Here is a 57,671-nt window from a genome sequence, read left to right as displayed (position 1 = left end):
CGAAGCTGCGGGTGCCCTTTTCGTGAAAGCTCGTGACTTGAAGCTGGAAAACGGACAAATTGCGTAGGTTTCCCCAAACGACGTAATGCTGTAAACAGCTGCTCTCCCTGCTCTATAGGACATCGTAGATCCTGCTCCCCGTGCAATATGAGCAGCGGTGTGTTGATTTGCTGCACATAAGCCAGCGGAGATTGCTTCCACAAGAGCTCACAATCCTCCCACGGATTCCCGCCGACTTCATCTTCAGTAAACGAGTACCCTATGTCACTCACCCCATACATTGACAGCCAGTTAGAAATGGAGCGCTGGGTTACAGCTGCTCGGAAACGATCGGTATGGCCGACAATCCAGTTTGTCATAAAGCCACCATAGCTGCCCCCTGTTACACCTAGCCTTTCCGGATGAATGAATGGAAACTGACGTATAGCCTCGTCCACTGCGCTCAGCAGATCAGTGTAATCGCGTCCGCCGTAATCTCCAAGGACAACATTGGTAAAAGACTGTCCGTACCCTCGGCTTCCTCCCGGATTCGTGTAGATGACTGTATACCCCTGAGCGGCCAGCAACTGAAATTCATGAAAAAAAGAATTGGAATACATGGCATGAGGACCGCCGTGAATCTCCAAAATAGCAGGATAGGATACCCCCTCCTTAAACCCAGCAGGCTTCATCACCCATCCCTGCACCCGTCGTCCATCCTCAACTTCAGTCCAGAAGCTCTCAGGCACACTGATCTCAATCTCATCAAGCAGAGAGTCATTCACTCGTGTCAGCCGTTCCTCAGTTCCTGAATGGATCGCAATCCGGAACAAATCGCCTGGTAAAGCAACATCGGTGGAAGCGGCAATGATGTGCCGCTCATCCGAAGTAAGCTCGAATTGGTAAATTTCCCGTTCTCCTTGCGTTAAAATTTTAAAAGTTCCATCAAGTGCAAACTGATATACGTGTACATTTCCTTCAAGGGTAACCAGCGTATACAGGGATTGACCGTCCGCACTGAAGCGTGGTGGTCCTACATGAAGATGTGAACGCATGTCGCTCATACCTGCATTACCGAGATGAGCGTCAAGCGTCTCACTAACGCATAATCCCGTCCCCCCACTGGAAGGAACCGTGTACAGTCGGGTCTGAGTAGCGCCTTTGGCATGTCGATCATGACCGTAAAAGGCAATCGTTGAACCGTCGGGAGAATAAGCTGCACTCTCGATGTGCAGTTCAGAATGGGTCAGCTTAAGCGGTGCTGCTGCATCACCATTTGAAGTTGCAGGAGCTATCGTAAACAAATCATTCTGCTTACGTAAATCCGTATCCTCTTTCGAATGCTCTGCTATTCTGGCGACGAATAAAATATGTTGACCATCCGGTGACCACACAGGCTCCGCCACATCATAAGCGCCGGAAGTCAGTTGAACTGTGTGCCCCGAAGTCACATCAGCTACATACAAGTGATCACGAGTATCATCCCACAGTCCATATCCGTCGGATTTAGCTTTCGTTCGATTAACAACTCGTCCCTTAAGTTGTGCTTCCTGAGTTCCTCCACTGGATGTAGGGCTTGACGGGTTCTCGGCCGTTTTAGCTGCAAACGATATACAGGTCCCATCAGGAGACCAGGCTAATGAACGAACGTTATTCTCTACGTGTGTAAGCTGTCGTGCCTCCCCCCCGCATTCTGGAATAATCCATACCTGGCGCTTGCCGCCTGTTGTACGGAGAAAAGCTAGTTGTGATCCGTCTGGTGACCAGACAGGCGTTTCATCTTTTGGTCCGTATGTAAAGGGTATCGGGACAGCGACTTCGGACGATAATAGCCAAATTCCTGAGTTATAATCTGTCCGCTCTTTATTAATATACTGTTCTACGTAAGCGATTTCGCCACTAATAGGATGAATAGCTGGATCGCTAACCCAGTGAAGTCGATATAAATCCTCGGCTGTTATACAGCGCTTGGTCGTGCTAGATTGCGAGTCGCTCAAAAAAATTCCTCCTTTATATCATCAGATTCCACATCTTTAAATTTTAATTAATCCTATTAATTTTATAGGATTTTAATAAATACACAATTACGTTACTCTTTTTATTTATCTCTGTCAATTTGTCTAAAACTAAAAAGCCCCTCTCTCAGTCGCAATGGACCCGAAAACACCACTACTTCGGTTGCTTTCATGAGAGAGGGTAGTATTATTCATCAATCACAACTGAAAAATAGGAGAAATGGAAGGAGCCCCATTAGGAATAGCAGCTAGTGATCCATTTTCTTTGTGTAGGTTCGGTGCCTGCTGCCAAATAGTGCTGGGAATCTCTCGCCGCAGCACAGGAATGATATCCTCGGCAAACCGATGCAGCTGTTCAAGCTGCTCCTGCTCTCCCAGCCCATCCACGCTTATGCTAAGTACTTGATGGCCGAACGCAGTATAATAGTTTCGTATTTTTTCGAGTACGCTGTCCGCAGAACCAATCAGAACTGGACCGTTGCGGATATTGTCCTCCAAACTTCTAAACGGGGATTGATTATGCTGAGCCGCCGCCGTCGAGTGGTAAGCATCATAATACGGGCGATAGCGTTTGATCGCTTCCTCGTCTGTATCCGCCAGATACAAGCTCCCGGCTCCGGCACCAATTACAGCCTGAGCCGGGTCATGACCGTAATAAGTCAGCCGTTCACGGTAATGATCAATTAAGGCTTTATACTTGGCCTGAGGATGGAAAGAATTTGAGGAAAATAACGGCTCTCCATATTGTGCAGCCAGCTCCGTCGATAATGTACTGGAGGCACTTCCATGCCATATTGGAATGTGCTGTTGATACGGGCGTGGCTGTGTCGTGACCTGATACAGCGGGGGCCGATAGTTGCCTTCCCACGTAACCTTTTCCTCGCTCCATAGCCGTTTGAGCAGACGATAGCGTTCTGCTAGCGACTCCCACTGCTCTTCCTCCGTAATTCCAAACAACGGATAATGCCGTGGATCATTGCCTTTTCCGATAATCAGTTCTAATCTTCCACCCGATAAATGATCCAGTGTCGCATAATCCTCAGCTACGCGCACCGGGTCAAGTATACTAAGCACCGTTACCATCGTCAGCAGACGAATCCGTTCAGTTCTCGCTGCTATAGCGGTCAGAACGAGTGAAGGTGAAGACGACAAAAAAGGCGTACCATGCCGCTCTCCCACACCATACGCATCAAAACCAAGCTCCTCTGCGAGCACAGCCTGCTTAATTACATTTTGGAATTTTTGCTGCGAACTCCAGGCTTCTCCGGTAATCGCATTAGGGAGATTAGCCATTAGGCTGAACAACACAAACTTCATTCGCTCCTGCCCCCCTTCTGCGAACGAATAGGCTTCTTCCGTTCCCTATGATCGTGTCTAATTTCGGTTAGCTGTCTCGGCTTCATTTTTTTCACGAATGTAGGTGGAGAATAATTCAGGATTCACCACTTTACGCAGTAAATGCATCGTCCCGTCCCCTGTTCCATGGTCAAAAGCATGGAAACGTTCATATCCCCAACGCTCATACATGGATAGCAAATAGGGATGCTTTTCCGCAGTCGCAAGTGTCACAGCAGGAGCACCGACCTTGTCACGAATAATCGTTTGCTCTACCCAATTCAGCAGTTTTTTCCCATATCCTTTGCCCTGGGCAGCCGGGTCTACAGCAAACCACATCACAAACGGTAGATCGGTTATAAAATTAAGGGCTCTATTTTTGAGATGGCTAACGGTAGCCTGAATGACACCGTCTACTTCCAGCACATAGCAATCATTATTTTTAATGTTTTCTTGAATGAGAGCCACGTCTGCCTGAGCGGCAGGCCATCGAAGCTCCAACTGCCGAATTGTTTCATACGCCTCATACGTCACATACTGCAATCTTTCTGCGTCCTCTTGAAGTGCCAGACGATAGATTTCACTCATACTAACCCGCCTCCTTATAGTGTTTTTATAAAACGAGTGAACCACCACATAACTAATCCTATCTATTTAATCAGATATAAAAGTTAACATAACTGTAGCATGCTCAGTATCCAGCGACAAATTAATTTTTTCTATAACTCCATTTAAAATAACAATAGCCCCTAGAAAGATGGGAATTCGTTAATTAATTTCAACGCAAAAAAGCCCGAAAATCGGGCTTTTTTACTTTCTAGACGAATAAAATGCTGGCCAAATCTCCGGCATTCAAACACAACATGTATACTGTGTTACTCCGCAGGGGCAGTAAAGCTGCGTTTGGCAAACTCGCTGTCCAGCATATAAAAGGCATTGCTGTCTCTTTCAATGCGCTTAAGCTTCTGGATAACACTGTCGAACAGAGCTTCCTCTTCGACTTGCTCATCAATAAACCATTTCAGGAAATGGATCGTTGCATGCTCACGTCCATCGAGGGCCAAGTCAGCCAGATGATAAAATTTTTGCGTGTTTTGCTGCTCATGCTTGTAGCCATGTTCAAATACGTCCAGCATGGAATCGTAGCTGTTTTTTGGCTCCGGCAATGCAGCCAATGTGGCGCGTCCTCTACGGTCATTAATGTATTTATACAGTTTCATGGCATGAAACCTTTCCTCCTCAGCTTGTACCAGGAAGAAGTTTGCAAACCCATCCAGACTTTCACTGGAGCAATAAGCAGCCATCGCCAGATATACGTGAGCGGAGTAAAATTCAAAGTTCATTTGCTCATTCAGAGCCTGTGCCAAATTGTCATTCATGTCTCAGGTCACCTCGGTCATGTATGTAATAATGTAACGATCATAGTGTACCACGAATCCGATCACAAAAAAACGGACGGAAGTGAATTCAACATTCTCACGTTCCGCCCGTAATCTCTACAATTAGTTTACAATCAAGGCTCCAGACCCCAGACACGTTTGTCATTTATATACAAAGGTGCTTTGTCCCAATCCGTATAAGATGTCTTGGTTGAATCGTAGGAAAAATCATCACTTTCGTTATAGTTGCTCCAGTCCGTCTTGTTCATGCGAATCTGAATGTCCCCTGTGTTTTCCCCTGCTGCCAGACTTCCCGCACCAGCTCCAAAGGAGATTTCCAGATAATAATCTGCGCCTGTAACGGCCTTATCCAGTTTCACAAGACGTCCCTGAACGTTACTACTGCCCAACTGTGCATAGTCACAATGGAATTCCTGTGACTTGTCGCCATCTACAGTGTAGTAGTATCGCAGCTTGACATTTTTCAGATCAACGGCCTCTTTACCCTTGTTTACAATACGGAACAGTGGCCGAATCTGATTATCTCCCGGGTTGGTGTCGCCCACGCGGTATTGGGCAATCACATCTCCCGTTGCTGGAATGGGTGCTGACGTAGGCTTGGCACTGACCTCGGCAGAATCCGGGCTGGTTCCTAAAGAATTTGTTGCACTTGCCACATAATAATAAGTGGTTTCATTCACCACTCCTGTATCCTTGTAAGTGCTGTCTGTTACCGTTGCTACTGTGGTATAAGGGCCACCACTGGTTGTCGAGCGCTTGACTGTATAGCTATCGGCACCCGTCGCTTTGCTCCAGGTCAGTGTAACCTGAGCATCCCCTGCGTTTGCCTTCACATTTGCCGGAGCTTTGGGAGCTGTAGGCTCGGTTGGTCCACTACCGTTAATGAGACGGTCATACTCGGCATAAGCCGTTGCCATATCAACTTGGGACCAGAAACGGTGATACGTAAATTCTGGAGCTCCTTTATCCCATTTTTTGGTCTGCTTGTTCCATGAAGTCGTGTATTTATCCTTAAGATAGGACCATTGCGGATCTTTGGTGATATTAGGGCGGATATCGCTGTAGCTGGAATACGTACCATTACCACCTTTAGACGGATCAGACGGTGTAGCGTCGGTGCCAGGGATCGTGTTGCCTTGCCCAGTCTTACCACTCCAGCCGCTTGGGATATACACTTCTTTGGTAAAATAACGATAATAATCCTCGCGTGCTTCCTTCGTTGTAATGCCTATACCATCGTTATAACCCCATGCAGCATCAAGCAAAGCTTTAGACAGATCCTTAGCTTCCTTGCCTAATTCGGAATAGTCTCCTTTTTCAGCTTTCGTTCCAGCAGCAAAGAAAGTAAGTGCTTTAACATAGCTGCCCAGCACTCCGGCATCCTGCCCCGGACTCTTTGTTACCACATGGAGATTGGTATTCCCTTTATGATTGGCAAATCCGCTCCAGGTTTCAGGCTTTCCGCTCCATTCCAGATTGCTCGGCAGCCAGAACTCACCTTTAGCCGCTGTAGTAGCCACTTTCGGATTCTTGCCACCCAGAATACGCTTACCTTGAGCGTCCAAATAGTATCCCTGCGCATCAGTCACAGGCCGTTCGTTGGCAAATACATAGCTCTTGGACCACGCTATCCAGTTTTCCGTCACTTGTTTAGCCATTTTAAACTGCTCGGACGAAGTGTCCCCTTTCTTGGCTAAAATGTAGTACAGCTCGGCAACTCGCTCGACAGGCCAAGCCTGCATCCCGAACCAGTTGTTCGACGGTGGATCGTTATATACAGGAGCCCCTGTATAAGCCATGCCATAAAAGGTACTTGTGCCAGATGGATAAGCCTTGTAGGCACCATCCCAGCTATTCGTTGCTCCGCCTGCAATGGCCCCCTCATCGGATTGCAGCCAAGTATAAAACTCCAGTTGGCGCTTCAGCGAGGTCGCCCAATCCTGTCCCGCCGTTGGTGAATTCGGTATTAATCCACCATCTTGATTGGACAACGCATATGCTGCGACGACATTTTGGTAGCCCTGATGTGCATGGCTGGCACCAATACGCCAAGCCCAGTTGCCGCTTTGGCCAAGTCCGCCGCCCCAGGATGTATACCATGCCATCAGATAAAGACTGGCATCCTTGCCCGTACCAGCAATTGGACTTCCATTGGAAGCGCTTCCGATTTTCTGGAAGTATTTATCGTACATGCCGTAACGCAAAAAGTCTCCCATCTTTTTGGCTTTATCCAAATATACGGAGTTGTCATATCCCAATTCCTTAGCCCAGTACATCGCTTGAACTGCCCGTGCATCTGCATCGGTGGCATTCGTGTAACGCCATTGCTGAGCCGGGGCATTATTTTCCTTGGTGAACAAGCTCATAAAGCCTTCATTAGGCTTGCCAAACTTTTGATTGTCTTGCGATGGATGTGGTACAGCCTCCCAGACCGATTCCTGTTCCCCGCGCTGGAAGGTGTTTACATAGGCTGCTGTATGCGACGGATTCAGAAGATTTCCGAAACCGTACCAATTATCCACGTCCAACAACCAGTGCATCAGATAAGTTTGGTTGTTGCCATAGGTTGCCTTCAGCTCAGAGTCCAGTGGATCCTTGCCAGCACCATACTGACCACTTAGGCGGCTTGGGTACTGATCCGGCTGCGAATATTCTGCGGCATAAGTGGCGGGGCTGTTCGGGTTATAGTTACTCATTGTCGGTTGCTCTTCCTTACCGTCGCCTTCATTAACAGGAATGATATATTTCTCCATGTTGTCCCATGCGGATTCCAAATGCCCCCAATCCCCGGTATAATGACCATACAGTACTTCCAGCCACATCCAGTAGCTGTACGCTTCTGAAGTCGTTAAGTGTCCGTAATCCGGAGCCTCGCTCATAAGCGTTTCAACGGAATGATAAGGGATGCCTTCTTTTGAAAAGTATCCGCTAGCCGGATCCTTCAGCTGTTTATACAATTGTAGAAAGCGTGTCGATTCCGGTGTTGCGGCTGATGCACGGTCGGGTCCTGCCTGAAATAAGCCCAAGGTTAACGGAAGTACCAAAATGGCTGACATGACCATAGAGACAGATTTCCTGATCACTGATTTTCTGCTGATCACTTTTGCATTCATCCTCTCCATTATCAATTTTGGCTTTACACAAGATTTTATTCCGAAAAACGACAGCACAAAAAGACAGCATCATCACCTCACTTTCCCATAAAAAAGGTGGAGGACACGCTGTCTATTGCTCCAAATGCTTCGCATTGGCCCTGGAAAAAATATACCACACTAGGCGCCAAATGAGAGTCGAAAAATTCTATAAGTTTAGAGATTCACAAGGAAAATTGACGAAATCGATTGGAATCGGTACTATTTCACAGGGAGGCGTTAAAACATGAAAATTTTGCTATTGCTTGGTTGTATCGTGATGTTTTTAGCCGTAGCTTTAGGAGCGTTCGGCGCACACGCATTGAAAAAGAGACTTTCCGTAGACATGATGAGCATATTCCAAACAGGAATTCAATATCAAATCGCTCACGGACTGGGTTTGCTGCTGCTTGGAGTTCTTGCTGACAACCTTATCCATTCTTCTCTCATCGTTACCGCAGGCTGGGTTATGCTAGTGGGTATTCTCCTGTTCTCCGGCAGTCTGTATGCCCTTAGTATATCCGGTGTGAAAAAGCTTGGGGCAATCACCCCCATTGGCGGGTTGGCTTTTTTGGCAAGCTGGGTCATTGTGATCGTGGCGGTTGTGCAAGGTTAAACAAGGATAAAGGGACAGAGACTTGGAAAAGGAGGCGCTTCCAAGTCTCTGGAATTATTAACGTAGCATTCCTGAGTATTATGAAAGAATACATTATTTCGTCTGCACTTGTTGCGCTTCCTGAGCGGCTATCCGATGACCTTCGATATAATGTCTGGATTCTGCCATCTCATGCTCCTGAGCAGCTTCCATAATAATATGAACCCCCGGCTTGTACTGCTCCAGCAGTTCCATGTAGAGGCCATAGTTCATGTCTCCAAAACCCGGCGGCACCGTCTCAATTTCACCTGACGATGACAACCGCCGGTCTTTAGCATGCGCTGCGATAATCCGGGGGCCCAGCAGTCGGAAAGCTTCGCGGATAATCTCATCCTGCTGCGCCAGATTTTCCGTTTTTAGCAGATTACCCGGATCAATCACGACACCGATGTGTGAAGAAGGCACTTCCTCCAGAAAGGCAGCCAACTCTACGGCAGTTCCGACCAAGTGATCGTTTGCAGCTTCCAATCCTACGAATACGCCCCATTTCTCCGCTTCATCTGCTAATTCACGCACTACTTCCCTTACAACTCTCCAGTCACGTTCCGTATAGGCGGTACCATCCTCATTACGTCCGACTTCGGCTGCAACCATTGGTGCTCCTAACAGCCCCGCATATCGGATCAGCTCTTTAAAGCGCTCTACATTTTCACGCAGCAATTCCTCATCCTGTATAAAAAAATGCAAATAGCACCCGAGCACCGATATGGATACACCATGCTTACGAAATTCTTCTGCGATAGACAGTGCCAGTCCCGGATTGAACTTACCCGGTTTATTAAAATCCACATCACTGATCGCTCTCCACGGAGCCAGCTGAACATGAGTAAAGCCCGCTGCGCCTACCTTTGCAGCCAATTCGCGATAAGGCAACTTGCCAAACAAATGCGCCAATACACCTACTGTCACTAAAAATCACCTCTTATTTTTATTGTTGCATGCTACTTGTTACTGTACTCTGCTCCAAGGTCTCATTGATGATGTTCGTAATCCGTTCCACTTCATCATGAATAAAAAAGTGTCCTCCCTCAAAGGTAAACATACGAAATTGCTGATCCGTATGGTGTGCCCATGCCTCCGCATCTTGTAAGGTCACCGTGTTATCGGTCATTCCCGTCAAAGCGGTGATAGGACAATGAAAAGGTGAGGCTTTAGCCATGTACTTATACAATTCGACAGCTTTGAAATCCGCTCTTAACACCGGCATAAAATAGTCGTATAATTCCCGATTGTCAAAAATCGCTTCCGAAAGCTGACCGTACCGCTGCAAATGCGTCCTGAACTGATCTGCGGGCAGATCGTGTAACCACGGGGAATTTCTTGGTACATGCGGTGCCCGTCCACCCGAAACGAACAGATGAGCAGGCTTGCCATATCCACCGTCCACCAGCTTGTAGTACAGCTCGAATGAGATCATCGTCCCCATACTGTGGCCGTATATGGCATAAGGATCACCGGGGGCTATCTCTTCGCTGATCTTGTGCAACAGATCCTCGCTCATCTCCTCAATGCTTTCCTTTAGCGGTTCCCCAGAACGAATACCTCTGCCCGCTAATTCCAGTGGAACAAGCTTAATCTGCGGAAGCAGCAACTTTTTCCATTTGAAGCTGACCGACGCCGATCCGCCTGCATACGGGATGAAAAATAATGTGATAGGTGCCATTCTTGCAACCTCCTGCCTTGCTAAGTTCTAACTTTTTCATTTTAGCATAAAAAGGTATATTTACCCATTTCAAATATTTTGCAAATTCCAGAAGAAAGGTTGAGAAAATCAAACACATTTTGTATAAGGCAGGAAATGTCTTTCTAAAGAAAGAACGGCTTTATGTTTGAATATAATCATGTGTTGGGTCTTTTATTTTTTCAAATCGAGAGGAGTTCTGCGCCATGAAGTACGGTTTTTTCGATGATGTCAATCAAGAATATGTCATCCACACCCCTCAAACCCCTTATCCCTGGATTAATTATTTAGGTAATGAACGATTTTTTGGACTGATCTCCAATACAAGTGGCGGCTATGCATTTTACCGGGATGCTCGCTTACGTCGCTTAACACGTTACCGGTACAACAATATTCCTGTCGATAACGGTGGTCGTTATTTTTATATTTATGATGATGGGGATTATTGGACTCCAGGTTGGATGCCAGTCAAACGGGCGCTGGAGCAGTATGAATGCCGCCATGGACTTGGCTATACCTCAATTATGGGGGAACGCAGCGGTATTCGGGCCACGCAGCTGGCTTTTGTGCCCCTATCCTTTGACGGAGAGGTCCATCAGGTTAAGCTTCAGAACACATCGTTACAAACCAAAAAGATCAAACTCTTCTCGTTCGTGGAATTTTGTCTGTGGAATGCCTATGACGATATGACCAACTACCAGCGCAACTTGAACACGGGTGAGGTTGAAATACAAGATTCTGTCATTTATCACAAAACGGAATACCGTGAACGTCGCAATCACTATGCTTTTTTCTCTGCTAATCGTCCGCTAGCGGGTTATGATACAGACCGTGAAGCTTTTCTGGGGCTCTACAACGGATTAGATCAGCCTCAAACGGTCGCCGCTGGGCAAGCCTCAAACTCTATTGCCAGCGGATGGTCCCCTGTCGGATCACATTGCATTGAGATAACGCTGGAGCCAGGCGAAGAAACAAGCTGTAACTTTATACTCGGTTATGTGGAAAATCCCGAGGAAGAAAAATGGGAGTCGCCTGGTGTTATTAATAAAAAACAGGCACATGCCATGATTACGCAGTTTGCGGATGAAGCCGATGTAGAACGAGCGTTGAGTGAGCTGCGAACCTATTGGAATAATCTGCTGTCCAAGTATACCCTTCAAAGCCACGACGACAAGCTGAACCGAATGGTAAACATATGGAACCCTTATCAGTGTATGGTTACGTTCAATATGTCGCGTTCCGCCTCGTATTTTGAATCTGGTATTGGGCGTGGAATGGGCTTCCGGGATTCGAATCAAGACTTGCTCGGCTTCGTCCACCAAATACCGGAGCGGGCACGAGAACGGATTATCGACATCGCTTCTACTCAATTTGAAAACGGCGGAGCTTATCATCAGTACCAACCGTTAACCAAAAAAGGAAATCACGAGGTTGGCGGTGGCTTTAACGACGATCCGTTGTGGCTTATTGTCGGTACCGCAGCCTACATCAAAGAAACGGGAGACTTTGGCATACTGGATGAACAAGTGCCCTTTGACGGAAATGTAGAGCGTACGGCTACGCTGTTTGAACATTTGAAGCGTTCTTTTTACCACGTTGTGGGTAATCTGGGCCCGCATGGTCTTCCACTCATTGGCCGGGCTGACTGGAATGACTGTCTGAATCTCAACTGTTTTTCTGCTACACCAGATGAGTCCTATCAGACAACTCAGAATCTGGAGGGTCGAATAGCCGAATCCGTGTTCATCGCCGGACTATTTGTATATACGGGACCGGATTTTATTGAGCTTTGCAAGCGCAGAGGACTGGAGGAAGAAGCGGCAACTGCTCAAGCATATGTGGATCGTATGCGAACAGCCACATTGGAGCATGGTTTTGACGGGGAATGGTTCTTACGTGCTTATGACCATTATGGAGATAAAATAGGGAGCAAGGATTGTGAGGAAGGCCAAATTTTCATTGAACCTCAAGGCTTCTGTGTCATGGCAGGAATTGGCGTTGAAGAAGGTCTAGCTCAAAAAGCTCTCGATTCTACACGTGATCGGTTAGAAACTCCCTACGGCATTGTGCTGCAAAATCCACCGTATTCTCGCTACTACATCAATCTGGGCGAAATCTCATCTTACCCTCCCGGGTATAAGGAGAATGCCGGTATTTTCTGTCACAATAACCCGTGGATTATGATGGCGGAAGCCGTAATAGGACGTGGGGATCGCGCTTTCGAGCTGTATAGCAAAATCGCGCCTGCCTATCTGGAGGACATCAGCGACATTCACCGTACCGAGCCGTATGTGTACGCTCAAATGATTGCGGGCAAGGATGCTGTTCGTGCAGGCGAAGCCAAAAATTCCTGGCTGACGGGTACAGCGGCATGGAACTTTATAGCTATTACTCAATCCATTCTCGGTATTCAGCCGGAATGGGATGGCCTACGTATTGATCCATGCATTCCTACAGCCTGGGACGAATTCACAGTCACCCGTGTCTTCCGCGGTGATACCTACGTGATTCATATCACGAATCCACAGCATGTCTCCAAGGGTGTGGTCACAGTTACCTTAGATGGCACCGTCCTTACGCATAATATTCTGCCAGTTGCAGGGGACGGGGCTATCCATCAAGTAAAAGTGTTGCTAGGTTAACAAGTTCGTGGCCTTCAAAAAAATTAGCTTCAACTTCATCACATAGTATCTTATAATACGAGAATGGCTAAAGATACATTAAGTGTGGTGACATCATGAACAAGACAAAACGGCTTACTCAAACCATGGATTACAAAACAAAGCAAGCCCGCTGGGTACGCAAAATGTTATTACTGTATTGGATGATTATAGCTGTACATTTTATCGTCCAGCTGGGCAGCTACTTATTTCTTGATTACCCCGCTTCGCCTTATGAATTTTACGTCGGAACCCTTATTGTTCCCACGCTAATCATGAGTGGTTCCAACTTACTGGCAGAGTTGGCTCATTTTAAATTTAACAGGTATTCTTTTGCAATCCTGTTTATGGCAAGTACCGTAATTTGCTGGATGATTATTCGCCTAAACTATGATATCCGGATTATTACAGCGTTGTGCTTGTTGCCTATTTTCTCTTCAATCCTGTTCTTCAATCGTCGCTTAATATGGCTTTCCTTTGTATTACAAGTGGTCGTCTTTTTTCTGTTGCTGGCAGTGGATGCATCATTTCGTACCTATTTGTCAGACTTTGATATCGTGGCGATTCCAACCTTTTTGATTATGTCCACCTTTATTGCTCTCATTATTCAGGCCAGCGGCCGCGATTTGTTAGTGGATTTGTATAAAACACAACGTGCCCAGCAGGAATTAATGATCAGTAACGCGATTATCAGCAAAATGTCAATGACTGATGGTTTGACAAAGCTGTACAATCACTTGTCCTTTCAAAACTTTTATGAAAAAGCACTCGAATATGCCGAACAAGGCGCGATCATCCATCTGGCGTTAGTGGATATTGATAATTTCAAGAAGATCAATGATACTTACGGACACCAGTTCGGAGATAAAATTTTGGAAGGCATCTCGCAAATCATTACAGAACAGATTACCGCAAATGACATTGCGGCTCGCTATGGCGGTGAGGAATTTGCTATTTTGATGTTCGAGCATACTTTCGAAGAAGCTTATCAGATCGTCGAAAACATCCGTCGTGAAGTGGAGAAAATGACCTTTCAGGAGAAATTGCAACTCGTTTCTGTAACCGTAAGCATTGGACTGAAAAGCTATACAGAGGAAATGAACAAAGATAAAGATGTATTTTTTCAGCAAGCAGATGACTATCTGTATCAAGCTAAGCGCTCCGGGAAAAACAAAATTGTTGCTCTTAATCATATCGCTTAATGTAAAAACACTTCATTTGATGAGACTCCGGCATGAGCTTGCCGGAGTCTTTTGAATATAGAGCTTATAATTTAATAGAGTTGACATTTCCATAAGTTGAAACTAAAATAGTTACATATGTATTAGTTATTTACTTACAATAAATAAGTTCGAAGGAGATGATTTTTTAAATGTCAACCCTCGTTATTGTCGTTCACCCTGATCTTGCGGAATCTCGCATTAACAAAAGATGGGTGCAAGAACTCAAGAAACAATCTGACGTGACCGTTCACAACCTGTATGAAGTGTATCCTGATGAGCAAATCAATGTCGCCCAGGAGCAGGAACTGCTAGAGCAGCATGACCGTATCGTTCTGCAATTCCCTTTTTATTGGTACAGCACTCCTTCCCTACTGAAAAAATGGCTGGATAAGGTTCTAACCTACGGCTGGGCTTATGGAAGCGAAGGTGGCAAGCTACAGGGTAAAGAGTTGTTGATCGCCTTGTCTGCTGCCAGCGTTGAGGAAAATTATCAACATGACGGACGGAACAGGTATACGATCGAAGAGCTGTTGAGACCTTTGGAAGCTACAGGCCATATGATTGGTGTCAAATTGCTCCCTTATTTCGTACAATATAGTGCTACAGTATTGACCGATGAGCAACTAGAGCAATCCGCACAAAAATACGCGCAAACGGTTATTTCTTAATTTTTTACTAGAAAGCCCCTTGGACGGTGCCTACCATAGCTGCTTTACAGCAGACGGCAGCTCCAGCCAAGGGGCTTTACTGATCGATTTACATCGTAACCAAGGTACTGGTTACCTGTGCCATACTTTCTTTAATAATGTCGCAGCCCTTACGCAAGTTCTCCAAGCTTATCGTTAACGCTGGCATGATTTTAATTACCGTATCGTTACGCCCAGCACGTTCAATAATAAGTCCTCTACTAAAGCAGAGAGTCGCTACCTCCTTGGCGAACGCTTCTCCCAGATGGGATACATCAATCCCCCAGATCAGTCCCATGCCGCGAATTTCAATAAGAGGATCTATCGATTGGATATGTTCACGCAAGAACTGCTGAACAAAAGCCTCTTTTTCCTTCACTTGTGCTTCCAGCTCTACCGTATCTCTGAACTCCAGCGCAGCCTTTGCCCCGACGAAAGCAAGCTGATTTCCACGGAAGGTGCCGTTATGCTCACCCGGACTCCATATATCCAATTCTGGCTTGAGTAGCAACAGAGACATTGGCAATCCGTATCCACTGATCGATTTGGATAAAACAACCATATCCGGAACGATTCCTGCCCGCTCGAATGAGAAGAACGAACCAACCCGGCCGCAACCGACTTGAATATCGTCAACAATGAGCAAAATATCATGATCATCGCACAGCTGTCGCAAATCACGCAGCCATTCGGTATCTGCAATATGAATACCGCCTTCAGCCTGTACCGTTTCCAAAATGATCGCGGCAGGCTTTTCCACACCCGAATGGGTGTCTGTTAAAAGCTGCTCCATATACAAAATGGTATCCATTCCGTTAAATGTACTGTTATAAGGTATAAAGGTAACATTGTTCAGGGGAACCCCTGCGCTCTCTCGCATGGAGTTGTTGCTGGTAATAGATAAACTACCCAGCGACATTCCGTGGAACGCGCCCATAAAAGCGAAAATACCATTTCTATTTTTCACCTTGCGTGCAAGTTTCAGAGCTGCTTCCACTGCATTGGTTCCGGTCGGTCCGCAAAATTGCAGTTTATAATTCAAGCCCTTGGGCTGGAGAATACGCTCTGAAAAAGACTCCATAAACTCTTGCTTGGCCGTCGTGTACATATCCAGACCATGCATAATCCGATCGGAAGTTAAATAATCCAAAATCCGGTTTTTCATAAAATCATTATTATGCCCATAGTTCAAAGCCCCTGCCCCGGCAAAAAAGTCAATGTAACCCTTGCCTGCCTCCGTGTACAGTACATCGTTTTTAGCTTTGTTGAAAACAACTGGAAAACTTCTGCAATAGGATCTTACATTGGACTCCAGCACTTCGAATGTGTTCATGATCTCTCGTCCTCCCGCTGACCTGATTTTAGAAAAATACAAGCATGGAAAGCAAAAAAAAAAGTAAATATGTAATCTAAATGAGAAGACAGTCTGAATTCACAATGGGATATCCACACCAAAGAATCATAAGTACGATCGCAAGAACAATTAAAGTACGAAAATTAAATACAAAGATAGCACATTGAGAGTAGGTTAGTAGAAGATTAAATAGTGGGTTTTTCTAAGAGGCCTATCAGAGGATGTCAACTCCTATGTAATAAAATACCATAATTTTCATTTAAGTCAATGCATGTTTCTGAGGTGTTTTGTTAAATTATTGTAATTTATCATCAATGGCTTGTAGTATATTGTTAAAATAAAATGAAAAATGTCGTATTATAGAAATAAATCTCAAAAATAGTACATTTCCATATCAAATAGATATACATCTGGACTAATTGTCCACAGGATTGCCACAACAAACCTGATCTTTTGACAGACTGTCCAAAGGAGTTTACTCTAGCAACAGGACCTGCCAAAAACTTGTTGTAAACATTGCAGTTATCCTAACTATTTGGCTCGAATTTGATAGAAAGATAAGGAAATATGATCATGTCTAATGTTTTGATTATTGAAGATGACAATATGCTGGGAGATACCCTTTCCTTGTATTTAACAGGAGAAGACTACAACGTTACTCGAGTGGAACAAGCGTCTGAGGGTATTGCCAGGCTTAAGATCGTACAGCCCGATATTATTTTGCTGGATCTGCTGCTTCCAGATTTGGATGGCGTGAATCCCTGCCCACTGATACGCAAGCATACGGACGTCCCCATCATCGTGATTTCTACAGAAAACAACATATCAGAGCGCATTCGTACACTTACGTTCGGAGCAGATGATTATATTTGCAAGCCTTTTAGTATGCAAGAGCTAAAAGCACGGATAGAGGCTCTTTTTCGTCGTATTGAAATCACGCGCTTACAAGGAAGAGGCAGAGCACCTGAACCTGAAACGGGCATTACTTTGGATCTAGCGAGAAGAATGATTACCGTTAACGGACAGAATGTGGAGACAACATATTCAGAATTTGAGCTTATGAAGCTTTTTTATTTGAACCGGGGAATTGTATTCAGCAGGTATGCTTTAATTCAGGCTCTCCGTGGCACAGACTCCTTTATTAACGAGAGGGCCGTGGACGTACATATTAACCATTTACGCAGAAAAATCGAAAAAGACCCTAAGAAACCGCAATTGATTAAGACCATCTGGGGAATCGGCTACAAATTTATGCAATAACACGGTCAGCTCCAAGGAAGTGATGACTTGATTTGGTTAATATCCTTCTGAACCGTGCTCAGATGCTCTTTCCAGTCTGGATACAGTTCTCCTGTTGAGGTTTCATTGCTGCGCTTCAATGCTTTTTCCAGCTCTATAACCTTTGCCAGCAACTCAGGCGCGCACAGGTTCCCCGTTCCTCCCTTAAGCGAGTGGATTAATCGAAGAGCAGAAGATAACTGTCCATTGTCCATTTTTCTCACAACTCTTTTATCGAGATACTGGTATTCTTGTATCCATTTGTAAAGGGCAAATTGAAAAATATACACCTTGCCATCCATACCTGCTATCGATTGCTCAGCGTGAATACCATGTAAATCTTGCAGCCACGCTAAATTAATCCAGCTAGTTAACACTCTAGCAGCGGTCAGTTCATGGACAGGCTTGAGCAACACGGCATTAATACCGGCACGAAGACAAACTTCCTGTTCATGCTGCACAGCATCAGCGGTAAAAGCGATAATGGGAAGCCTGTTAAAAGCTTTGTTTCTCCGAATATGTCTCGCCGTCTCAAAACCATCCATCTCTGGCATATGCAAATCAAGCAGCACCATATCCCAGTAACGCAGTTCCAGTAACGCTATTAGTTCTCTTCCGTTCGTGACCATCGTTACCTCAAAGTTACGCTCTGCAAAAAACTCGGTAATCACCACCTGGTTAATTTCGTTATCCTCTGCTATGAGAATTTGATACTTTTGTGTTGTATCCCCTATCTCATTGCGGGAACTCATCGTCGCATGAGTCTCCAGAGTATTACCATCTGCAGGCACTGACTGTTCCTTCTTCCAGCAGAGAACCTCCAGCAGAGCGTTCCGGGTAACGGGCTTGGACAAAAAGGCATCCACACTATGATCCATGTCCCCTGCAGCTATTTTTTCCATCTGAAACACGGTTGTAAGTCCAATGATCTGAGTTATCTGCCTATCCAGCATTTGAAGCCACTGCCTCCGGGAGTCCAGTTCTCTCAAACCTTCCATCCCCATATCAATGATAACATAATCAAAATGCTCACCCTTTTGAAAAGCATCCACACTTTCTTGGAAGGATGAAATAGTGAATGTTTTTAATCCCAAGTCTTGCAGTAGTTCGTTCAAGCTGTATCTCACCAGTTCATGCTGCGCAACAATTAAGGCTTTGCCTTTGATTTGTTTTTCTATTCGTGTGCTTCCTACATTCAATTCCCCAGTTTCCAGCTCGACATTAAAGTAAAATTGACTGTACTCTCCTAATCGGCTTTTCACCTCTACTTTCCCGCCCATAGCTTCAGCCAAATGCCTGCTAATGGCCAAACCCAGCCCAGAGCCACCATATCTGCGGCTGGTTGATGTACTCGCCTGGATAAAAGGGACGAATAGCTTGTCCATACACGTCTCGGAAATTCCTATGCCCGTATCTTCTACCATAAAAGAAACGCCTACTCGCCCTTCCTGCTGGCTTAGCATTTTTACCTGTAACAATACATGTCCCTGATCCGTAAACTTGATGGCGTTGGTCAGAAGATTTGAAAGCACCTGCTCCATTCGAAGCGGGTCTCCCTTAAAGCTTTTCGGTAACGCCGGGTCCGTTATAAATACGACCTCTATTTCCTTATCTTCAAGTAAAGTTCCAACGGTATCTGCGAGATGACGAAGCATTTTTTCCGGCTCGAATTCTACCTTTTCCAGTTCCAGACTGCCGGCTTCCATTTTGGAAAAGTCCAATACGTTACTGAGCATGGATGAAAGGGTACGAGAGGAAGCGAGAAGCTTGTGGAGGTAATCTCTTTGAACGGCAGTCAGTTCAGTCTTATTTAACAGCTTTGACAGACCGATGATTCCATTCAGCGGGGTGCGGATTTCGTGACTCATATGAGCCAAAAAAATGCTTTTCGCACGGTTAGCCTCGTCCATCTCCATTCTTTTCTGCTCTGAGGCTTTATACTCCGTAATGTCCAACACGTGACCGATAACATGCCTAGTAATCCCGTCCTCCATAACCGGATGTAAGGTAATAAGAGCCGAATATTCCCAAAAATCCAATTCAAATACGGTCCGATCACCGAACCAGGCCTGTTTGTAGTATTGGCAAAGCTGCTCCATCGTTTCAGAGGAAAGCTCCAAAATGTCCCCAAGACGCTTCACATGCTCCCTTTTATTGTAGTTGACTTGCATATTCAGACCCACGCGCTCCAGCAATTCACCTTCAAGCAGCATATAATAAAATTCATCACCACGTTTCTCCAGTCTGAATGTAAAGCCAGGTTGAACCCGAAATAAATTCAGCAGATCACGGTCTTTGTTTAACAAACGTTGTCCATATGTATACTTAGCGGTGGTTAAAGTGTGCACAAACAGAGTCATGAACATTAGACCCATCCCTAACTCTAGCACGCAGGTCAACGGTGTTTTATCGCTTATGCCAAAACATAAGAACAAAATTCCCGCTCCTCCATAAAATACACCTGTGATCGCCTGACGAACAAGTTGACGCTGAAAAACCAAAACTAACAATAATATCACGATAGCACATAGCACTAAATCTCGAACCAAGTGTTCGCCCCCTTATAATCTTCCATTTTTTGTACGACCTATCAAAAATACAAAAAACTCAGGACAGATTCCTTATGCCATAAGGCTTAAAGAACTGTCCCGAGCATTCATTGTACTATAGATTCCATAAGGTTCAAGCTCGTTTTAATATTTGAAACGACTGATCATCATCTTCAAATCAGCAGCCATCGTCGAAAGCAACTGTGCAGAAGCTGATATTTCCTCCATGGAAGCCAGTTGCTCTTGTGAGGAGGCAGCAACTTCCTCAGATGTGGCGGCATTACCGGTTGCAATCGTCGCCAGCTCGTTGGCTGTCGCTGCGATTTCTTGTACACTGGCTGATATTTGCTCTGCAATCGCAGCGACCTCCTCTACCTGAGGTGTTGTCTCTCGAATGCCTTCCATCGCATAACCCAGCTTGACAATGGTTGCTTTGGAAATCTGTAGTCCATCCTGCACCTCAGTCGTGACCCTGTCCATCGTCTTCACTGTTGTTTCGGTTTCATGCTGAATTTCGGCAATCAAGGTGGCAATCTGTGTGGCGGATGTCTGAGACTGCTCTGCCAGCTTACGCACCTCATCAGCAACGACGGCAAAGCCTTTTCCATGATCGCCCGCTCTGGCTGCCTCAATAGCTGCATTCAATGCCAGCAGGTTTGTCTGATTGGAGATATCGCCGATAACCTTCGTAATTTCACCGATTTCATGAGAGCGGGCTTGCAAGGTTTGAATCATCTGGTTGGAACGCTCTACTGATTGATGAATGGAATTCATTTGCTCACCTGTCTGCTCAACAGACTTTCGTCCTTCCTCGGCTTGCAAGGCAGATCGTTTGGCCAAATCAGCTACCGAAATCGATCGTTCAGCAATTTGGGTGATCCCTTGTGCAATTTCATCCAGGGCCACCGAATTATTTTCCAGCCCTGTAGTCTGCTTCTCTGCACCACTGGCAATTTCTTGCACAGCCTGGGACACCTGCTCGCTTGCAGCACTGGTTTGTTCCGCGCTTATTGTGAGTTCATTCGAAGAAATTGCGACATGATCTGCACTGTTCCCTACGTTCTGAATGACAGATCGCAAGTTATTCTGCATATTTTGAAATGCCACTCCTAATTCTCCGATCTCGTCCTCGCTCTTTACTTGAATGTCCTGTGTCAGATCTCCGGCGCTCACATTTACCGCTTGTTCTTTTAACTTTAAAATCGGTTTGATGATGGAACGAATCAGGAAATAAACAATGATAATACCAATCACAAGACAACCGACGATGGTTAGTAAAGTGCTGATCAAAATCGGTCCTGCTGCTTCATCGACTTCAGACAAATACAGCGTTCCGCCTATCTTCCAGCCAGTCAGCTTGTTAGTCGCATAGTTCATATATTTGGGCTGGCCTTCATACTCATACTCGTATTCACCAGTATCGCTCTGAAACATGCGTGATTCAGTATCTGTAATTTTGGTGCCTGCTTCCTTCGTCGGATGAACAATGTAAGTATGGTTGCTGTCCAGCAATATAGCATAACCCTCATGACCTACTTTAATATTGTTCAACGTCTCTTTAATACCACTAATTTTCAGGTCAATGCCAATAACACCCGATCCATCTGACGTTGCCCTGGACACTGTAACCGTCATTTGCTTCGAGCTTGCCGAAAGATAGGGAGAACTAATCGCTGTCTTTGCTTGCTCTTTTATCGCTTCATCGTACCATGGTCTGACCCGTGGATCATAATTGTCTGGTAATTGCTTCTGTGGATAGGATATAAATTTACCATCCTTCGTACCATAAGAGATGGATTCTGCTTCAGGATGAAGTGCAGCATATTGCTTGAAAAACTCTTCCAGTTTGGCCGCTTGATCCTCCGTCTCTACCCGATTGCCTTTTAGTCTTTCTGCAAAATATTCTGCGTCATGTACCTTAGGCTCAATAGTACTTTCAATAATAAAATTAGTGCGGATGATAGCCTGCTCGGCACTTTCTTCAATCTGGTTTCGAATCTGCTGACTGGCGCTCACAAACGACAAAGCCCCCACGATCATGGACGGCAAAATCAGAAATGCAATAAAGGCGACCATTAGCTTCGTTTTAAAATTTTTGCTGAGCATCCTTGCGACTAGCCACTTTTTTCCCGATAACTTCTTCATTAATAAACATCTCCATTTCCTAACCTGGATTTCCTAACCAATGGTGAACCTCTTCGTCTTGCCGATGATGACAATCACCCGACAGACTCTCTTTCACATTTTTCACATCTGCTGCTAAAACGCTTGGACATAAAAGATATAAACACGCTAGTTAAATAGGTATATGTACTTATTTTCGAAAACAGCAAGGCTGGTCGGAACCGGTTCTTTGATATAATATACCTAAAAAATATTAAAAAAAATGCGTAACACATGTTAAGAAAATATTAGTTTCATTTCACTGTACCTACCTCTTAACATGAAAATAATCCTCTTGAAGGTAGCAAACATAGGGTCATTTTCGAAAATCACCATATGCTTACTGCCCCCAAGGGGATTAGATTCGATCGCTTTATTCAGCTCAATCCAACAACACCTTCAGATCTTCAAGCCTGGTAACAGGTGCCTGACAGGTAAAATGCTCACACACATATACGGCTGGTTTGCCTTCCACAAGATCGTAATCACGGATATAAGAAACCGTCTCTGCAATCTCCGACTGTCCTTCATCCTTTAAAATAACGACCGTATTCGGCCTGAACCCAGCTCGAACCGCCTGAATGAACTGTACGGTCTGCGGATCGTCCCTATGACCTACAATCACAATCTCCTTCGTCGTTCCCGTCGCATACAACAACGCGCTGAGCAACGCGGAGTGGCCTGACGGATAATGAGCAACCATACCGCCAAAAGCCTTAAACTGCTTGGCTGCATAGTTCTCTAATCGAGATTCACCCGTTAGCCGCGCAAGCCTCACAAAATTATAGGCCGCAATGCTATTTCCCGACGGAATCGCACCGTCATCAATTTCTTTAGGCTTGGCAATTAGCTGCTCACTATCCGACCCATAAAAGAATAATCCGTCCCGTTCCTCATCCCAGAACAAGTCGATCATATTTTGATTGAGCGTCAACGCCCGTTGCAGATACTCTATATCGAAGGTCGCCTGGTATAACTCGATCAAGCCCCACACATAAAAAGCATAATCATCTACATAACCGGGATAAGCTGCTTCTCCGTCCCGATAACGTGCCAACAGCCGTCCGTTCTCCTGTCTCAAATGGTTCCACAAAAACGTCTCAGCCTTCCGAGCTTGCTCTGTATATCTCATGTCTCCAAAAGCTTGTCCCGCCTTCGCCAGAGCAGCAATCATCAACCCGTTCCACGAGGTCAAAATCTTGTCATCTTTGTGGGGATGAACCCGCTGCTCTCTGGCAGCAAACAGCTTGGCGCGTAGCTCACTAACCCGCTGCTCCAGTTCCTGCTCAGTCAAGTCATGCTTGATCCCATAGGCTTCCAGATTGATATCAATCAGGTTTGGAATGTTATGGCCTTCAAAATTTCCGTAAGGTGTAATTCCATACAAATCATTGAAAAATGCGGCATCCTCATCGCCCAATACAGCCCTTACCTCGGAATCGTCCCAGACGTTGAATCTCCCCTCTTCTCCTTCGGAATCTGCATCCTCCGCCGAATAAAAGGCACCACCTGCATCCGTCATGTCTCTTGCAATATATGTAAAGATTTGTTCTGTAATCCGTCGGTACAGTTCCTTGCCTGTCACCTGCCAAGCCTCTGTATACGCGATGGCCAACAGAGCATTGTCATACAGCATTTTTTCAAAATGCGGCACCAACCATTTCTCGTCCACGGAGTATCGTGAGAATCCCATGCCTATATGGTCGTAGATTCCGCCCCGGGACATCGCATCCAGCGTCTTCTCTGCCATTTCCAGTGCCTGTTGATTCCCCGTATGCTGTGCATATCGCAGCAAAAAAGACAGGTTATGCGGAGAAGGAAACTTAGGAGCTTCCCCGAAGCCGCCATATTCCTTATCGAAGGTATGGCTGTATTCATGGAAAGCTTTATTCAAGCTCTGTTCATCCAGTTCACCGCGATAACCTGCAAGCAAGTCCTGCCGCTCATGCTCGATAAGCACCTGGTCACTCAGCTCCACCAGCTCTTCGGGCTGTTCTTTCCACCGAGTACCCACCTTGTCCAGCAGCTCCAACAGTCCGACACGGCCAAATTTCTGCTCCTTGGGCAAATACGTCCCCGCAAAAAAAGGCTTCTGATCCGGCGTCATCAATATCGTCAGTGGCCAGCCTCCATGCCCCGTCATCGTCTGGCAGATGGACATATAGATATGATCCACATCTGGACGTTCTTCACGATCCACCTTAATGGATACGTAATCCCTGTTTAATACCTCAGCTACTTCTTCATCCTCGAAAGATTCTCTCCCCATTACATGGCACCAATGGCAAGTGGAATAGCCGACAGATAGGAAAATAGGCTTGTTATTACGCTTAGCAATTTCAAAAGCCTCATCTGACCAAGGGAACCAATTTACCGGATTGTGAGCATGCTGTAGCAAATACGGTGATTTTTCCTTGGCTAGTCTATTCGGTTTGCTGCTCGTTGTCATGGGACATCACCACTTCCGTAGTTGGATTTTATGCTTGGTACTATTTTACCCTAAATGAATGGTAAAAGTCGGAAGGGATGAAAAAAGATAATATCAGATTAAAATTAATACAATGTTAAGAAGTATCAATACATCAGGTAGTACACCATTATCCCTCACCCTCACCGGCTCATCCAGCACGATCAACTTGAGTTTTAACGCAATCACCTTGGCGACATTGACACACTGAGGCTGGCCGCCGCTAAACTGATGACTCTCAACCGTCGATAAATTGTTTATTCAGATCATAAGTAGGTATGAAAAAGCACTGATGGATATTCTCCATCAGTGCTTTATTTACTGCAGTCGTGCTTTATTTACTGCAGTCGTACCTTATTAGAGTTTAACATTATACTCATTAGAATATCTCCAGAGCTTTCAGTAAGGCGTATTCACTTGTTCTAGCCCCTTCTTTTGAAAAATGCGCATCCGGAAACGCGGGAGACATATGATGGTACCCGGGATAGACATGTAATTCCACTAAGACACCATCAAAGGCCAGTTGTTTTGCAAAAAATAAGGCTTCATCAATGAATAAATCAAGGGTACCTATATTTATATAAGTTGGTGGTAACCCGGCCAATGACTTAGCACGGGCCGGCACATAATACTCACTTACCTCCTCCTGACCCGGTTCATCCCCCAATACAGATTTCCAGCCAAAATAGTTGCTTTGTTTTGTCCAAATAAACTCTCCTGCGTATGGATGCTCTGGTGCGGTACTTGTGCGATCATCTAGCATTGGCCTCATTAATCTTAGATGATGGATTTCGAATTCCTTCTGATCACGAATGTACAAGGCTAGGCCAGCCGCCAAACCGCCGCCAGCGCTGCTGCCCCCTACGGCAACTTTCTGAGTATCTATCCCTAACTCTTCCGCGTGTTCAATACACCATTTTAGGCCCGAATAACAATCCTGTAACTGACTTGGCTGTACATGCTCTGGTGCTAGGCGATAGTACACAGATACACAACAAAAACCATGTTGTGCAGCAAGAGATGCATTAGCAGGACGATCCACGACTGGACTTCCTAAGACCATCCCTCCTCCATGTATCGAATAATATAGAGGCATCTTATGATGCTTTGATTGTTTGGGCTTAATGATTTCTAACTGAATATCTGGACCCCTAAAATAACTTGACACTACCTTTTTTTCTAATGTAATAGGGAACATCTGCCTTACATCTATTTGTTGCATCATTTGAGATTGATTTTTACGTGCTTCCATTAGTGTAGATTCGGTAAGATCGGTTGTTGGTATTAAATCAACTGCACTGATAATTTCTGAATCAATCAGATGTCTACTTCTACTTTTTTGCTCCCCCATAGTAATCGTTTCCCCGCTTTCTTGTTTTAAGACAATGAATCAATACATAATTCAATTGTTGCTGTCGTTTATATTCATATTTTAAAGATTAAAATAAGCTTTATAAATGAAAACAACGATTTAGAATCATTTTTGGCATAAAAACAATAATGAAAAATGAAGTACAGCCTTTGAAATAGAATGGGTCTGTTGGATCATCGAGGGAGCGTGAGCGGAATTTTGGGAACAAGAACGGTATGTAAAAAGTTCAAGAGAGAAAATGAAATGCCAAAAACGTATTTCGGAATCTGGATGTGGGAGCTAATGCGAACACACATCAAAACTTTTGCCAAATAAAAAAGACGTGACCGGATTGGTCGTTCACAGCGATCATCCGGTCACGCCCTAAGCTCACCACGTTATGAGGCCAAAATTAAATTCATTGACGCGGGTAGAGTACCACGTCACTTTACAAACTAGGTATTTTTATGTGAATAAACAATTTTCTTAATGGTTTCGCTAGAGAGAAAAAACTCCTTAGCTAATTGCTCGATACTGTTGCTATTTTGAAAAGCATTTCTGATTGCGGCATTTCGCTGTTCAAGCAACCTTCTCCCGCCACTCAAACTGCCCCAATCCATATATTCCGTTTTTGGCTTAGGAATATACAGAGTCTCTCCTTGAACATATTTTTGAATTTCCATAATTAGTTTTTGAGGTAAAACTTTTGTAGCATTCGTATATTTCAATTTTGCTCTCCCCTTATTTTGATTCTTTAAAATAAGGTACAAAGCCAAAAATATTAAAAAAGCTTGTTCAGCGTTAAAAATTGTTTCGCCCCATACAAAGTAACGCTTTCCTAATAATTGGCTTTGCATGAGTGTAAGAAGTCACAGACAATCCCAATAGATTCTCCACCAGTAGGCACCCCCTTTTACCTCGCAAGTATAGCATAACTTCTGTTCCCTTGGGACCAGCTAAATGATATCAGTACAATCAAACCATTAAAATTGAGCTGATATATAACTGATCTTCATTCGTTTATGAGGTGTTGCCGGGACTTTTGTTTGCCCGACTCTTGTTATTCGCAAGCCAATGTTTTATATTGACATAAGAGTAGGTCAAAAACAAAAGAGGTGAACGGACAAGATGTCTCCACGCACGAAGGAACAAAACGAAGAGATCCGGTTGCGGCGTCTGGCGCAAATCCGGAAAGCCGCTGCCGATGTATTTTTGAATAAAGGGCCTTTACTGGAAATCCGCGATGTGGCTGTGCAAGCGGGACTTGGCTATGGCACGGTATACCATTATTACAGCAATAAGGGCAATTTGCTCCACGATCTGCTATGGGACGCGTTGGAGCGGGCCGGGGGATGGCTGGAGGCCCCGCGCACTTCGGCTTCGGGGGAGGCGCCAGCGGGCGGGCATTTCGGCTTGGCTGCTGTGGCGGACACCGGGAACTCGGCTGCCGCGGATTCTCAAAGCGGAAGCCGTGAAACGGCCGTTGCCGCAGAGCTTGGCCCCGTCGCCGCCGCCGGCATTCGGCTGCTACAGCTTTGGGCGGAGGACCACGCCCTGTACCTGCTGCATAAGCTGGCCGGTGAGGGCTTTGCCTCGCTGCCTGAAGTGCGCTCGGCCCCGCTCTCGGCCGCCTTTCGCCGGGAGGTGCTCGCGCCGCTTGCCGCGCTGCTGGAAACCGGTCGTGCGGCGGACGGGACTGCCGCTTCCGGCGGAAACGCGGCGGAGCCGCCGTATCGGCTACAGCGCGCGGAAATGCTGCTGGCCGCCTTGGTCGGCTGCGCCTCGCTTTCGCTTCGCCGCGGAAAGCTGCACGAGGAGGCCATGGATATCGTCCGGTTTTTAAAATTATAGAATTGATAAGGAGCGAATAGACAAAGATGATCATTTTAAAATCACCTAGGGAAATCGAAGAGATGAAGCCGGCGAGCCAAATCGTTGCGGACTGCTACCGCGAGGTGGCCAAACTGATCGAGCCTGGGATCACCACCCGGGAAATCAATGACTTTGTTGCCAGACACATCACCAAACTGGGCGGCAAGCAGTTTACGAAAGGGTACAACGGTTTCCCCGCCGAAACCTGCATTTCGGTCAACGATGTGGTGGCCCACGGCATTCCTTCGAACCAGGCGCTTATGGACGGCGACTTGCTGAAGCTCGACATCGTCGTGGAATACGGCGGATGGTTCGGCGATTCGTGCTGGTGCTATGCGGTGGGCAATATCCGGCCGGAAGCGCAAAAATTAATGAAGGTGACAAAGGAATGCTTGGATCTGGGGATCGCCCGGGCACTCCCGGGGGGCCGGCTCGGGGACATAACGTCGGCAATTCAACAGCATGCGGAATCAAACGGGTTTTCGGTCGTACGCGATCTGCTGGCGCATGGGATCGGGCGAAGCCTGCACGAGGAGCCAAGCTACGAGCATATCGGCGTAGCCGGCAAAGGCATTCGGTTAAAGGAAGGCATGGTGTTTACGATTGAACCGATGATCAACCAAGGTACGTTCCGTATCACGATCGACGACGATCAGTGGACGGCGAGAACGGCCGACGGCAAGTTGTCAGCGCAATATGAGCATACGATCGCAGTTACGTCGGACGGACCACTGATTTTAACGGCCCAGTAAGCATAGAGGCGAACGGACGGCAATGCGTCATTTTAGGAAATAAGTCGCCGCCCCGGCCTGCTTGGCCTGACGAAAGTTCGTAATCCGAAACGCGAAAAAGCGCTGGTTCCAGCCTGGGACCAGCGCTTTTTTTACATGGTTTGTAACTTTACCGATTTACGAAAAACCACGTTGTTATGCGGTTTTTTATTATGACTTTGGTATCGTGTTACGGATTTACACCCTCTCTTGGCTAGCCTGTCTTGCGTGTATTTTTTTCATTGCAAATCTTGCTATTGGCTGAGCAATCAATAGCTCAATCCAAAATGCTACACCAAAATTTCTAAACCAACTATGAAAGAAGTTCTGGAAGGGTTCTAGGCTTATTTGTTTCGTACCCACCCAAGTTCCTATAATGGTTAGAAGAATAGATAAGACCGCAACGTTCAATAAAGTATTCAATAAAACTCTAGCATTAAATCCATCTGTTTGTCCTACAAATTTGGGTATCACTTTACCCACTAACGGTCCCGCAACCAATCTTACTAACAAAACAACGATAATCCACATAAACGGAATAATCTTTAGTGTTTCTAAATAATTTTCTTTACTAAAGCCGCGCTCCAATCCCATAATAATCGGGGCGATCGTGTTTACTGAGATAATTGAAATAATCAATAAAAATAATATACCTTCTTTTGCGTTTTGAGGCAGTCTTTCTTCCTTATACATATTGTTTCCCTCCGAAATAAAAATATTTCAGATGGTAGACGTATCATGCGACATATATTTTTGGTCATTAAAACTAATACCAATATCTCTACACACTGATCTAATAATTATAACAACCTTTTTTAAACAAATGAAAGGATTTCTAAAACATTTTTTCTTCCAGTGACATTCGTAAACTATGACGATCCTTGGACTGTCGCTACAAGAATAGAAAGAGAATAACGGCAGGCTACACGAGTCGTGCTAATAATGTAATATATAATCAAGCATAAAACTCATAAAGGAGTATATGAACCAGATGAGCAATTTTCTGAATGAATTTGAGGAAAGATTTAGGGCAGGATTTTCAGAAGATTTCAAAAGCATACTGGAAGAAGTGAAGAATGAGAAAGTTTACAGTTGCGCTTTTGGGACAGACAGCGATTTTGTTACTTTGTTTCTTGCTGTTAATACGGAGGAATCACTTGCTAAACATATCATAAACATGAAAGCCCAAGGCCTGTGCGACAGCAAGGAAGATGAAAATTATTATAGATGGGGATTTTGCGAATATCAATATGGCGATGCAACACACTTGAATCATATTAGCAAATTTCTGTATGCAACCGAAAATGTGTTGGACTATAAAGATGAAATGATAAAAATTATGGCCAAGGTAGTTAATGAAACAGACGATGCACTTTTTAATCAATTTGGCCAATCCAAAGAAGATATTATTTTCTTCGTGTCCATGACGGATGATGATATGGCTGAGGAACTGGAAGATCAGTCTGTAATTCAGATGACAAACGCCAAACTAGTTGATGGCTTCTTGCATCGTTATCAATAGAAATACAGTTTGCAGCAACTCATGAACAGTCATCTCCTCCCTATTTTTTCTCACCAATTACAATGGGAAGCAGTGAGATCAACTCCTTGCTTCCCATGATGCTTATTTTGCGGTTAAATGTTCTTTCAACCACTGCCTATAAAACTGCAGTTGCTCTTTGGTGTGAAAATAATGCCTTCCATGTTCCATCACTTTTAGCTGACAATGAAATCGGCTTGCAAACGTAGATATGACATCATATTCACACAAGTCATCTTCAGAGCCATAAAGAATGGCAGTTGGCTTATTCCATGTATCAATTGGGTGTGATTTAACATAGCAGTAATAATCCCAATAAAGTGTTTGCCCAATGGGTGTAGATATTTCTCTTTCAACTTTTAATCTATCCTCACTTACACTGAACCATGTCATCATATTTTTGATTATTCTCTCCATATCGAGCACTGGAGAAAGAAACAAGCATTGCCTAAGTGGGAAATGTTTATAAGAAAGCAAACTAAAATACGCCCCCATGCTACAAGCGAAAATACTAATGTCATCCCATTGCTTTTGTGTGTAACGTATGATGATGTCAAGATCATGAACACAATTTTGAACTTCACAGACGTAGGCTTCTTCTTTGCGGTCACCATGTTCAGGCAAATCAAAACTGATGACTTGATACCCCTGTGCCGTTGCTTCTTCTGCAAAAATAACGATCACATCATCTGCCTTGTTTGACATATTACCATGGATAGCTATAAATAGCTTATCTGATTCACCGCCCCACAAAATTGCCGGGATGCCCTCTATTTTCATTTTTTGCTTTATCATTACTTTATCCTCGCTTAAAAAGCCTGATATATGTTGTCTTTCTGGTCAAGAAAAACCAAACTACGCCGCTATCATACTCATGGTGTGGGAATGCGTTTGTTTTACTGAAGCGAGACTCCGGTGCAGCTTATGATTGACGATTCCGATCACCACGTCCGGCTCCATTTCATCCTGATGGGAGAGCATAACCATTGCTGCAATATCTCCCATCTGATATGCTGCCGTCAACGCCCTTAGAAAAGTCTTCGAGTTTTCACTTTCCGGTAAGGATAACTCTCCTTTGAGGAGATCCTCCCTAACTGCTCCAAGCGATTTTCGTGCCCGGTGGAGTGCAACTTTTACCGCTCCCTCCGTTGTTTCAAGCATGTCGGATGTCTCACGAATCGAATATCCAAACACATCTCGCAGCAAAAAAACAGTTCTCTGAAGCGGAGATAAATGTTTCATTAAGGACTGCAACGCTATCTCGATTTCAAAAGATCCATGATCGGGTACAGTTACTTTCGCTTGTTCCCTATTCAATATCCGAGTGTAGACTGCTTTTCTCCGTATGTCATCAATCCAGGTGTTCTTAGCAATCCGTAGCAAAAGCGCTTCGGTATTTGTATGCTCGAAGCTATTTAACTTACCTAATGCTTTTGTCCAAGTGTCCTGAGCCAGTTCTTCCGCATCCCAAGTTGATTTCGTAAGCGACAGACAGTAACGTTTCAGGACCGCCTGTAATTCCTCCAAGTTCTCGATGTTTATTATATTATCTGTCATTTGTATAGAATCATCTATGCGCATAGGTCCTCTCCTCCACGGTCTTATTCTGCCCTTTCCTAGAGCAAAGCCATTTGCTACCTCCAATGTAAACGAACAAGTGGTTGTAAAAGTTACAGCATTTACGCAAATCGTTTTCCCATTGAAACCTCCGTATCTTTTTACGGCCTCGGTTCGTTTACAAGGAGAAATCAACTGGAAACAGGAAATTGGGGGTATAAAAAATGAGTGTTTATGTGCCTTATGTTGTCGAGCAAACCGCTCAGGGTGAAAGATCGTACGATATTTATTCAAGACTATTAAAGGATCGTATTGTGTTTGTCGGGGCAGCCATCGATGATCATTTGGCTAACAGTATTATTGCTCAATTATTGTTCCTAGCGGCAGAAGATCCGGAAAAAGAAATTTACATGTATATCAACAGCCCGGGTGGCTCTACTTCCGCAGGATTTGCCATTTATGATACGATGCAGTACATCAAACCCGATGTGCACACGATATGTACGGGATTTGCTGCTTCGTTTGGCGCGATCCTTTTGCTGGCGGGCGCCAAAGGGAAACGTTCGGCGTTGCCGAACAGTGAAATCATGATCCATCAGCCGCACGGTGGCGCACAAGGTCAGGCCAGCGATATTGTGATCAGCGCAAAACGAATTTTATGGACTCGTGAAAAGGCAACCCGTATCACAGCTGAACGGACCGGGCAATCTTTTGAAAAAGTCGAAAAAGATATGGACCGGGATTTTTACATGTCCGCTCAGGAGGCACTGGAATATGGTGTTATTGATCAAGTGATAACTTCTTTGTAGAGTATGCTCAAAACCTAATGATCTGCAAGAAACTTCAAGAAATAATACGAGGTGATATCATGTTAGCAAGCTTACAAGGCAAGGAAGTAACTATTCATTTTATAGATGGGACAAATGTATGCGACGGGATATTGGATCAGATTGACGACAAGTTCGTTAAATACCTTACGCAATATCAGACGCTTGTTATTCCTATTACATCCATTCGCACCGTATCCATTGACATTAAGGAACGGCAACGCCACAGAGTTGGATTCGCCCCATGAACCTATTTTAGCATGGGTGGCAATTACATTGTACGGAGGCCCGATATTATGGAAATTTCACAGGGAGTAGAAATGCTTCAGCTAGATTTTCATGGGAATATAATTCACCCCATTCTTTTGTGGGATCGAGAAATGGCTGTATTAATAGATACTGGATTTCCCGGGCAAATGGAAGATTTACGCGTGGCTATGGAAAAGGTAGGCGTGTCGTTTGACCAACTAAAAGCTGTGATTTTGACGCATCAAGATGTGGATCATATAGGAAGTCTTCCTGAGATTTTGCAAGAGTGTGGCAGTCATATTAAAGTCTATGCACACGAACTGGATAAGCCGTATATTCAGGGAGATATCCCTCTTTTAAAAGATGGTCACCTTGTGAATCCCCCGAAGGGGAAAGTGGACAATACCTTAATAGATGGTCAGGAACTGCCGTTATGCGGCAGGATTCGCGTCATCCATACACCTGGGCATACCCCTGGTCATATCAGCCTTTATTTAAGGCAAAGTAAGACTCTTATTGCCGGGGATTCGATGTACAGTGTAAACGGGATTCTCGCAGGAATTCATGTCCCGACCACACCAAATATAAATGCAGCTCGTCTCTCATTAAAAAAGTATTTGGATCTCGACATTGCATCCGTAGTTTGTTATCACGGGGGATTAAGTAATGTACATGTTAATGATCAGATATTAGGACTTACCCAAGGATTATAAAGTTAAATTTCCAGCAAGCTACCATTTGGTGAAACGATGTTGTGAGCGAGAGGATTATTTAAAATAACACTTTGTTAATTCGTGATTGAACTTTAACAAAGTGTTATTTTGCATTTTACAAAATAGATCTTCATTGTTTATTCCTGCACCCCTTACTCCACGCGTGCTAACTTGTATAGAGATCAGACTTTAACTGATTAAAAATATATTCTTGCATTTGATCTAAAAGAAGAATGATATTAGCATCTTTGCCATTTTTCAAAACCCACTGAATAGACATCATTGAGTTAGCAGCATATAGTTCCGCTAAATACTCCAATGCGATCGAAGTTGAAGAATTCTGTTGCTTTAAATAATCTAAGCAAGTCCTAAACAAAATTTGTTCAAATTCCTTACGTAGATCTGCTGTTACTTCATGAACAGCTAACAATGTTGAAATTTCGAGCTTATTGTTAATCATTTTATCGGTTACAAGTTCTATGGCATTTGCCACCTTGCCATCTTCGATGGGATCAAAACGATGCTCAATTTCAACTTTAAAATCAGAAGCATACTGTTTAACTATTTTTTCTAGCAAGTCGTACTTATCCAAATAATGACTATAAAAAGTAGAACGTCCGATAAGAGATTGATCACAAATTTTTTTGATCGTAATATCTTTAAAATCATGTTGTTGGAGTAATTCTATTAAAGCTCGCTCAATAGCTATTTTTGTTTTATAAATTCTGATATCTTCATTCATTTAACCACTTGCTCCTTATGTGTAAGTTTTCGAACACTTCATATATAACATGTAAGATATCTTACAGATTATGCGATACTAATTATTTTTTATGTAGTAACTATACTCTATAGTAAGCACATACCCAAATTGAAGGAGGAAAATATATGTTTAAATCATATGTCAATAATGAACAATTCAATCTTCAAATTAATCGTTTTATCAATGATTATTATCAAGAAGATGATCGAGCACAAGCTGACTTGGAAAAAATGATTCCGAAATTAAAAGACACTCATAGCTGGTATGAAGCTTGGCTCAATTTTGCAAAGAAACGCGAAGACAGCAAGGACTATGACTTAGCCTCAGTCTACTATCAAGCTGCAGAATTTTATCTTGCAACTACAGACCCCAATAAAGAAAAAATGTATCAAAAATATAGAGAAACATTCTATAAAGGCTTTCATGATTTTGATTATGAATCCTACAAGATTCCCTATGAAGATTCCTATCTTCCTGCTGTAAAATTGTTGGCGCCTGGAGCTACGAAAACATTACTTGTCTTTGGTGGCTATGATTCTTACATGGAAGAGATGCTTAAAATGATGAGATTTATGAAGGGAATTGATTACAATATTATTGCATTTGATGGTCCAGGCCAAGGAACTGCATTAAAAAACGGTCTAAAATTCATTCATAACTGGGAAAAGCCCATATCAACGGTGATTGATTATTTCAAATTAGATCGTGTAAGTCTCGTAGGTGCTTCTTGGGGAGGGTATTTAGCTATGCGTGCGGCAGCCTTCGAAAAGAGAATCGATAAAGTAGTTGCTTTTAACATTTTCTATTGTGGTTTAGATGCCTTAAAAATGGGCATGCCAGAAGAAACGTATCAGAGTATAATGCAGCTAGTCGATCGTAATGAAGTAGATCAAGTGAATTCATTATTCGAACAGATGATGACTCACAATATTGATTTGCATTGGAAGATTACCAAAGGGATGGAAAACACCGGTGTAGCAACGCCTTTTGATCTCATTAAAAATTTTGAAAAGCACACAATGCAAGGCATTGGGGCATTCATTAATCAAGATGTTCTTTTACTAGCTGGAGAAGATGATCAATACGTACCTATTAGCCGACTCGCACAAATCCAACAAGAATTAATCAATGCTGCGTCCATTACAACCAAAGTATTTACTAAAGAATCAGGTGGTGAGCAACACTGCCAAGCAGGTCACAGGGAATTAGCCTTTAATGAAATGAAGAAATTCCTATAACAAAGATGAATAAACACTAAAAGTATTTCACATAAAATATTCAGAGTATTGTTAATGCGGATATTTAGTAAATATTTAAAAGAATTATGTATAACGAATGGTTTCCCCCAAAGGGGAAACCGCCTTTTTACGTCTCATTTTGATCTGCATTTTTAATAAGAATTTTATCACCTATGATTTTTTTTATTTCTGGGTAGGTTAAATGATCTAATCCTTTGTTTGTCCCTACTATAATTGTACCTTCATCTTTTGACTCAAAAGTTAAACTAACATCCATTATTTTTCACATTTTAAACGTTACCCCTTTATCGTTCTTCAATATAAAGTTCTCCCTTAACATCACGTATACGTAAATCAGCATTTTTTAAGCGGGTTATGGTATCCCTTAGTAGTGTAATTTTCAAGAGATGTTAAATTAGGTTTAAAGACACGCTCTCGTCCAGTAAAAAGATATTGCCTCATCAGATCCGCTAAATTAGCGGCTTTTTTTGTTTTAAAAGTGCTGGCGCGTCAGTCCTTTTTTTATAAAACATCAACATGGTTTCCATATATCGAAAAGCCGAGAAATGGATGGTATAATGAAGGATGATTTAAAGAAATCTGTATTGTAGTGGAGGGATGATTCATATTGATAAATCACGATAATCTTGAAGAGTATCGAGACCCGATTAATTATGATCTTGAATTTGGCGGAGAGACTAATAAATATAATTTTTATCTTGATATGGCTAGATTGAACCCAGGCGAGGTTCTGGAACTTGCATGTGGTACAGGATTGACAACCATTCATATATCAAAATCGGGGATACATATAACAGGTGTTGATATTTCTTCATCGATGCTTGAATATGCGCGGGTTAAAGCTCAAGGTTTGCCTGTGGATTTTATTGAAGCTGATGCTCGTACATTCGATTCCGAAAAGCGTTTTTCCATGATTTATTTGACAGGAAATGCATTCCAGGCATTTTTGAGCGATGAGGATCAACGAGCCTTACTCGAAACCGTCTACAAGCACCTAGAGTCAAATGGGATGTTTGTTTTTGAAACACGAAACCCCTTGGGAACCGATTTATCCAACCAAGAGGAAAGCATCTGGGGAAATTTTATCGATAAGGATGGAATAAAAGTCAAGGTATCTGGAACACAATCGTATGATTCAAGTAACCAGATCATGCACTGGGTCACGTTCCGAGATTGGGGATCGGAGAAAACAACTTCTCGAATTGCATGTCGCTTTACTGATAATGACACGCTTCAGCGTTTATTAACGAGCCGCGGCTTTTATATCGAAAATCAATATTCGGACTGGGATAAAACACCGTTCACTCCTTCATCTCCTTCCATCATTAGTGTTTGTCGAAAAAAACATGGAGCCTAAAACGAATAATCCCGGAATGTTCATCCCAAGTGTTTGCGACCGCGCATATGATATCCATGCCATTCTCTTTTTTTGAAGGAACAACAGGCTATTCCATTGATCCCCGGAAAGAAAATTCGCCGAGTCATTCTAAAATAGATTGGGATGTTTACGAAGAACGTGATTTGGTGGACTGCTTCTTTAATAAAGTAAAGAATTTATCGTCATCTGACGACTCACTATGATAAATTGGCGTGTACATTCAAGTCTTTTTTGGCCTTGGCAACCATTATGGTTTGGCTTGCCTGAGTTTGAAGACACGCCCTAATTCATAAAAAATTCTATTGTTTTCTGCCAAGAATCTGATTGACCAAAAGAATTTCCTTTTAAAGTACCCCCACAAGTAAAAACGCCTCCACCCATTTTTAAGTTCAATGTTTCGCTTAAAGGTATAATAAACGGTAATGGTAATGAGTGACCTAAATCCTTATAGTCTAAAAGATTGTATTTGTATTTATAATTGTTTTTTTCAAAATACTCATTATTTCTACACATGCCTCGTTAGTATTCCGAATATTATCTTGATAACCTGAAATTAGCAATAAATTTTCATTTGCATTCTCTATTTTTATTCGAGCCTCCTCTTTATTTCTTGCCCTTTCCACACTTTTTTTATATGTAGTAGTAAAACCAAAAGGTATATTCTTTTCTAAGCAATGACGCTGATGGTCGTAAAAAATATCATTAGTTCCCTATTCGTTATGAACGATCAGTCCGCTCACATATCTCTTGCCTTGGAAAACGTTCGGGGTTTAGGTTCTCCAATCTCGTAAGCAACTAGCTCAATATTAAACAATTCCTTTATTGAAGAAAAATACAGCTAGCGTTCATCCACCAATACTCCGTAATATCCCTTACTCATCTATGGTGGACTTTTCCACTTCTAAGTAGGTTCCTCTAGATCCACATTTCCGACGATTCTGGACTTAATCTAAACTCTTAAAATAAATTGAGACGAAAGCACTAAAGCTTGATTAAGCATCCTGTTCATTTGTTTTTTCTCCATTTAGTTATAAAAAAACTTATTTCTCCTCAGCGTTCGAGGTGAAATAAGTTTTTAACTGAGTACATTTATCCAGATGGACAGGAGGCATTACCATTCGATTTCTTCAAATAAACGGAAAAACATCTTTTTTTCAAATTCATCTAATATCTTAAACCCAGTTATCTCATCTTCTTTTTCTCCAAGTTTTATCATAGTAGCTATTGCTAAGTCTCCCAACTTATAATGGCCTAACAGCTTATCTTGATGTTCCCTTTTTAAAGATAATCCATTTAATTTTTTAAATATTTCCTCTGTACGAATGCCTTCTTTTCCGATATGTGTCATTGCATGATATAAAACATGGGGTTCTTTTCTTCTAGCAAATTTTCTAACTCATCTATTGAACATTTTCCTTCTTCAACTTTTTTACTATATTCATTTTATTCCTCCTTTAAACAGATATTAATTAATGTTCCAAACTGTAAATACTTGCCCCCACTTGAACAAGATCAGGAGATGCTAACTTACCAATGCATATTCCAATATTCTTCTTTTCAGCCATTGAAGTTGAAATTTGAACAGAGCTAACGCTTAATACCATTTCATTTTGATTTGCATATTTAATAAGAATTTTATTACCTATCATTTTTTTTATTTCTGGGTAGGTTAAATGATCTAATCCTTTGTTTGTTCCTACTATAATTGTACCTTCATCTTTTGACTCAAAAGTTAAACTAACATCCATTATTTTCCCCATTTTAACGTTGCCCCTTTATCGTTCTTCAATATAAAGTTCTCCCTTAATATCACGTATATGCAAATCAGCACTTTTTAATCGGGTTATGGCATCCCTCAGTAGCGTCATTCTTTCTATTGATGTTAAATCCGGAGCGAACCTTGCTGCTCTTATACTAGCTTGGGCTTCATCTAGAGCAAAATTTCTTTTAAATGTATCAGGAGTAACATCATATAATTCAAATGCTCTCCCTGCCTTATACGCCTCATAGTGTCCCACGATTTCATGTGCAATCGTTGCCTTGGCTGACACACGCGAGTTAGCACTTAAGGTTCCAACTCCTGTATGCTCTGCTGGTAATACATCTGTATTTACAATAAATCTATCGTACATCATACCTGTATTCCAATCATCATAAAAACCAGGTCTACTCATTATTATATTATCTTCGGGAAAATCCAACGATTTAGTATACTGGATAATCTCCGTTTTCTGGACATCTGTTAATGGCAATTCATTACGCAACCCGTCCGAAGAAATTTGTCGTAAGTCCACTGCTCCCTCATACTTAATAGATGTTTTCAAACTAATCTTGGGTTTGATTACTGAACTTACTCCTCCAAATAATCCTGCTGTACCGATCATATTAGCCCAGTGTTCTTTTGACCATGCATTTGTGGGATTAAATGCTCCCTGAATCATGCCCGATACTCCAAATGTACCGAAATTGAGCATGTCATTCCATGAATCGTTTTGTTTAGCTGCCCGTTCCACGTACCCTTGATACATTCCCTTCGGAATGCCGTACGACATATAATCTAGGAAGCTCCAGACTGAATCAAATTTTTTCTCATATCGTTCTGAATTAGCTGCTACAAAATCCTGACCAAGCTCCACAGACTTATATGTTATTAAACAGTGCTGCCCCTTAATCACAATGTAAAGCCTTTTAACTATACATTTTTTTAACTTTAAAGTACTAGGATCTATCTTAGTTTAGATGATTTTTCTATCAAATATTTCAACCATAGTCAAAGCACCAGCTTTGTATCCAGTAATATAATCTGAGGCGGATAATATAGAAATCAAAACATCATTTAAATCGGATAGTTCTTCAATTAATTCGTAATCTTGTTCCGACAGTCTTGCTTTTAGTGCTTTCATAGAAGCGGATATTTTCTGATGGACTAGTTCAAGCTCAGGGTTTTTAGGTTTGGTTCGTTCGCTTGGGTACCATTTTCCGTAATATAAATCCTCTAAGATACTCATATTCATCTTCTCCTTCATGATATAGATAAGGTTTTGAGTTCGAATACAGAGTGCATTTGTTCCTCAAAAACAAGGATATCTCAGTAAAAAATCAATACTGATTTTTAGCGAATATTTCACTAAGGTAATTGAGGACTAATGCCGAATATCTGAAATGTGTGACCAGAGGATTTACGCCGATTATGAACGTAGTGAAAAAGAATCACGTCCACATCGAGGATAATACTGTATGGGTGGCCGGATTCGGTCTGGTTGCCTACGAGTAAGTGCTGGACGAAGTCAGCCCTTCTTGGAAAATAAGCAGGACTTCATATCTTCTACTCATTAAAGTTAGAAGTCATAGCAATCGAATTTTTTAAAAAAAGCCTCACTAATTATCAGATTACTGTGGAGGGAACGAATACTTTTTGCCACCCCAAGCCACGAGAAGCGCAAGGAATAAGAGTATGAATAATGCCCATGAAAATGATCCCGCACCAAAAGTTTCAAGTAAAATCCCCCCAGCCATCCCGCCGCCAGCGATAGCCAGATTCCATACGGTCGTGTTAATCGGCATGACCATATCCACTTTGCTCTCCCCTGCAGCCTGAGCAAGCGCCGTTTGCAACAGCGTTGCTGCACCGCCGAAAGTTAAACCCCATACCGTAACAATGATATAGATCATAAGGACATTGGAGTTGCTAAAGGTCATGGCAATAGAAATAAAGACGAAGGAAATAAGACTAATAAGGACAAGCTTACGCAGCCAACGGTCGATGAATACGCCAGTTAGCCATATACCTACGAGAGCAGCAATGCCAAAGAAAGCCAGCGCCAGACCCACTCTCTCCCCCATCCCATTGGCCGCAAGAAATGGAGCAATATAAGTGTAAAGAATATTATGTGCTGTCATCCAGGTCAGTACAACCAATAGTATGGGCCGAATCCCCGGTGTAAGGAAGACTGCATAGATCGAAGCTTGCTTATCGGAGGACTGTCCCGGATAGTCCGGCACCTTCCAAAGCACCCATACAATCAGTATAACAGTCAGTAGTGACATGATTCCAAAAACAGAACGCCAACCCATCAGGTTCCCGAGAAACGTTCCCGCAGGGACACCAATAGCCAAGGCGATGGGCGTTCCAACCATGGCAACCGCCATCCCCCTCCCCTTCAATGTAGCAGAGACCATGCGGAGAGCGTAACCGCCGATCATCCCCCATAGAACTCCAGCCGAAACTCCTGCCAGTAGACGGGCAGCCATCGTCAGTATGTAGTTGGAAGAAATTGCGGTGACACTGTTAAAAACCAGGAATCCGCAGATAGCCAGAAGTAACAGCGGACGCCTCCGCCATTGGCGGGTAACTATAGCTAGAGGGATGGCAGCCACTAAGGAACCGATAGCATACACGGTGACCAGTTGACCGGCCATTGCCTCTAAAATATGAAGTCCCTTACTTATTTGCGGAAGCAAACCAGCCGGAATCGTTTCTGTCATAATACAGATGAATCCTGTCATAGCCAAAGCGAGCAGGCCAAGCCAGGGAAAGGACCTAGAGGAAACGGAAGGCGCGATCTTTGCAGTAGTAGAAGAATTATTGCTGGACATTAGCGCAGCTCCTTAATATCGATTTCAAAACAAGTTCAAGCGGAAGACCAAGCAAATGTGCCAGTGATTTGACCACCTTACATTTATTTATGGATCGATCATTCCATATTTTAAAGAGACCTCCCGCTCTTGTCAATCACTTTTGGATCGATTAGTATATAAGTACAAGGTAAAGGAGGCTACTCCATGGTTAGAACCGGAAGACCACGTAAATTCTGTCGTGACGAAGCGATCTCCCAAGCTATGATGTTGTTTTGGGAGCATGGATTTGAATCAACCTCTTTGGCTCAACTCAAAAAGGCGATGGGCGACATCTCCTCAGCCAGCTTTTATGCAGCTTTTGAATCAAAAGACGCACTATTCAAAGAAGCGCTGGACCTTTATTTGGCAACATTCGGACAAGTATCGACATGCCTTACAGACTATTCACTTTCATCGCGTACAGCTATTGAATTAGCCTTAAGACGTTCATCAATCATGCAGACTGAGCGGACCCATCCCTTGGGTTGTTTAGTCATATTCTCTGCAAATACTTGTTCGCCGGAAAACACTCATATTCGAGAACTATTGATCAGGCAAAGAGCAGTGACTAGGAACAAGTTCCATGCTCGTATTGAGCGAGCTACCAAGAACGGAGAACTTCAAGAATCCACAAATGTTAGCATGTTAACCACACTATTCGTTACCTTCCTGGAAGGTATATCTACGGAAGCCAGAGATGGTGTGTCCCTAGACAACATTGATGCAGCCATAACTAAATTGATGGAGCTTTGGGATACTTGTGCCTGAGACTTGCCCCAGTCTTCATGAAAATAAGGACATATAAATAGAAAAAGGCAATCTCTCTAAAAAAGGAGATTGCCTCTCTACCCACCTCTTCAACAACGACTAACAAACCTGTATCTATTTTTATGCAGAATTCCGTCTGTACTGGAAAATGTTTTATTGGGATGCATGGATGTTTAACCAGCAGGAAAGTTTGATTTGCCGTGAGTATTATATACAGTAAGTAGAGAAATGGGTTCTCTTTGTTTGCTATTCTACATCTTTAAGATTTGGACAGAGATCTTAATTAAATACTCTTCATAACCTCTAACTGAAAGATCATCTAACAAAACATCCTCATAAAAAAATCCCTGTAATCCTATGCACTTATCTTTAGCATAATTTATTATTCGATCATAAGTGTCACATACACTTGAGTATCCCTCAGTATGGTACGCGATTAAATATGTTCCTTTTTCTCGCTTGAAATTTGAATAATTTGATTTTTTACTAACTCTAGTAAAAAGATAATCATAATTGAATGTTTCATTTGCTAAGACTCTTTTAGTATCTCTCATCCAGCCTACTGTATGGGAAGCATCAATACTATAAATGTTCAAGTACCTTTCGTGTTTTATCATAGAATCGTAAATGCTTTTATCATTTGTGTAAGGATCAGCCTCTGTTACTACCAAAAACTCCTCCTTTTTTTCCTCAATAATAATATCAGTTGAAATGATCTCAGTTGCTGCTTGGGTAATTCGTTTCTTCTCTGATATTATACTTTTCATTTTTTGCAGTTGTTTAATTTTTGAATTCAGCATTGCCTCTTCTTTCCCAAGTAGGACAATGAGCTCCTGAGGTGACCTTTTATTTAAATACTCTTTTATCTCTTTTAATGGCATTTCTAATTCTTTAAGTATTGAAATCACTTTAAAAACATCAATTTGATTAATTGAATAATATCTATACCCATTTTCAGCTTTAAATTCAGGAGAAAGAATTCCAAGTCGATCATAGTGAAATAAAGTATCCTTGCTAATACCCATCACTTTTGCAAATTGTCCTGACGTTAAATGAGTTTGAGCATTATTCTCCATGAAATCCCTCCTTGACTATGGTGTTACACCACACTTTATTATAACCAAGTAACCTTCAAATAGCAGTAGACCATGAGGAGTATCTAATCGAAAGTAATACCTAAATAATTAATCTTGGGAGGATATAAGGAATGAAGGTTCTAGTTACAGGAGCAACAGGAAGTGTGGGAAGTCATATTGTTGAGCAACTACTTGCAAAAGATATAGAAGTAAAGGCATTATCAAGGAAGGAAAGCAACTTGCCTAAAGGAGCACAAGTAGTTCTAGGTGATCTTGATATTCCCGAAACTATAAAAGCACATCTCGATACTATAGATAGCTTGTTTCTGATCACTCAGAGTGAACAAACGGACGAAAAATTTATAAAAAACAAAAGAATTATTCAGATGGCAAAACAAGCCAATGTTGCAAGAATTGTAGCCCTGATAGATTTTGAAGGGAATCCAATTGAGGACGTTATTAAAAATAGCGGAATGGAATGGACTTTATTAAAGCCAGTGGAATTTATGAAAAATGCACTTTACAGTGGTTGGACAGAATCAATCCAAAAAGAAGGACTTATTCGTACGGCTTTCCCCGATAGTTTAAGCGCTAGAATTCATGAAGCTGATATCGCTGATGTCGCAGTAAAGGCACTAACAGAAGAAGGCCATGATAAGCGGACATATGATTTGACAGGACCAGAAGCATTGTCTCCAAGAAGTATGGTTAAACAAATTTCTGTAGTTATAGATAAATATATTGATCTTGTTGAAATTACAGAAGAACAAGTAAAACAAGATTGGAAAAGCAAAGGCTATGACAATGAATTTATTGAATACTTTATTATAGAGATGGGGAAAAACCCTCCTAAAGGAGCCTATACCGTTCTACCGACAGTAGAACAGGTTACAGGCAAGCCAACCAGAACATTTACTCAATGGGTTATTGAAAACAAGCATTATTTTGTATAACCCCTTATGTACTTTACTAATTACCTAACGGAAAACGCTAGTTGAACCTAGCACTAGTTGAACGAGGAATGGCAAAGAGTAAAACGATACTACATTAGACTGATCCAAGTAATAGAAACAGCGGCAGCCATGGACGGAAAAATAAAGTCCTAGACTGCCGCTGTTTTATTGAACTCATTAAAAGCGCACCTGTAATTTCGTTAGTCAGATTTTTTCCGTGTTCATAAGGGATAATCGGATCTTCAGTACCGAGAATCACCAGCCTTACCTCCATAAAGTACTTTCAGTTCCTCTTCCATCATCGTAAAAGTATGTTTTTCTTCAGGAAACCGTTTATTCTTAACATCAGCAGTATATGCTTGAATGGACTCTAATATAAAGGGATTCAGCGAATGGTATTGTTTCACAAACTTAGGAACCCGTTCAACACCATAGCCTAAAATATCATGATATACGAGAACCTGGGCATCCACATCCAATCCAGCACCAATTCCAATCACCGGAATCGAAAGGGCTTTGGTTACTTCTCCTGCAAGTTGTCTTGGAACACATTCCAAAAGAAGAGCAAATGCTCCAGCTGCTTCACATTTCTTAGCATCTTCCAGCAATTTTTTAGCGGCTAATGCATCTTTTCCCTGCACCTTATATCCGCCTAAAACTCCAACAGTTTGCGGAGTCAGTCCCAGGTGGGAGCAGACAGGAATTCCTGCTCTTGTCAGGGCGGCGATATGTTCGACGACTTCATCGGCACCTTCCAGCTTCACCGCATGGGCACCGGCATCTTGAACTAATTCCCTAGCATTGATTAATGTATCTCTAACAGTCAAATGATAGCTTAAAAACGGCATATCCGTAATGATAAATGTATCCTTCGCTCCTCGTTTAACAGCTTTCGTGTGGTGAATCATGTCTTCGATTGTAACTGGAATGGTTGAATCGTAACCCAGAACAACCATTCCAAGCGAATCACCAACCAATATGACGTCAACGCCCCCTTGTTCTGCAAGCTTTGCAGAAGGATAGTCATAGGCTGTTAACATAACAATCTTTTCATTGTTTTGCTTCATCTTCAACAAATCTGTAGTTTGTTTCAACGTATACCCTCCTCCTCAATTTAAAAGTGACATATATTCAAATGCTGTTGTTCCATATACACTTTTAAAATGTTTATTTAAATGGGTTAAATCAACAAAACCACATTCTGCTACTGCTGAATAAATATCTCTATTTTTTTCTATTAACTGCTTTGCACGTTCGATCTTGCAGTTAAGAAAGTACTGGTATGGTGAAATTCCAGTATGAGCATTGAATAATCGGATAAACTGAAATTTCGATAAATTAAGCTCTTTACATATCTCGTCAAGTTTAAGTACATGTTCTAAGTTGGTATGAATCATATCCTTCGCTATTCGAATTAAAACATTCTCTTTCTTATTGTCTGTAGAAAGATTGGTTTGAAAAAGGCTATCCGTCAGAGATAAAAGTAATTCGCTACACAAAGCCTCATCTTTTTCGCTTAAGATAGCATTAGAAAGACTTAATATTTTTTGCTCAAGACTATAGTCATACACAATTGGCGTTGAAAACCGTACGATGTCCTTGCGCTCAATAATCTCTAAAAGCAATTGGGGCTCAATATATAGCATTACATAATCAAGCCCCACCTCATTATGCGCCATTCCGTCATGCGCCTGTTCTGGATTAAAAAGCATCACACCATTTTGATAGGATAACTGTAAACTGCCATCCAAGGTATACTCTTGAATTCCACGCAATGTTACGCCTATTGCATACTCCATGTGAGAGTGCTTCTTATACTTAAATTCAGAAAGACTTGCTGATAATGCAGTAATACCTGCTGATTTCTTATAGATAAATTTGTCCATTTCAATCACCCCTAACAAGCTTACCTACATCCATATCATTATGGCCGCATAGGCTAAAAACAAGGCCATCATTACATTAACGGTCTTTTTATGCTTTTGTAAAAACTCCTTGAAAATTGCACCGAAAAGAACCCATGTCACAAAGGCTAAAAATCCAATAAGCGTTATAGCGACAATACTTATTGTCACCGCAGGTATTGCGATATAGTGGGGCATAATAAAACTAGGCATTACAGTCATTGTAAATAGTACTACCTTTGGATTTAGAAATTGCATAAGAAAGCCTGACATAAAGGTAGCCGATTGGTTTACGGTTGGATTGGAAGTATCCATTTTGTAGACTTGATAGGCGAGATAGAACATATAACAGCTTCCGATTATCTGCATAACAATTAAAATTTTCGGTATGATCGTTATAAGCATCGTATTCAATATAGCAGAAATAACAAGTAATAAACCAAAAGCTAGAGTTGCTCCATACGTATATTTCATTGCTTTTTTTGCCCCAAAATTATGGACTGTCGATAATATAACGATATTGGTAGGACCTGGTGTAAAGGTGGCAATAAAGCAGTAAATTAAAACAGATGTAATATTCATGAGGAAAACTCCTTTAACGTATTCTCATGAAATAATACAACTTAAGATAAATGGCATATAGTATATTATTGCAGGTATTGTACCCTTCGTAGTCACCCTTCTGCTATGCTGTTTGCTATATCAAAATTTCCCTTATCCAATAGTTGTATCGTCAGTTCCTTGTTGCCGTATCTGTCTTCAAAAATTACTTAGCGCGAATCCTCCACCGTTGAAGATGTCAATGACCTTACCGACAACGAACACAATTATGGCTTATTGTGGTATTCATTTGAATTATTGTTAATACTACATATCTGAGGAGGGTGAAAATGAAGTTACATACCCAGTTTTCAAGACAGTTATGCCGGAATATCGATCTTATTTGTGACTTCATGGGGAACAGTTCGGATTTTATTGTTCGTGAGATCACGACTGGCCATAAACACGCCGCTCTTTTTTATTTGGACGGAATGACTGACATGCAAAAGGTACAGGACAACGTGATCCGTCCGTTGCATGATCGTGTTTCCTCTGACGAGATCACTTTACCGTTATTGAAAAACGCAATTTTGGACATTGGTGAAGCAAGCTCTACTCAAAACTTTGAAGATGCCTTGGAACAGATCCTCTCAGGTGGTCTTCTCCTACTACTGGACGATATGGATGAAGGATTGGTCATTTCTTTGCCTGGATGGGAAGAACGCAGCATTACGGACTCGAAGACGCAGCCTGTGGTCAGAGGTCCGCAAGAGTCGTTTACAGAAACTTTACGTACGAATACGACTATGGTTCGTCGAAGGGTGAAGGATACAAGAGTACGTCTAACTACCATAAAAGTTGGTGAAAAAACCAAGACCGATATATCGGTCATGTATTTACATGGAGTCGCTGATCTAAAAAAGGTGCAGGACATGATATCCAAGTTAAAGAACATGCATGTAGAAGGTGTGCTTGAAAGCGGATATTTGGAAGAATGTCTCCAAGAAGATAAACAACTCACGATATTTCCGATCTTTTATAATTCTGATCGCCCAGACTCTATTGCAGCAGGAATTATGGAGGGGAAAATTGCGATATTTGTGGATGGATCTCCCTTCGCCATCCTTGCACCTGCGGTGTTTGTAGATTTCCTTCAATCCGCAGAAGATTATTATCAATCCTTTATTTACAGTAGTATCATTCGAATATTAAGGTACATCTGCCTGGCAATCTGTATGTTGGCTCCGTCCATTTATGTCGCATTAACGACATTCCATCAGGATATGATTCCAACAGTTTTGTTATTAAGCTTATCCGCGCAACGTGAAGGAGTTCCGTTTCCAGCATTTATTGAGGCGATGATCATGGAAGTGGTTTTTGAAATTCTGAGGGAGGCAGGTCTTCGTATGCCACGGACGGTCGGTCAAGCCGTTTCTATTGTCGGGTCAATAGTAATCGGCCAAGCAGCTGTAGAAGCAAACATCGTTTCGGCTGTTATGGTCATTGTTGTTGCAATAACTGCCATTTCGAGCTTTGTCATTCCCTCGTACACCTTTGCCATTCCAATACGGATATTACGTTTCGCTTTTATAGGCATAGCCGCTATATTTGGTGTGTACGGATTGACTGTTGGTATCCTCATGCTCTTTGTGCATCTGAATGGGCTTCATTCATTCGGTGTACCGTATTTGAGCCCCTTTGCCAATTACAAATCGTCGGAGCAGAAGGACGCAATATTGCGTTTTCCATATAGAACTAAAAAAAAACATCGCAAAAACTAAAGGAGTAGACCATCATGAACTCGTACCGATCCACCATTTTGTTACTGTTAATGTGCACCTGGCTAATGGTGTTTCTTACGGGTTGCTGGAACAATAAGGAATTAAGTGCAATTTCCGTCGTGATGGCTATGGGTATTGATGCAGTTGATGACCAATATGAAGTCAGTCTACAAGTGGTTGACCCATCGCAAATGTCTCGGAATTCCCCCATGGAACGGACACCAACGATCGTTTTTTCCAAACGCGCCGATACCATATTTGAAGCTATTCGAAAATTAACAACGGAATCCTCCCGAAAATTGTATATGTCCCACTTAAAATTTGTCATTTTTGATGAAAAAATAGCAAAAAAAGGAATCAAGGAGCCGCTGGACTTTCTATTCCGTGATCATGAAGTTCGGCCTGATTTCTATTTGGCCGTTGTCAGAGAAAACTCGGCAAAGGAGGCCGTTACTTTTGTAGCTCCAACGGAGATCTTGCCTGCAATGGATATGTATAAGACATTAAGGCTTTCTGAAAAAGCCTGGGCTCCAACTTCCGCCGTCAATGTAAAAGATCTTTTGCAGAAATTTACGGAGGATGGCATTGAACCAGTCCTCACCGGTATTCGACTGACAAACCTAGAAAAAGGTCTAACTATTGATAATGTGACAAAGTCGCCCCAACATGTTAAATATTTTTTCACTGGAATTGGTGTTTTCAAGGGAGATCGACTTATCAATTGGATGAATGATTCACAAAGTAAAGCCTTTACCTATATATCCAACCGTGTTTCCAGTACCGTAGCTTCCATCGATTGTCCGAATTCCAAAGGAAAATTTGTTGTTGAAGTAATCCGTTCCAAAGTAAAGATGCGTCCAGAAATAATAGACTATGAGCCGCACATTTCTCTTATTGTGGATATAGAATCCAATATCGGAACGGTCTCGTGCAATGCCAACCTTAAGAATGAAAAGACATTTAGAGATCTTCAAGAATCAGCTAAAGAGCATCTGGAACAATCTTTGAAGGAAGGCATTTCGTACGCACAACAAATCGGTTCCGATATATTCGGATTTGGAGAAGCTTTTCACCGCAAGTTCCCACGTGAATGGCATAGATGGAAAAAGGATTGGCCACAAAAATTTCAAACGCTTAATGTGGGTATTCAGCTCAATTATCGTTTGATCCGGTTCGGGGACATCACCAGTCCAATCGATATGGGAATACACAATCAGGAGTGAATGCATATGCTTTATGTGATTCTCGTAACTTCCATTTTAACATCGTTGTATGAGTTTAAAAAATTTAAGGAGAAACAATATGTGCGTGAAATTGTATTCAGCTCGATATTGTTGATTATAGGCGTTATATTAATTATCCTACGGATCGCCAAAATTAAACTGCCGACTCCACTGACGGGCATTCAAATCCTATTTCAACCGATTAGTAGGTTACTTACAGAAATATTATCTTAAGGGGGCATTGGAATGAATTCCAACTTGACCGTTAGACAAGCTATTATGTGGTTTGCATTATATCAAATAGGAAGCGCATATCTGGTGCTCCCAGCGGCAATTACCACTGCCGCTAAACAAGATGCCTGGCTCTCCATCCCAGTCTCCTTAGGTTTCCATCTGTTATTAATACCTTTATATGCCTCCATCGCTAGGCAAATGCAGGGGAAATCTTTCGTAGAGCATCTCCGTTGCCTCTTCGGTCCCTTGGGCGGGACGATTAGCATCGTTTTCATTTTTTTCTTTCCCTTTCTTGTGTTCATCATGACGCTTCGAAATCTAGGCGACTTTATCACAATAGCTATTATGCCGGAAACTCCCTCCGACGCGATATATTTCATCATGCTTATAGTCATATATTTCGCCGTTCGATCAGGCCCTGCTGTAATTGGCCGTTGTGCGGAAATCCTGTTTTTTTTCCTTCTGGTTCTGTATCTTTTGGTCAGGATTACCCTTCTTCCTGAGACCAACATAAATAATGTACTTCCTATTTTTGAGTATGGTTTGAACCCAATCGTTCTCGCTTCGTTCAATTTGTTTGCCTTTCCCTACCTTGAAGCAATTCTGTATCTTTTTTTTGCACAGTACATCCCCGATCCAAAGAAGTGGAGAAAGACAGTAATTACATGTGCTTTGATTAGCGGCGGCATGTATTTTTTCATGGTTCTACAAATAATCGCCGTGATGAGTGAAGGTGTTGTATCTAATTTGACGTTTCCTACTTATTTTATTAGCCGAACAATCAGTAATGGGGAGTTTCTTCAACGGTTTGAAATTGTCGTTGCAGTGTTCTGGTTTGTCACCATTTTTTTCCGACTCGCACTGCTTTTATATGTTTCAGCGCAAGGGCTTGCAGATGCTTTTCGTCTTCGAAGCGCTAACTCTCTCTTAGTTCCTCTGATTCTAATCGCAATGGCAATGGTTCATTCTATTTGGCCAAATATGCAATTTTTAATCAAGTTTTTTTCAGTATGGCCTTTTTACGCCATGATTTTCGGTATCGTGTTTCCTATTGTGCTCTGGCTGGTGGGTAAGGTAGGCGGCTCGTTGAAATTACGTAAAAAGTATCACTAAAGTTGCGTTGGCCGTATGAACATACTGTCCAATTCCAGCCTCTCCACCACGTCGAAAGGACACAGATGACGCCTATTCGGCTAGGGGACTTGCTCTTGTTGTAATCATTATTGCAATTTAGCAAGAAGTAACTCCAGTTCCTCCCTCTCCAGATGTCTCCATTGCCCACGTTTCAGATGATCCAAGGTAATATTCATAATTCGAATACGTTCCAACTTTAGCACCCTGTACCCCAAGGCCTTGCACATTCTGCGAATTTGCAAGTTCAGACCCTGTGTCAAAATAATGCGGAACTCGTATTCGCTCGTACGATCAATTTTGCACGGTTTGGTAATGACGTTCAATATTTCAACGCCACGAGACATGGCCTGCGTAAACTCATTTGTAACAGGTTTGTCTACAGTCACTATATATTCCTTCTCATGACCATGCTCGGAACGCATCATTTGATTGACAATGCTTCCATCGTTGGTTAATAGAATGAGTCCCTCTGACGCTTTATCCAGCCTGCCAATGGCAAAAATACGTGAAGGATAATTGACATAACTAATAATATTACCAGCCACCTGCTCCGCTGCGGTACAAACAATGCCTATAGGCTTATTCAGAGCCAAATATACTGGTTCACTGTAATTAGGCGGAATAGTTTCTCCATCAATCAGCACGATATCCTGTGGCTCTACTTCCGCGCCTGCTTCACAAACATTGCCATTAATCGTAATTCGTCCTGCTGCAATCAGCCTGTTGGTTTCCCGACGTGAGCAAAATCCTGTCTCACTTATGTACTTGTTAATTCTCACGATTCACCTGCTTCTGATTATAGTATGCGAGTATAAGTAAAATAATTAAAAAAACACCTGATTGTTCTTGCTTAATCAGATGTTCGCCGTTTACGACAACTTATACTTTCCCGGCTTATTTGCTACTGTTGCCGCCGCTTTTATTCCTTGTTGGTTTGGCAGTGCCGCCTTTTGTGCCACCTGCCGCTTTGCTTCCCGGTGCGCTTGTAGAAGCGCTTTTTGTCCTTACTGGCTTCGCAGTTTTGTTCCAGCGTGTCCAGCCCTTACTACCTGTACCTCTGCCGGTCCCGCCGCCCTTGCTTTTTCCACCCATATGATCACTCCATTACTAGTCGTTCAGATTTAACTAAGCTATCATACCATTACTTTGATCATAATGCCCATTTGTTTTAAAAAATCGAAGCATAAACTGTGCCAAATAAAGGAGCACATAATCATGTGAAAGCTCACACATGTTATTGTAGGCCGCGAAAAAAGCTTTCTTTTCTCCCACTTAAATGGCTAAATTTTCTCTAGAAAAGAAGGATGCAGGATGAATAATGACGTAAGGCTGTTTGTGGTTCGTCACGGTATTGGGACTGGTAATGAGCCGGATGCTCCGCTCAGAGTTCCAGAGGGCTTCCAGCAGGCCGAGCAGTTGGCGGATTTTCTGCTGCATATGGATGGCTTGCATGTAGACCGTTTGATTACCAGTCCGTATAAACGAGCTTGGCAGACAGCGGAAATCATTGAAGAACGATTAAACATCAAACTTGATCCACCTGAAGATCGTCTTAGAGAACGAGGGGTGCCCGAAGTTACGGATGAAGAGTCTGAAGAAATGGTTAACACCCGGGTCACTGCCTTAACGGAAGAATTGCTGCAGAGCGGTCGACACACCTTTCTGTTAGTCACCCATCGCTTGATTATAACACTCATGCTGCATCATTATGCTCCAGATTTTATTCTGGAGGAAATCACGAATCCGGATCTTTATCTTTTAACGTTTAGTGATGGAAAATGTCAGGCAAAGCATTTGTGGAGTACAGAGTAGACTGTTGTATTTTAATTCAAAAAAACTGGGAGGTCATCTAATTATGCAAGGAATGCTGGAAAGAAATCGCATCACCGCTGTTACCAAACCCGACGTATCCAACATGTCTGTTTGTATTGAAAATGTGAAAAAGGCAGTGCTCTCCAATCTTCAGGGGCCAGCAGCCCCTACGGATTATCACCAATTGATGGGAAGACTCCATTCGGCAAAAGCCAAACTACCGAAAATATATCAGGAAACGGTCGCGATTCCGTTTATTAAGGAATTGGACAAGCTTGGGCAACAGGGCTTCACTGAAATTTTGATTCAGGACCCAAGCAGAACTAGAGCAGCCGGACTCATGCTGGATATCGCTCAGAGCATTTTGCAAAACGGAGAAGGCTACAATGCACTTGCGATCGATGCTTTTCAGGAGATTGTGAGTGACCTCTATGACGGTTTTCTTAGCGCAGAAGATCGTGAAGGAATAAAAGAACCGGATCTCAGTATTATTCCAGCACTTGTTAAATGGGGAGAGCCAGAAAATGGCCCGTACACATGGCCCGCTGATGCCACAGCAGTATTTAAAGTGCAAGCAGCGATTGTCAGTCTTCCTCCTGCGCATGCAACAAATGGACTGCTGGCTTGGTCCAGTATCCCGCATGAAGTATGTGGTCATGACATTTTGCATGCTGATCTGGGCTTACTTCAAGAGTTGGCCAATGTCGTTAGAAACAGATTAAACAGCGAAAACATCGGACAAGGACTACCGGACTACTGGGCTTCCCGCATCGATGAAACCGCGTCGGATATATTGGGTGTCCTTAATCTGGGACCAACAGCTGCCATTGGCTTAATCGGTTATTTCCGGGGTATGAATGCCGCCTTTTCGGGAAGAGCTCAACTTCGAAATGAAGGACCTACCCGTGATCCACATGCTGCAGATATTTTACGTGGATATTTGGGTGCCTACGCCACTGCACTTTTGGAATTCGACCAAGCTGAAGCATGGGCAGAAGTCATTGAATCGGAAACCGACAAGGATCTGTCAAATATTAAGCTTAACGGCAGAGCCATCGACGCTAATACAGCAAAACGTTCTGCACGAATTGTAGCTGAAGCCATTATGAAGACTAAACTTGCAAGCCTTGAAAATCACAGTCTGGATGAAATCCAAAACTGGAGAAACGAGGATGAGAGCGTCGCCACAATTTTACGTACCTTGCTGCAAACTACAGGTTCCCTTACCGACGAGCACCGCTCTGGCTTCTACGCCGCGCATGTGGTAGCTGCTGCTATTACCGAGGGACTTTCCCGCGAAGCGGATCTGCAGGTTATATTTAATCGGATGCTGTCCCTCTTAAAGCTGATGCACGATACCAATCCTGCTTGGGGACCACTTTTCGTACAGCATCCCGGCGATATTTCACGTCATCTGCTCTATCACCCTGTCACTCCAAACCTGATTTCCCTCTAAACAAGCCATATAATAACCCGCAAAATAGTTTGCTTAAGGGCAAGCAGTCTTTTTGCGGGTTATTAACGGCTACACGTCGGAAAGTCTATGAACACTTAGTATTTTTGCTTCTGTACTGGCTAATAATGATAGGTGAGAATTTGCAAGTAAAAAAATCAGCCAATAGGAGTGAAATACATGTCTGTTGATGTTTATCTTAACTTTAATGGGAATTGTCGTGAAGCAGCGGAGTTTTACGCAGAGGCATTTGGGACTGAGAAACCACATATCATGACGTTCGGTGAAGCACCGCCCAATCCCGATTATCCTCTATTAGAAGAAGCCAAAAATTTGGTTATGCACACGCGGCTTCAAATTGATGGTAGTAATGTCATGTTTTCAGACGTTTTTCCTGGGATGCCTTTCGTAGCCGGAAACAACATCAGCCTCGCCATCGTCAATAAGGACGAAGAGAAAATTCGATCGTACTTTCATAAGTTAAAAGAAGGAGGGACCGTAAACATGGAGCTTCAAGAAACATTCTGGAGCAAATGCTACGGTAGCCTTAAAGATAAGTTTGGAATTGAATGGCAATTGAGTTATGACAATGAAGAATCGCCCAAAGAACAATAAAAATAGACGTTAACCCAGCCATATTTTGCATGGACATGGGTTAGCGTCTTTTCATTATGCATTTAACTGGCTTTCGACAGCAAGTAAAGGAAATAAGGGGTAACCAGTATGGTGATAATAATTCCGGTTGGAATATCCGCACCAAAACTAATCGTCCGAGTAAGTGTGTCAGCAATCAAAATGACGAGTGCACCAACTAATGCCGTCGTAGGTAACAATAGCTTATGATTGGGTCCTACTAGCTTGCGTGCTAGATGGGGACTGACCATACCTACAAAAAAGAAATTTCCGCCAAGTGCCACGCTACCAGAAGCGAGCGCAACGGCAGCAATCGTCAAGCCGATAAACTCCCTTTTAATTGCTACGCCGAGCCCCGATGCTGTCTGATTCCCCAAGTTCAACGTATTGAGTGTGTTCGACCTGTAAAAAACGTAAAAGCAAATGATAAGCACCCACGGGAGCAGCACCATAATATATCTCCAGTCGTCCCCCCACAGGTCTCCAGCCTGCCATCTCAGAGCAAAGTCATACTGTTGCTTGTCTAGCCGGAGTGTCAACATCAGAGATAATGCACTGTAGCCACTGCCCATAGCGACACCGGTTAAAATTAAGCCTGTAGGCGAAATGTCTCTTCCCCGCCTGAAAGCAAACATAAAAATCAAAAATGCTGCCGTAAGGCCGCCTGCAAAAGCCAGTCCTGGAAGAAGAATAGGTGATAGCAATCCTTCACTAGCGAACAACGTAATATACATAAGTACAAATAACCCTGAACCTGAGCTGATGCCGAGTGTCCCCGGGCTGGCCATGTCGTTTTTGAGCAAGCTTTGCATAATACAGCCTGATATCCCCATGCCAATACCTACCAATATAGAAAGCACAATACGTGGCAGTCGAAAGTCAAACACGATCAGGTTCTGTTTGCTCGTTCCTTCGCCAATGATGACCTTGAAAACTTCGAGTGGAGAAAGGTTCATTTTCCCAACATTCATACTGAGTACAGCCACTAGCAGCGTCAGCACTACTAACAGTAAAATAATGCTGATCCCCCTGGTATTACGGGACAGTTTCAACTAAACTCCCTCCTCTGCTTGCGCACAAGGTAGAGAAAATAGGGTACGCCCACCAAGGCAAAAATAATGCCAAGGGGTGTTTCGTGAGGGCGATTGATCAGTCGTCCGAGTAAATCCGCCGCCAACAGAAAGACTGCTCCATACAAAGCTGAGGCCGGGATAATATACCGATAATCCGTTCCGACCAGATGGCGCATAATGTGTGGCACGATCAAACCAACGAAGCCAACAGGGCCAACTACAATAACCGATAACCCTGTTAAAATTAATACAATTAAGGTTGAAAACAGCTTAATCCTATTCGCACGAATACCCAAGCCAGATGCCACATCCTCCCCGAAGCTCAAAATCGTAATCGAGGGAGAAAGAGCGATGGCACAGATCAAACCCACTACAAACAGTGGCGCTATGAAAGCTAATTCGCCCCACTTGGCACTGGCTGTACCACCAGCAGACCAGTAATCAAGGGCTTGGCCAATCTCGTACTTAATAGCGATAAATGTACTAAACGCACCAAAAAGCATGGAGATGGACATTCCTGCCAGCACCAGTCGCTGAGGCGTCATTCCTCGCTTGCCTATAGATGCGATGTAATACGTAATGCCTGTAGTGATTGCTGCACCTAAGCAAGAATACAGCATGGTTTCTCCGTAGGTGCGACCAGGCAAAAAGGCCATACATAACGCAATAGCAAATGTCGAGCCTGAACTTATGCCAATGAGTCCCGAATCCGCTAGTGGATTACGAGTGGTTCCCTGCATAATTGCCCCACACACAGCCAAGCTGCACCCTACTATGATATCTGCCACGGTGCGTGGAAAACGCAAGGTGTGAATAATCTGATGTTCCGTAATGTTGGGATCAAACTGAAATATAGCTCCCCACGCCAGCTTCAGGCTCATTTCCGCAGCACCAAAGGTAATAGATGCTGCGGTAACCACCAGGAGTAGGAACACGCCCATGATCATGTAGCCTATAAAATGAAATATTCCTTTTTTATTTGGTTCTTTGTGAGTAGACATCGATTACACCCTTAGTTGGTCAATTATGCATCGTTACTTAGTCTGTTCCAGCAATTTGCTAATAATATAATCTAGTTGCCCCGTCATACTAGCAACGTCCGAATAATAGAATAGTCCTGCATATTTCGCTGGAATTTCGATGATATGTCCGTTTTTAACGGCTGGAATACTGCTCCAGATTTTTGTCTTCGCATATTCGGATTCCTTGCCTTCCTGCTTAAACCAAAGGACATAATCTCCAAAGTATTCAGCAGCTACCTCGTAGGATAAAGAACCTCGACTCTCTCCGGAATTTTTAACCAATGTGTTGAGCTTTTCCGGTTTGTGAAGCCCCAGATAATTGTAAAGCAACGTTCCTCCACGTGAGCCTGTTTCATAATATATTCCGTAAGAGCCACTGCCCCAGTCCTCGAAAATGCTAAACGTTTTGTCCTTGAATATGTCGGAATTTAGTTTTTCTTTGGCCTGACTCAGCTTGCTTTCAAACAGTGAAATCACTTTGTCTGCTTCTGCTTCATGTCCTGTGGCCTGACCAAGAAATTTCAAACGTTCTAGGGAGGTCATTTTATCCTCAGGTATCACAAGAACAGGCGCAATTTTAGAGAGCTTATCAT

At 42.9% G+C, this 57,671-nt stretch carries 54 protein-coding genes and 1 pseudogene (2 of these 55 running past the window's edge); 22 read left to right on the top strand and 33 right to left on the bottom strand.

The features are described 5' to 3' along the window. From KAI37_RS12000 to KAI37_RS11980, 5 genes are all read right to left on the bottom strand, one after another. Positions 1 to 1,976 carry the 5' portion of a S9 family peptidase gene (locus tag KAI37_RS12000; protein WP_220031346.1) on the bottom strand. It extends 52 nt beyond the left edge of the window, so only the first 1,976 of its 2,028 coding nucleotides appear in the window; it begins with the start codon at positions 1,974 to 1,976; its stop codon lies beyond the left edge, outside the window. A 216-nt stretch (positions 1,977 to 2,192) separates the two neighbouring features. Next, entirely contained in the window at positions 2,193 to 3,311 is a 1,119-nt protein-coding gene (locus tag KAI37_RS11995; RefSeq protein ID WP_220031345.1) for an LLM class flavin-dependent oxidoreductase, read from the bottom strand. Between the two features lie 57 nt (positions 3,312 to 3,368). Beyond that, positions 3,369 to 3,917, bottom strand: coding sequence for a GNAT family N-acetyltransferase (locus KAI37_RS11990; protein ID WP_220031344.1), 549 nt, complete (start codon positions 3,915 to 3,917; stop codon positions 3,369 to 3,371). A gap of 287 nt (positions 3,918 to 4,204) precedes the next feature. Continuing rightward, positions 4,205 to 4,708, bottom strand: a complete 504-nt coding sequence (locus tag KAI37_RS11985; RefSeq protein ID WP_013310291.1) for a ferritin — start codon at positions 4,706 to 4,708, stop codon at positions 4,205 to 4,207. A gap of 134 nt (positions 4,709 to 4,842) precedes the next feature. After that, positions 4,843 to 7,791, bottom strand: a complete 2,949-nt coding sequence (locus KAI37_RS11980; protein ID WP_220031470.1) for a glycoside hydrolase family 48 protein — start codon at positions 7,789 to 7,791, stop codon at positions 4,843 to 4,845. 316 nt (positions 7,792 to 8,107) lie between these two features. Between KAI37_RS11980 and KAI37_RS11975 the strand changes: the two genes are divergently transcribed. Next, the gene (locus KAI37_RS11975) at positions 8,108 to 8,476 is read left to right on the top strand and encodes a DUF423 domain-containing protein (RefSeq protein WP_076294761.1); all 369 of its coding nucleotides are present in this window, start codon (positions 8,108 to 8,110) and stop codon (positions 8,474 to 8,476) included. Between the two features lie 93 nt (positions 8,477 to 8,569). On the opposite strand, the gene KAI37_RS11970 is transcribed toward KAI37_RS11975, so the two are convergent. After that, positions 8,570 to 9,424 (bottom strand): sugar phosphate isomerase/epimerase family protein, encoded by an 855-nt coding sequence (locus tag KAI37_RS11970; RefSeq protein WP_076294762.1) that lies wholly within the window; start codon positions 9,422 to 9,424, stop codon positions 8,570 to 8,572. 19 nt (positions 9,425 to 9,443) lie between these two features. After that, positions 9,444 to 10,178, bottom strand: coding sequence for a thioesterase II family protein (locus KAI37_RS11965; RefSeq protein ID WP_220031343.1), 735 nt, complete (start codon positions 10,176 to 10,178; stop codon positions 9,444 to 9,446). Between the two features lie 224 nt (positions 10,179 to 10,402). Here KAI37_RS11965 and KAI37_RS11960 point away from each other — a divergent pair, with 224 nt between their 5' ends. The 3 genes from KAI37_RS11960 (at position 10,403) to KAI37_RS11950 (ending at position 14,747) form a co-directional block, all read left to right on the top strand. Beyond that, the gene (locus tag KAI37_RS11960) at positions 10,403 to 12,838 is read left to right on the top strand and encodes a glycoside hydrolase family 94 protein (RefSeq protein WP_220031342.1); all 2,436 of its coding nucleotides are present in this window, start codon (positions 10,403 to 10,405) and stop codon (positions 12,836 to 12,838) included. A gap of 95 nt (positions 12,839 to 12,933) precedes the next feature. Further along, positions 12,934 to 14,058 carry a GGDEF domain-containing protein gene (locus KAI37_RS11955; RefSeq protein WP_076294765.1) on the top strand — a complete coding sequence of 375 codons (1,125 nt, stop codon included), beginning with the start codon at positions 12,934 to 12,936 and terminating at the stop codon, positions 14,056 to 14,058. Between the two features lie 170 nt (positions 14,059 to 14,228). Further along, complete coding sequence (locus KAI37_RS11950) at positions 14,229 to 14,747, top strand: NAD(P)H-dependent oxidoreductase (RefSeq protein WP_220031341.1); 519 nt, start codon at positions 14,229 to 14,231, stop codon at positions 14,745 to 14,747. Between the two features lie 88 nt (positions 14,748 to 14,835). On the opposite strand, the gene ectB is transcribed toward KAI37_RS11950, so the two are convergent. Then, positions 14,836 to 16,098 (bottom strand): diaminobutyrate--2-oxoglutarate transaminase, encoded by a 1,263-nt coding sequence (gene ectB, locus KAI37_RS11945; protein ID WP_025721790.1) that lies wholly within the window; start codon positions 16,096 to 16,098, stop codon positions 14,836 to 14,838. A gap of 594 nt (positions 16,099 to 16,692) precedes the next feature. Here ectB and KAI37_RS11940 point away from each other — a divergent pair. Next, entirely contained in the window at positions 16,693 to 17,379 is a 687-nt protein-coding gene (locus KAI37_RS11940; RefSeq protein WP_076294767.1) for a response regulator transcription factor, read from the top strand. Positions 17,380 to 17,384: 5 nt separating this feature from the next. Here KAI37_RS11940 and KAI37_RS11935 read toward each other — a convergent pair whose 3' ends face one another. From KAI37_RS11935 to KAI37_RS11915, 6 genes are all read right to left on the bottom strand, one after another. Then, the gene (locus KAI37_RS11935; protein WP_220031340.1) at positions 17,385 to 19,946 is read right to left on the bottom strand and encodes a response regulator; all 2,562 of its coding nucleotides are present in this window, start codon (positions 19,944 to 19,946) and stop codon (positions 17,385 to 17,387) included. 144 nt (positions 19,947 to 20,090) lie between these two features. Further along, complete coding sequence (locus KAI37_RS11930) at positions 20,091 to 22,091, bottom strand: methyl-accepting chemotaxis protein (RefSeq protein WP_076294769.1); 2,001 nt, start codon at positions 22,089 to 22,091, stop codon at positions 20,091 to 20,093. A gap of 400 nt (positions 22,092 to 22,491) precedes the next feature. Next, positions 22,492 to 24,558: a thioredoxin domain-containing protein gene (locus KAI37_RS11925; protein WP_220031339.1), complete on the bottom strand. Its 2,067-nt coding sequence runs from the start codon at positions 24,556 to 24,558 to the stop codon at positions 22,492 to 22,494. A gap of 93 nt (positions 24,559 to 24,651) precedes the next feature. Next, positions 24,652 to 24,837, bottom strand: coding sequence for an ATP-binding cassette domain-containing protein (locus KAI37_RS26685; protein ID WP_146088521.1), 186 nt, complete (start codon positions 24,835 to 24,837; stop codon positions 24,652 to 24,654). A gap of 118 nt (positions 24,838 to 24,955) precedes the next feature. Continuing rightward, the gene (locus KAI37_RS11920; protein WP_220031338.1) at positions 24,956 to 25,927 is read right to left on the bottom strand and encodes an alpha/beta hydrolase fold domain-containing protein; all 972 of its coding nucleotides are present in this window, start codon (positions 25,925 to 25,927) and stop codon (positions 24,956 to 24,958) included. Between the two features lie 455 nt (positions 25,928 to 26,382). Continuing rightward, positions 26,383 to 26,655: a CD3324 family protein gene (locus KAI37_RS11915; protein ID WP_220031469.1), complete on the bottom strand. Its 273-nt coding sequence runs from the start codon at positions 26,653 to 26,655 to the stop codon at positions 26,383 to 26,385. Positions 26,656 to 27,055: 400 nt separating this feature from the next. Here KAI37_RS11915 and KAI37_RS11910 point away from each other — a divergent pair, with 400 nt between their 5' ends. Beyond that, positions 27,056 to 27,778, top strand: a complete 723-nt coding sequence (locus KAI37_RS11910; RefSeq protein ID WP_220031337.1) for a TetR/AcrR family transcriptional regulator — start codon at positions 27,056 to 27,058, stop codon at positions 27,776 to 27,778. Between the two features lie 26 nt (positions 27,779 to 27,804). Beyond that, positions 27,805 to 28,551, top strand: a complete 747-nt coding sequence (map, locus tag KAI37_RS11905; RefSeq protein ID WP_023988527.1) for a type I methionyl aminopeptidase — start codon at positions 27,805 to 27,807, stop codon at positions 28,549 to 28,551. A gap of 216 nt (positions 28,552 to 28,767) precedes the next feature. Here the strand turns inward: map and KAI37_RS11900 are convergent, their stop codons facing one another. Next, entirely contained in the window at positions 28,768 to 29,262 is a 495-nt protein-coding gene (locus tag KAI37_RS11900) for a DUF2798 domain-containing protein (protein ID WP_025718943.1), read from the bottom strand. Between the two features lie 298 nt (positions 29,263 to 29,560). On the opposite strand from KAI37_RS11900, the gene KAI37_RS11895 reads away from it, so the two are divergent. Further along, entirely contained in the window at positions 29,561 to 30,091 is a 531-nt protein-coding gene (locus tag KAI37_RS11895; protein WP_220031336.1) for a DUF4303 domain-containing protein, read from the top strand. Positions 30,092 to 30,193: 102 nt separating this feature from the next. Here KAI37_RS11895 and KAI37_RS11890 read toward each other — a convergent pair whose 3' ends face one another. Together KAI37_RS11890 and KAI37_RS11885 are read right to left on the bottom strand one after the other, a co-directional pair. Then, on the bottom strand, positions 30,194 to 30,904 hold the full coding sequence (locus KAI37_RS11890) for an alpha/beta hydrolase (protein ID WP_076294775.1): 711 nt from the start codon (positions 30,902 to 30,904) through the stop codon (positions 30,194 to 30,196). Positions 30,905 to 30,964: 60 nt separating this feature from the next. Next, positions 30,965 to 31,690, bottom strand: a complete 726-nt coding sequence (locus tag KAI37_RS11885; RefSeq protein ID WP_220031335.1) for an RNA polymerase sigma factor — start codon at positions 31,688 to 31,690, stop codon at positions 30,965 to 30,967. A gap of 200 nt (positions 31,691 to 31,890) precedes the next feature. Between KAI37_RS11885 and clpP the strand changes: the two genes are divergently transcribed. From clpP to KAI37_RS11870, 3 genes are read left to right on the top strand one after another with little or no spacing between them, the layout of a single operon-like run. Continuing rightward, the gene (gene clpP, locus KAI37_RS11880; protein ID WP_220031334.1) at positions 31,891 to 32,475 is read left to right on the top strand and encodes an ATP-dependent Clp endopeptidase proteolytic subunit ClpP; all 585 of its coding nucleotides are present in this window, start codon (positions 31,891 to 31,893) and stop codon (positions 32,473 to 32,475) included. A gap of 59 nt (positions 32,476 to 32,534) precedes the next feature. After that, complete coding sequence (locus KAI37_RS11875) at positions 32,535 to 32,741, top strand: hypothetical protein (protein WP_076294779.1); 207 nt, start codon at positions 32,535 to 32,537, stop codon at positions 32,739 to 32,741. Positions 32,742 to 32,789: 48 nt separating this feature from the next. Then, a complete protein-coding gene (locus KAI37_RS11870; RefSeq protein ID WP_220031333.1) occupies positions 32,790 to 33,455 on the top strand; it encodes an MBL fold metallo-hydrolase in 666 nt (221 codons plus the stop codon). A 166-nt stretch (positions 33,456 to 33,621) separates the two neighbouring features. Here KAI37_RS11870 and KAI37_RS11865 read toward each other — a convergent pair whose 3' ends face one another. Further along, complete coding sequence (locus KAI37_RS11865; RefSeq protein ID WP_220031332.1) at positions 33,622 to 34,197, bottom strand: TetR/AcrR family transcriptional regulator; 576 nt, start codon at positions 34,195 to 34,197, stop codon at positions 33,622 to 33,624. 146 nt (positions 34,198 to 34,343) lie between these two features. On the opposite strand from KAI37_RS11865, the gene KAI37_RS11860 reads away from it, so the two are divergent. Together KAI37_RS11860 and KAI37_RS11855 are read left to right on the top strand one after the other, a co-directional pair. After that, on the top strand, positions 34,344 to 35,456 hold the full coding sequence (locus tag KAI37_RS11860) for an alpha/beta fold hydrolase (protein WP_220031331.1): 1,113 nt from the start codon (positions 34,344 to 34,346) through the stop codon (positions 35,454 to 35,456). A gap of 628 nt (positions 35,457 to 36,084) precedes the next feature. Further along, entirely contained in the window at positions 36,085 to 36,834 is a 750-nt protein-coding gene (locus KAI37_RS11855; RefSeq protein ID WP_076294561.1) for a class I SAM-dependent methyltransferase, read from the top strand. 303 nt (positions 36,835 to 37,137) lie between these two features. Here KAI37_RS11855 and KAI37_RS26350 read toward each other — a convergent pair whose 3' ends face one another. The 6 genes and pseudogenes from KAI37_RS26350 to KAI37_RS11825 all read right to left on the bottom strand — a co-directional run bounded on the left by KAI37_RS26350 (position 37,138) and on the right by KAI37_RS11825 (position 41,451). Next, positions 37,138 to 37,368, bottom strand: a complete 231-nt coding sequence (locus KAI37_RS26350) for an acyl-CoA thioester hydrolase/BAAT C-terminal domain-containing protein (RefSeq protein ID WP_256703399.1) — start codon at positions 37,366 to 37,368, stop codon at positions 37,138 to 37,140. A 598-nt stretch (positions 37,369 to 37,966) separates the two neighbouring features. Next, on the bottom strand, positions 37,967 to 38,203 hold the full coding sequence (locus KAI37_RS11845; protein ID WP_220031330.1) for a hypothetical protein: 237 nt from the start codon (positions 38,201 to 38,203) through the stop codon (positions 37,967 to 37,969). A gap of 121 nt (positions 38,204 to 38,324) precedes the next feature. Beyond that, a complete protein-coding gene (locus KAI37_RS11840; RefSeq protein ID WP_025718955.1) occupies positions 38,325 to 38,615 on the bottom strand; it encodes a hypothetical protein in 291 nt (96 codons plus the stop codon). Positions 38,616 to 38,630: 15 nt separating this feature from the next. Beyond that, positions 38,631 to 39,488: pseudogene (locus tag KAI37_RS11835) on the bottom strand (WXG100 family type VII secretion target); the annotation flags it as partial. 102 nt (positions 39,489 to 39,590) lie between these two features. After that, entirely contained in the window at positions 39,591 to 39,863 is a 273-nt protein-coding gene (locus KAI37_RS11830; protein WP_220031329.1) for a DUF6809 family protein, read from the bottom strand. 382 nt (positions 39,864 to 40,245) lie between these two features. Continuing rightward, the gene (locus tag KAI37_RS11825; protein ID WP_220031328.1) at positions 40,246 to 41,451 is read right to left on the bottom strand and encodes an MFS transporter; all 1,206 of its coding nucleotides are present in this window, start codon (positions 41,449 to 41,451) and stop codon (positions 40,246 to 40,248) included. Positions 41,452 to 41,637: 186 nt separating this feature from the next. Here KAI37_RS11825 and KAI37_RS11820 point away from each other — a divergent pair, with 186 nt between their 5' ends. Further along, positions 41,638 to 42,240: a TetR/AcrR family transcriptional regulator gene (locus KAI37_RS11820; RefSeq protein WP_220031327.1), complete on the top strand. Its 603-nt coding sequence runs from the start codon at positions 41,638 to 41,640 to the stop codon at positions 42,238 to 42,240. A gap of 251 nt (positions 42,241 to 42,491) precedes the next feature. Here the strand turns inward: KAI37_RS11820 and KAI37_RS11815 are convergent, their stop codons facing one another. Beyond that, positions 42,492 to 43,316, bottom strand: a complete 825-nt coding sequence (locus tag KAI37_RS11815; RefSeq protein ID WP_220031326.1) for a MerR family transcriptional regulator — start codon at positions 43,314 to 43,316, stop codon at positions 42,492 to 42,494. Between the two features lie 131 nt (positions 43,317 to 43,447). On the opposite strand from KAI37_RS11815, the gene KAI37_RS11810 reads away from it, so the two are divergent. Further along, positions 43,448 to 44,269, top strand: coding sequence for an NAD(P)H-binding protein (locus tag KAI37_RS11810; RefSeq protein ID WP_220031325.1), 822 nt, complete (start codon positions 43,448 to 43,450; stop codon positions 44,267 to 44,269). 242 nt (positions 44,270 to 44,511) lie between these two features. On the opposite strand, the gene panB is transcribed toward KAI37_RS11810, so the two are convergent. Genes panB through KAI37_RS11795 form a run of 3 tightly spaced genes read right to left on the bottom strand, consistent with a single transcriptional unit; the run spans position 44,512 to position 46,755 of the window. Beyond that, the gene (gene panB, locus KAI37_RS11805; protein WP_220031324.1) at positions 44,512 to 45,363 is read right to left on the bottom strand and encodes a 3-methyl-2-oxobutanoate hydroxymethyltransferase; all 852 of its coding nucleotides are present in this window, start codon (positions 45,361 to 45,363) and stop codon (positions 44,512 to 44,514) included. 15 nt (positions 45,364 to 45,378) lie between these two features. Further along, entirely contained in the window at positions 45,379 to 46,155 is a 777-nt protein-coding gene (locus KAI37_RS11800) for an AraC family transcriptional regulator (RefSeq protein WP_220031323.1), read from the bottom strand. Between the two features lie 24 nt (positions 46,156 to 46,179). Then, the gene (locus KAI37_RS11795; protein WP_076294572.1) at positions 46,180 to 46,755 is read right to left on the bottom strand and encodes a LysE family translocator; all 576 of its coding nucleotides are present in this window, start codon (positions 46,753 to 46,755) and stop codon (positions 46,180 to 46,182) included. A gap of 308 nt (positions 46,756 to 47,063) precedes the next feature. Here KAI37_RS11795 and KAI37_RS11790 point away from each other — a divergent pair, with 308 nt between their 5' ends. From KAI37_RS11790 to KAI37_RS11775, 4 genes are read left to right on the top strand one after another with little or no spacing between them, the layout of a single operon-like run. Beyond that, a complete protein-coding gene (locus tag KAI37_RS11790; protein ID WP_076294573.1) occupies positions 47,064 to 48,494 on the top strand; it encodes a spore germination protein in 1,431 nt (476 codons plus the stop codon). Positions 48,495 to 48,508: 14 nt separating this feature from the next. Beyond that, a complete protein-coding gene (locus KAI37_RS11785; RefSeq protein ID WP_220031322.1) occupies positions 48,509 to 49,717 on the top strand; it encodes a Ger(x)C family spore germination protein in 1,209 nt (402 codons plus the stop codon). Between the two features lie 6 nt (positions 49,718 to 49,723). Next, positions 49,724 to 49,951 (top strand): hypothetical protein, encoded by a 228-nt coding sequence (locus KAI37_RS11780; protein WP_220031321.1) that lies wholly within the window; start codon positions 49,724 to 49,726, stop codon positions 49,949 to 49,951. A 12-nt stretch (positions 49,952 to 49,963) separates the two neighbouring features. After that, on the top strand, positions 49,964 to 51,064 hold the full coding sequence (locus KAI37_RS11775; protein ID WP_220031320.1) for a GerAB/ArcD/ProY family transporter: 1,101 nt from the start codon (positions 49,964 to 49,966) through the stop codon (positions 51,062 to 51,064). 107 nt (positions 51,065 to 51,171) lie between these two features. Here the strand turns inward: KAI37_RS11775 and KAI37_RS11770 are convergent, their stop codons facing one another. Both KAI37_RS11770 and KAI37_RS11765 read right to left on the bottom strand, forming a co-directional pair. Continuing rightward, positions 51,172 to 51,864 (bottom strand): pseudouridine synthase, encoded by a 693-nt coding sequence (locus KAI37_RS11770; RefSeq protein ID WP_104495723.1) that lies wholly within the window; start codon positions 51,862 to 51,864, stop codon positions 51,172 to 51,174. Between the two features lie 115 nt (positions 51,865 to 51,979). Then, positions 51,980 to 52,177, bottom strand: a complete 198-nt coding sequence (locus KAI37_RS11765; protein ID WP_013310240.1) for a DUF3934 family protein — start codon at positions 52,175 to 52,177, stop codon at positions 51,980 to 51,982. 219 nt (positions 52,178 to 52,396) lie between these two features. Between KAI37_RS11765 and KAI37_RS11760 the strand changes: the two genes are divergently transcribed. The 3 genes from KAI37_RS11760 (at position 52,397) to KAI37_RS11750 (ending at position 54,965) form a co-directional block, all read left to right on the top strand. Beyond that, complete coding sequence (locus tag KAI37_RS11760) at positions 52,397 to 52,897, top strand: histidine phosphatase family protein (RefSeq protein ID WP_076294578.1); 501 nt, start codon at positions 52,397 to 52,399, stop codon at positions 52,895 to 52,897. Between the two features lie 43 nt (positions 52,898 to 52,940). After that, positions 52,941 to 54,353 carry a hypothetical protein gene (locus tag KAI37_RS11755; protein WP_220031319.1) on the top strand — a complete coding sequence of 471 codons (1,413 nt, stop codon included), beginning with the start codon at positions 52,941 to 52,943 and terminating at the stop codon, positions 54,351 to 54,353. A gap of 177 nt (positions 54,354 to 54,530) precedes the next feature. Next, positions 54,531 to 54,965 (top strand): VOC family protein, encoded by a 435-nt coding sequence (locus KAI37_RS11750; RefSeq protein ID WP_220031318.1) that lies wholly within the window; start codon positions 54,531 to 54,533, stop codon positions 54,963 to 54,965. Between the two features lie 62 nt (positions 54,966 to 55,027). Here the strand turns inward: KAI37_RS11750 and KAI37_RS11745 are convergent, their stop codons facing one another. The 3 genes in view from KAI37_RS11745 to KAI37_RS11735 are tightly spaced (at most 33 nt apart) and all read right to left on the bottom strand, a layout consistent with a single transcriptional unit that may run on beyond the window. Continuing rightward, entirely contained in the window at positions 55,028 to 56,035 is a 1,008-nt protein-coding gene (locus KAI37_RS11745; RefSeq protein WP_220031317.1) for a FecCD family ABC transporter permease, read from the bottom strand. Continuing rightward, positions 56,032 to 57,057: a FecCD family ABC transporter permease gene (locus KAI37_RS11740; protein ID WP_104495718.1), complete on the bottom strand. Its 1,026-nt coding sequence runs from the start codon at positions 57,055 to 57,057 to the stop codon at positions 56,032 to 56,034. The genes KAI37_RS11745 and KAI37_RS11740 overlap by 4 nt, the downstream gene beginning before the upstream one ends. 33 nt (positions 57,058 to 57,090) lie before the next feature. Beyond that, on the bottom strand, positions 57,091 to 57,671 hold the 3' portion of the coding sequence (locus KAI37_RS11735) for an ABC transporter substrate-binding protein (RefSeq protein ID WP_104495717.1). The gene runs 403 nt beyond the window's last position; only the last 581 of its 984 coding nucleotides appear in the window; its start codon lies beyond the right edge, outside the window — the gene reads right to left on this strand; the stop codon is at positions 57,091 to 57,093.

The organism is Paenibacillus sp. S25, assembly GCF_019454085.1.
Taxonomy (GTDB): Bacteria; Bacillota; Bacilli; order Paenibacillales; family Paenibacillaceae; genus Paenibacillus; species Paenibacillus polymyxa_B.
This window is presented reverse-complemented; position numbering and strand designations above follow the sequence as displayed.

Bases quoted from the DNA above. Each gene is read 5' to 3' on its own strand.
- KAI37_RS11780 (WP_220031321.1), top strand. From the start codon at position 49,724: ATGCTTTATGTGATTCTCGTAACTTCCATTTTAACATCGTTGTATGAG.
- clpP (WP_220031334.1), top strand. From the start codon at position 31,891: ATGAGTGTTTATGTGCCTTATGTTGTCGAGCAAACCGCTCAGGGTGAA.
- KAI37_RS11910 (WP_220031337.1), top strand. From the start codon at position 27,056: ATGTCTCCACGCACGAAGGAACAAAACGAAGAGATCCGGTTGCGGCGT.
- KAI37_RS11975 (WP_076294761.1), top strand. From the start codon at position 8,108: ATGAAAATTTTGCTATTGCTTGGTTGTATCGTGATGTTTTTAGCCGTA.
- KAI37_RS11930 (WP_076294769.1), bottom strand. From the start codon at position 22,091: ATGAAGAAGTTATCGGGAAAAAAGTGGCTAGTCGCAAGGATGCTCAGC.
- KAI37_RS11760 (WP_076294578.1), top strand. From the start codon at position 52,397: ATGAATAATGACGTAAGGCTGTTTGTGGTTCGTCACGGTATTGGGACT.
- KAI37_RS11925 (WP_220031339.1), bottom strand. From the start codon at position 24,558: ATGACAACGAGCAGCAAACCGAATAGACTAGCCAAGGAAAAATCACCG.
- KAI37_RS11755 (WP_220031319.1), top strand. From the start codon at position 52,941: ATGCAAGGAATGCTGGAAAGAAATCGCATCACCGCTGTTACCAAACCC.
- ectB (WP_025721790.1), bottom strand. From the start codon at position 16,098: ATGAACACATTCGAAGTGCTGGAGTCCAATGTAAGATCCTATTGCAGA.
- KAI37_RS11920 (WP_220031338.1), bottom strand. From the start codon at position 25,927: ATGGGGGAGCAAAAAAGTAGAAGTAGACATCTGATTGATTCAGAAATT.
- KAI37_RS11860 (WP_220031331.1), top strand. From the start codon at position 34,344: ATGTTTAAATCATATGTCAATAATGAACAATTCAATCTTCAAATTAAT.
- map (WP_023988527.1), top strand. From the start codon at position 27,805: ATGATCATTTTAAAATCACCTAGGGAAATCGAAGAGATGAAGCCGGCG.
- KAI37_RS11790 (WP_076294573.1), top strand. From the start codon at position 47,064: ATGAAGTTACATACCCAGTTTTCAAGACAGTTATGCCGGAATATCGAT.
- KAI37_RS11955 (WP_076294765.1), top strand. From the start codon at position 12,934: ATGAACAAGACAAAACGGCTTACTCAAACCATGGATTACAAAACAAAG.
- KAI37_RS11875 (WP_076294779.1), top strand. From the start codon at position 32,535: ATGTTAGCAAGCTTACAAGGCAAGGAAGTAACTATTCATTTTATAGAT.
- KAI37_RS11825 (WP_220031328.1), bottom strand. From the start codon at position 41,451: ATGTCCAGCAATAATTCTTCTACTACTGCAAAGATCGCGCCTTCCGTT.
- KAI37_RS11995 (WP_220031345.1), bottom strand. From the start codon at position 3,311: ATGAAGTTTGTGTTGTTCAGCCTAATGGCTAATCTCCCTAATGCGATT.
- KAI37_RS11885 (WP_220031335.1), bottom strand. From the start codon at position 31,690: ATGCGCATAGATGATTCTATACAAATGACAGATAATATAATAAACATC.
- KAI37_RS11865 (WP_220031332.1), bottom strand. From the start codon at position 34,197: ATGAATGAAGATATCAGAATTTATAAAACAAAAATAGCTATTGAGCGA.
- KAI37_RS11870 (WP_220031333.1), top strand. From the start codon at position 32,790: ATGGAAATTTCACAGGGAGTAGAAATGCTTCAGCTAGATTTTCATGGG.
- KAI37_RS11980 (WP_220031470.1), bottom strand. From the start codon at position 7,791: ATGGTCATGTCAGCCATTTTGGTACTTCCGTTAACCTTGGGCTTATTT.
- KAI37_RS11950 (WP_220031341.1), top strand. From the start codon at position 14,229: ATGTCAACCCTCGTTATTGTCGTTCACCCTGATCTTGCGGAATCTCGC.
- KAI37_RS11800 (WP_220031323.1), bottom strand. From the start codon at position 46,155: ATGGACAAATTTATCTATAAGAAATCAGCAGGTATTACTGCATTATCA.
- KAI37_RS11990 (WP_220031344.1), bottom strand. From the start codon at position 3,917: ATGAGTGAAATCTATCGTCTGGCACTTCAAGAGGACGCAGAAAGATTG.
- KAI37_RS26350 (WP_256703399.1), bottom strand. From the start codon at position 37,368: ATGTGTAGAAATAATGAGTATTTTGAAAAAAACAATTATAAATACAAA.
- KAI37_RS11785 (WP_220031322.1), top strand. From the start codon at position 48,509: ATGAACTCGTACCGATCCACCATTTTGTTACTGTTAATGTGCACCTGG.
- KAI37_RS11845 (WP_220031330.1), bottom strand. From the start codon at position 38,203: ATGACACATATCGGAAAAGAAGGCATTCGTACAGAGGAAATATTTAAA.
- KAI37_RS11960 (WP_220031342.1), top strand. From the start codon at position 10,403: ATGAAGTACGGTTTTTTCGATGATGTCAATCAAGAATATGTCATCCAC.
- KAI37_RS11815 (WP_220031326.1), bottom strand. From the start codon at position 43,316: ATGGAGAATAATGCTCAAACTCATTTAACGTCAGGACAATTTGCAAAA.
- KAI37_RS11740 (WP_104495718.1), bottom strand. From the start codon at position 57,057: ATGTCTACTCACAAAGAACCAAATAAAAAAGGAATATTTCATTTTATA.
- KAI37_RS11985 (WP_013310291.1), bottom strand. From the start codon at position 4,708: ATGAATGACAATTTGGCACAGGCTCTGAATGAGCAAATGAACTTTGAA.
- KAI37_RS11750 (WP_220031318.1), top strand. From the start codon at position 54,531: ATGTCTGTTGATGTTTATCTTAACTTTAATGGGAATTGTCGTGAAGCA.
- KAI37_RS11965 (WP_220031343.1), bottom strand. From the start codon at position 10,178: ATGGCACCTATCACATTATTTTTCATCCCGTATGCAGGCGGATCGGCG.
- KAI37_RS11765 (WP_013310240.1), bottom strand. From the start codon at position 52,177: ATGGGTGGAAAAAGCAAGGGCGGCGGGACCGGCAGAGGTACAGGTAGT.
- KAI37_RS11890 (WP_076294775.1), bottom strand. From the start codon at position 30,904: ATGATAAAGCAAAAAATGAAAATAGAGGGCATCCCGGCAATTTTGTGG.
- KAI37_RS11840 (WP_025718955.1), bottom strand. From the start codon at position 38,615: ATGGGGAAAATAATGGATGTTAGTTTAACTTTTGAGTCAAAAGATGAA.
- KAI37_RS11900 (WP_025718943.1), bottom strand. From the start codon at position 29,262: ATGTATAAGGAAGAAAGACTGCCTCAAAACGCAAAAGAAGGTATATTA.
- KAI37_RS11795 (WP_076294572.1), bottom strand. From the start codon at position 46,755: ATGAATATTACATCTGTTTTAATTTACTGCTTTATTGCCACCTTTACA.
- KAI37_RS11940 (WP_076294767.1), top strand. From the start codon at position 16,693: ATGTCTAATGTTTTGATTATTGAAGATGACAATATGCTGGGAGATACC.
- KAI37_RS11830 (WP_220031329.1), bottom strand. From the start codon at position 39,863: ATGAGTATCTTAGAGGATTTATATTACGGAAAATGGTACCCAAGCGAA.
- KAI37_RS11810 (WP_220031325.1), top strand. From the start codon at position 43,448: ATGAAGGTTCTAGTTACAGGAGCAACAGGAAGTGTGGGAAGTCATATT.
- KAI37_RS11895 (WP_220031336.1), top strand. From the start codon at position 29,561: ATGAGCAATTTTCTGAATGAATTTGAGGAAAGATTTAGGGCAGGATTT.
- KAI37_RS11775 (WP_220031320.1), top strand. From the start codon at position 49,964: ATGAATTCCAACTTGACCGTTAGACAAGCTATTATGTGGTTTGCATTA.
- KAI37_RS11820 (WP_220031327.1), top strand. From the start codon at position 41,638: ATGGTTAGAACCGGAAGACCACGTAAATTCTGTCGTGACGAAGCGATC.